Source organism: Streptomyces sp. NBC_00663 (assembly GCF_036226885.1).
Taxonomy (GTDB): Bacteria; Actinomycetota; Actinomycetes; order Streptomycetales; family Streptomycetaceae; genus Streptomyces.
In genome coordinates, this window is sequence record NZ_CP109028.1 from 1 (window position 1) to 55,352 (window position 55,352).

General features: G+C 70.0%; 54 protein-coding genes and 1 pseudogene (1 of these 55 running past the window's edge). 29 read left to right on the forward strand and 26 right to left on the reverse strand.

Going from position 1 to position 55,352, the window contains the following annotated elements:
- Positions 1-1,294 precede the first annotated feature (1,294 nt).
- Positions 1,295-2,146, reverse strand: coding sequence for a helix-turn-helix domain-containing protein (locus OG866_RS44580; protein WP_329344659.1), 852 nt, complete (start codon positions 2,144-2,146; stop codon positions 1,295-1,297).
- 19 nt (positions 2,147-2,165) lie between these two features.
- Complete coding sequence (locus OG866_RS44585) at positions 2,166-2,909, reverse strand: DUF6879 family protein (RefSeq protein WP_329344660.1); 744 nt, start codon at positions 2,907-2,909, stop codon at positions 2,166-2,168.
- Between the two features lie 176 nt (positions 2,910-3,085).
- Between OG866_RS44585 and OG866_RS44590 the strand changes: the two genes are divergently transcribed.
- On the forward strand, positions 3,086-3,289 hold the full coding sequence (locus OG866_RS44590) for a hypothetical protein (protein WP_329344662.1): 204 nt from the start codon (positions 3,086-3,088) through the stop codon (positions 3,287-3,289).
- Complete coding sequence (locus OG866_RS44595; RefSeq protein WP_329344664.1) at positions 3,286-3,756, forward strand: DUF6415 family natural product biosynthesis protein; 471 nt, start codon at positions 3,286-3,288, stop codon at positions 3,754-3,756. Before OG866_RS44590 ends, OG866_RS44595 begins: the two co-directional genes overlap by 4 nt.
- Here OG866_RS44595 and OG866_RS44600 read toward each other — a convergent pair.
- Together OG866_RS44600 and OG866_RS44605 are read right to left on the reverse strand one after the other, a co-directional pair.
- Positions 3,641-4,230: pseudogene (locus OG866_RS44600) on the reverse strand (3'-5' exonuclease); the annotation flags it as partial. The gene OG866_RS44595 and the pseudogene OG866_RS44600 sit on opposite strands and share 116 nt — an antisense overlap.
- Entirely contained in the window at positions 4,197-4,352 is a 156-nt protein-coding gene (locus OG866_RS44605) for a hypothetical protein (protein ID WP_329344851.1), read from the reverse strand. The pseudogene OG866_RS44600 and the gene OG866_RS44605, both read right to left, overlap by 34 nt.
- 300 nt (positions 4,353-4,652) lie before the next feature.
- Between OG866_RS44605 and OG866_RS44610 the strand changes: the two genes are divergently transcribed.
- Positions 4,653-5,654, forward strand: a complete 1,002-nt coding sequence (locus OG866_RS44610; protein ID WP_443063689.1) for a hypothetical protein — start codon at positions 4,653-4,655, stop codon at positions 5,652-5,654.
- Between the two features lie 109 nt (positions 5,655-5,763).
- Here OG866_RS44610 and OG866_RS44615 read toward each other — a convergent pair whose 3' ends face one another.
- Positions 5,764-6,504 (reverse strand): alpha/beta hydrolase, encoded by a 741-nt coding sequence (locus tag OG866_RS44615; protein WP_329344667.1) that lies wholly within the window; start codon positions 6,502-6,504, stop codon positions 5,764-5,766.
- Between the two features lie 286 nt (positions 6,505-6,790).
- Between OG866_RS44615 and OG866_RS44620 the strand changes: the two genes are divergently transcribed.
- Positions 6,791-7,288, forward strand: coding sequence for a carboxymuconolactone decarboxylase family protein (locus OG866_RS44620; protein ID WP_329344669.1), 498 nt, complete (start codon positions 6,791-6,793; stop codon positions 7,286-7,288).
- A gap of 228 nt (positions 7,289-7,516) precedes the next feature.
- Positions 7,517-7,984, forward strand: coding sequence for a GtrA family protein (locus tag OG866_RS44625; RefSeq protein WP_329344671.1), 468 nt, complete (start codon positions 7,517-7,519; stop codon positions 7,982-7,984).
- A gap of 29 nt (positions 7,985-8,013) precedes the next feature.
- Here the strand turns inward: OG866_RS44625 and OG866_RS44630 are convergent, their stop codons facing one another.
- Positions 8,014-8,391, reverse strand: coding sequence for a fic family toxin-antitoxin system, toxin component (locus OG866_RS44630; protein ID WP_329344673.1), 378 nt, complete (start codon positions 8,389-8,391; stop codon positions 8,014-8,016).
- Positions 8,391-8,630, reverse strand: coding sequence for a hypothetical protein (locus OG866_RS44635; protein WP_329344674.1), 240 nt, complete (start codon positions 8,628-8,630; stop codon positions 8,391-8,393). Before OG866_RS44635 ends, OG866_RS44630 begins: the two co-directional genes overlap by 1 nt.
- Before the next feature lie 97 nt (positions 8,631-8,727).
- On the opposite strand from OG866_RS44635, the gene OG866_RS44640 reads away from it, so the two are divergent.
- Positions 8,728-9,306: a TetR/AcrR family transcriptional regulator gene (locus OG866_RS44640; RefSeq protein ID WP_329344676.1), complete on the forward strand. Its 579-nt coding sequence runs from the start codon at positions 8,728-8,730 to the stop codon at positions 9,304-9,306.
- 7 nt (positions 9,307-9,313) lie between these two features.
- Here OG866_RS44640 and OG866_RS44645 read toward each other — a convergent pair whose 3' ends face one another.
- From OG866_RS44645 to OG866_RS44655, 3 genes are all read right to left on the reverse strand, one after another.
- On the reverse strand, positions 9,314-10,219 hold the full coding sequence (locus OG866_RS44645) for an aromatic prenyltransferase (protein WP_329344678.1): 906 nt from the start codon (positions 10,217-10,219) through the stop codon (positions 9,314-9,316).
- Between the two features lie 100 nt (positions 10,220-10,319).
- A complete protein-coding gene (locus tag OG866_RS44650) occupies positions 10,320-10,643 on the reverse strand; it encodes a 2Fe-2S iron-sulfur cluster-binding protein (RefSeq protein ID WP_329344680.1) in 324 nt (107 codons plus the stop codon).
- A gap of 181 nt (positions 10,644-10,824) precedes the next feature.
- On the reverse strand, positions 10,825-11,742 hold the full coding sequence (locus OG866_RS44655) for a LysR family transcriptional regulator (protein WP_329344682.1): 918 nt from the start codon (positions 11,740-11,742) through the stop codon (positions 10,825-10,827).
- Between the two features lie 198 nt (positions 11,743-11,940).
- Between OG866_RS44655 and OG866_RS44660 the strand changes: the two genes are divergently transcribed.
- From OG866_RS44660 to cydC, 4 genes are read left to right on the forward strand one after another with little or no spacing between them, the layout of a single operon-like run.
- Positions 11,941-13,242 (forward strand): cytochrome ubiquinol oxidase subunit I, encoded by a 1,302-nt coding sequence (locus OG866_RS44660; protein WP_329344684.1) that lies wholly within the window; start codon positions 11,941-11,943, stop codon positions 13,240-13,242.
- A 17-nt stretch (positions 13,243-13,259) separates the two neighbouring features.
- Positions 13,260-14,294 (forward strand): cytochrome d ubiquinol oxidase subunit II, encoded by a 1,035-nt coding sequence (gene cydB, locus OG866_RS44665; RefSeq protein WP_329344847.1) that lies wholly within the window; start codon positions 13,260-13,262, stop codon positions 14,292-14,294.
- Positions 14,295-14,328: 34 nt separating this feature from the next.
- Entirely contained in the window at positions 14,329-16,068 is a 1,740-nt protein-coding gene (gene cydD / locus OG866_RS44670) for a thiol reductant ABC exporter subunit CydD (protein ID WP_329344686.1), read from the forward strand.
- Positions 16,065-17,813: a thiol reductant ABC exporter subunit CydC gene (cydC, locus tag OG866_RS44675; RefSeq protein WP_329344688.1), complete on the forward strand. Its 1,749-nt coding sequence runs from the start codon at positions 16,065-16,067 to the stop codon at positions 17,811-17,813. The genes cydD and cydC overlap by 4 nt, the downstream gene beginning before the upstream one ends.
- A 304-nt stretch (positions 17,814-18,117) precedes the next feature.
- Here the strand turns inward: cydC and OG866_RS44680 are convergent, their stop codons facing one another.
- On the reverse strand, positions 18,118-18,753 hold the full coding sequence (locus OG866_RS44680) for a hemerythrin domain-containing protein (protein ID WP_329344690.1): 636 nt from the start codon (positions 18,751-18,753) through the stop codon (positions 18,118-18,120).
- Between the two features lie 433 nt (positions 18,754-19,186).
- Here OG866_RS44680 and OG866_RS44685 point away from each other — a divergent pair, with 433 nt between their 5' ends.
- The 8 genes from OG866_RS44685 (at position 19,187) to OG866_RS44720 (ending at position 27,797) form a co-directional block, all read left to right on the forward strand.
- Complete coding sequence (locus tag OG866_RS44685; protein ID WP_329344692.1) at positions 19,187-20,386, forward strand: ScyD/ScyE family protein; 1,200 nt, start codon at positions 19,187-19,189, stop codon at positions 20,384-20,386.
- Positions 20,387-20,621: 235 nt separating this feature from the next.
- Positions 20,622-21,776, forward strand: a complete 1,155-nt coding sequence (locus OG866_RS44690; RefSeq protein ID WP_329344694.1) for an inositol-3-phosphate synthase — start codon at positions 20,622-20,624, stop codon at positions 21,774-21,776.
- A complete protein-coding gene (locus OG866_RS44695) occupies positions 21,773-22,627 on the forward strand; it encodes an SCO3242 family prenyltransferase (RefSeq protein WP_329344695.1) in 855 nt (284 codons plus the stop codon). The genes OG866_RS44690 and OG866_RS44695 overlap by 4 nt, the downstream gene beginning before the upstream one ends.
- 41 nt (positions 22,628-22,668) lie before the next feature.
- Entirely contained in the window at positions 22,669-23,556 is an 888-nt protein-coding gene (locus OG866_RS44700) for a sugar phosphate isomerase/epimerase family protein (RefSeq protein ID WP_329344696.1), read from the forward strand.
- 23 nt (positions 23,557-23,579) lie between these two features.
- Complete coding sequence (locus OG866_RS44705; protein ID WP_443063690.1) at positions 23,580-24,371, forward strand: EboA domain-containing protein; 792 nt, start codon at positions 23,580-23,582, stop codon at positions 24,369-24,371.
- Positions 24,371-25,225, forward strand: a complete 855-nt coding sequence (locus OG866_RS44710; RefSeq protein ID WP_329344698.1) for a TatD family hydrolase — start codon at positions 24,371-24,373, stop codon at positions 25,223-25,225. The genes OG866_RS44705 and OG866_RS44710 overlap by 1 nt, the downstream gene beginning before the upstream one ends.
- Positions 25,225-26,394: a metabolite traffic protein EboE gene (eboE, locus tag OG866_RS44715; protein WP_329344699.1), complete on the forward strand. Its 1,170-nt coding sequence runs from the start codon at positions 25,225-25,227 to the stop codon at positions 26,392-26,394. Before OG866_RS44710 ends, eboE begins: the two co-directional genes overlap by 1 nt.
- Positions 26,391-27,797 (forward strand): nucleotide pyrophosphatase/phosphodiesterase family protein, encoded by a 1,407-nt coding sequence (locus OG866_RS44720; RefSeq protein WP_329344701.1) that lies wholly within the window; start codon positions 26,391-26,393, stop codon positions 27,795-27,797. The genes eboE and OG866_RS44720 overlap by 4 nt, the downstream gene beginning before the upstream one ends.
- A 51-nt stretch (positions 27,798-27,848) precedes the next feature.
- On the opposite strand, the gene OG866_RS44725 is transcribed toward OG866_RS44720, so the two are convergent.
- Positions 27,849-28,529, reverse strand: a complete 681-nt coding sequence (locus tag OG866_RS44725; protein WP_329344703.1) for a response regulator transcription factor — start codon at positions 28,527-28,529, stop codon at positions 27,849-27,851.
- Complete coding sequence (locus OG866_RS44730; RefSeq protein ID WP_329344704.1) at positions 28,526-29,137, reverse strand: hypothetical protein; 612 nt, start codon at positions 29,135-29,137, stop codon at positions 28,526-28,528. Before OG866_RS44730 ends, OG866_RS44725 begins: the two co-directional genes overlap by 4 nt.
- Before the next feature lie 211 nt (positions 29,138-29,348).
- Between OG866_RS44730 and OG866_RS44735 the strand changes: the two genes are divergently transcribed.
- The gene (locus OG866_RS44735; RefSeq protein ID WP_329344705.1) at positions 29,349-30,827 is read left to right on the forward strand and encodes a multicopper oxidase family protein; all 1,479 of its coding nucleotides are present in this window, start codon (positions 29,349-29,351) and stop codon (positions 30,825-30,827) included.
- A 72-nt stretch (positions 30,828-30,899) separates the two neighbouring features.
- On the opposite strand, the gene OG866_RS44740 is transcribed toward OG866_RS44735, so the two are convergent.
- Positions 30,900-32,411: an MFS transporter gene (locus OG866_RS44740; RefSeq protein ID WP_329344707.1), complete on the reverse strand. Its 1,512-nt coding sequence runs from the start codon at positions 32,409-32,411 to the stop codon at positions 30,900-30,902.
- Between the two features lie 114 nt (positions 32,412-32,525).
- A complete protein-coding gene (locus OG866_RS44745) occupies positions 32,526-34,298 on the reverse strand; it encodes an FAD-dependent monooxygenase (RefSeq protein ID WP_329344709.1) in 1,773 nt (590 codons plus the stop codon).
- Between the two features lie 371 nt (positions 34,299-34,669).
- Between OG866_RS44745 and OG866_RS44750 the strand changes: the two genes are divergently transcribed.
- On the forward strand, positions 34,670-35,122 hold the full coding sequence (locus OG866_RS44750) for a nuclear transport factor 2 family protein (protein ID WP_329344711.1): 453 nt from the start codon (positions 34,670-34,672) through the stop codon (positions 35,120-35,122).
- Positions 35,123-35,327: 205 nt separating this feature from the next.
- Here the strand turns inward: OG866_RS44750 and OG866_RS44755 are convergent, their stop codons facing one another.
- Entirely contained in the window at positions 35,328-36,449 is a 1,122-nt protein-coding gene (locus OG866_RS44755) for an AfsR/SARP family transcriptional regulator (protein WP_329344713.1), read from the reverse strand.
- Positions 36,450-36,626: 177 nt separating this feature from the next.
- Between OG866_RS44755 and OG866_RS44760 the strand changes: the two genes are divergently transcribed.
- Positions 36,627-37,544, forward strand: a complete 918-nt coding sequence (locus tag OG866_RS44760; RefSeq protein WP_329344714.1) for an aromatic prenyltransferase — start codon at positions 36,627-36,629, stop codon at positions 37,542-37,544.
- Between the two features lie 75 nt (positions 37,545-37,619).
- Here the strand turns inward: OG866_RS44760 and OG866_RS44765 are convergent, their stop codons facing one another.
- On the reverse strand, positions 37,620-38,585 hold the full coding sequence (locus OG866_RS44765; RefSeq protein WP_329344716.1) for a sigma-70 family RNA polymerase sigma factor: 966 nt from the start codon (positions 38,583-38,585) through the stop codon (positions 37,620-37,622).
- A gap of 692 nt (positions 38,586-39,277) precedes the next feature.
- Between OG866_RS44765 and OG866_RS44770 the strand changes: the two genes are divergently transcribed.
- The 8 genes from OG866_RS44770 (at position 39,278) to OG866_RS44805 (ending at position 47,251) form a co-directional block, all read left to right on the forward strand.
- Positions 39,278-40,345 (forward strand): type III polyketide synthase, encoded by a 1,068-nt coding sequence (locus tag OG866_RS44770; protein ID WP_329344718.1) that lies wholly within the window; start codon positions 39,278-39,280, stop codon positions 40,343-40,345.
- Positions 40,346-40,375: 30 nt separating this feature from the next.
- On the forward strand, positions 40,376-40,951 hold the full coding sequence (locus OG866_RS44775) for a cupin domain-containing protein (RefSeq protein ID WP_329344719.1): 576 nt from the start codon (positions 40,376-40,378) through the stop codon (positions 40,949-40,951).
- A 6-nt stretch (positions 40,952-40,957) separates the two neighbouring features.
- Positions 40,958-42,127, forward strand: coding sequence for a DegT/DnrJ/EryC1/StrS family aminotransferase (locus tag OG866_RS44780; protein ID WP_329344721.1), 1,170 nt, complete (start codon positions 40,958-40,960; stop codon positions 42,125-42,127).
- Entirely contained in the window at positions 42,124-43,119 is a 996-nt protein-coding gene (locus OG866_RS44785; RefSeq protein ID WP_329344722.1) for a class I SAM-dependent methyltransferase, read from the forward strand. Before OG866_RS44780 ends, OG866_RS44785 begins: the two co-directional genes overlap by 4 nt.
- A 56-nt stretch (positions 43,120-43,175) precedes the next feature.
- A complete protein-coding gene (gene wrbA, locus OG866_RS44790) occupies positions 43,176-43,799 on the forward strand; it encodes an NAD(P)H:quinone oxidoreductase (protein ID WP_329344725.1) in 624 nt (207 codons plus the stop codon).
- A gap of 93 nt (positions 43,800-43,892) precedes the next feature.
- A complete protein-coding gene (locus OG866_RS44795; protein ID WP_329344726.1) occupies positions 43,893-45,476 on the forward strand; it encodes a class I adenylate-forming enzyme family protein in 1,584 nt (527 codons plus the stop codon).
- 68 nt (positions 45,477-45,544) lie between these two features.
- On the forward strand, positions 45,545-46,759 hold the full coding sequence (gene metK / locus OG866_RS44800) for a methionine adenosyltransferase (RefSeq protein ID WP_329344728.1): 1,215 nt from the start codon (positions 45,545-45,547) through the stop codon (positions 46,757-46,759).
- A gap of 30 nt (positions 46,760-46,789) precedes the next feature.
- Entirely contained in the window at positions 46,790-47,251 is a 462-nt protein-coding gene (locus tag OG866_RS44805; protein WP_329344731.1) for a TetR/AcrR family transcriptional regulator, read from the forward strand.
- 67 nt (positions 47,252-47,318) lie between these two features.
- On the opposite strand, the gene OG866_RS44810 is transcribed toward OG866_RS44805, so the two are convergent.
- From OG866_RS44810 to OG866_RS44850, 9 genes are all read right to left on the reverse strand, one after another.
- Positions 47,319-47,786: a PhzA/PhzB family protein gene (locus tag OG866_RS44810; RefSeq protein ID WP_329344732.1), complete on the reverse strand. Its 468-nt coding sequence runs from the start codon at positions 47,784-47,786 to the stop codon at positions 47,319-47,321.
- Between the two features lie 36 nt (positions 47,787-47,822).
- The gene (gene phzG, locus OG866_RS44815) at positions 47,823-48,488 is read right to left on the reverse strand and encodes a phenazine biosynthesis FMN-dependent oxidase PhzG (RefSeq protein ID WP_329344849.1); all 666 of its coding nucleotides are present in this window, start codon (positions 48,486-48,488) and stop codon (positions 47,823-47,825) included.
- Between the two features lie 28 nt (positions 48,489-48,516).
- Positions 48,517-49,356 carry a PhzF family phenazine biosynthesis protein gene (locus OG866_RS44820; RefSeq protein ID WP_329344735.1) on the reverse strand — a complete coding sequence of 280 codons (840 nt, stop codon included), beginning with the start codon at positions 49,354-49,356 and terminating at the stop codon, positions 48,517-48,519.
- A 137-nt stretch (positions 49,357-49,493) separates the two neighbouring features.
- Positions 49,494-51,392, reverse strand: coding sequence for an anthranilate synthase family protein (locus tag OG866_RS44825; protein ID WP_329344736.1), 1,899 nt, complete (start codon positions 51,390-51,392; stop codon positions 49,494-49,496).
- On the reverse strand, positions 51,389-52,012 hold the full coding sequence (locus OG866_RS44830) for an isochorismatase family protein (RefSeq protein ID WP_329344737.1): 624 nt from the start codon (positions 52,010-52,012) through the stop codon (positions 51,389-51,391). Before OG866_RS44830 ends, OG866_RS44825 begins: the two co-directional genes overlap by 4 nt.
- Positions 52,013-52,048: 36 nt before the next feature.
- Positions 52,049-53,239 (reverse strand): 3-deoxy-7-phosphoheptulonate synthase, encoded by a 1,191-nt coding sequence (locus tag OG866_RS44835; protein WP_329344738.1) that lies wholly within the window; start codon positions 53,237-53,239, stop codon positions 52,049-52,051.
- A gap of 47 nt (positions 53,240-53,286) precedes the next feature.
- A complete protein-coding gene (locus tag OG866_RS44840; RefSeq protein WP_329344739.1) occupies positions 53,287-53,787 on the reverse strand; it encodes a PhzA/PhzB family protein in 501 nt (166 codons plus the stop codon).
- Positions 53,788-53,860: 73 nt separating this feature from the next.
- Positions 53,861-55,045 (reverse strand): chorismate synthase, encoded by a 1,185-nt coding sequence (gene aroC, locus OG866_RS44845; protein WP_329344741.1) that lies wholly within the window; start codon positions 55,043-55,045, stop codon positions 53,861-53,863.
- A gap of 240 nt (positions 55,046-55,285) precedes the next feature.
- Positions 55,286-55,352, reverse strand: the 3' end of a protein-coding gene (locus tag OG866_RS44850; RefSeq protein ID WP_329344743.1) for a polyprenyl synthetase family protein. Its footprint extends 1,031 nt past the window's final position; only the last 67 of its 1,098 coding nucleotides appear in the window; its start codon lies beyond the right edge, outside the window — the gene reads right to left on this strand; its stop codon occupies positions 55,286-55,288.

Here is a 55,352-nt window from a genome sequence, read left to right on the forward strand (position 1 = left end):
GCAGACACGACGCGAAGCCGCTACGCGGCTTCCTGCGAGCGCTCCGCGCTCGCCCTCCCGGCGGCTCCGCCGCCGGACCGGACAACTCCGTTGCCCGGAATCCCGGATCACTCCGTGATCCGGGTGACGGAGGCAGCTTCGCAGCCTCCTTAAGCAGCAACGGTGTGAGGGCACACAGGGGTTGACGAGACGTCAAATATTTCTCTGACGGTCCATCAGAAGGTGAGGTGTGCGGAGCCTTCTGATCCCGCAGACTGTCACTTCGCCGTGCCGTTACCCGGATCGCGGAGCGATCCGGGTAACAGCCGAACCACCTCCAACCAGACCTGAAACACAGGAGACTGACGGGCCATCAGAACCACCGGCCACAAGCCGCTAAGCCCACCCGGCGTGCAGGCCAGACGCGACCGCGCCCCACCCACCAACCAAAAGACGCTTAGCCAGCCCGGCGTGCCCCCGAACCGAGACCGCGCCCCGCCCACCCCGGCCCACCACCCAACCAACCACACCGCACCCCACCTAGGCCACCCATCCCCCAGGGCCGCCCGCACGCTTCTCCGCCGTGCTGGAGCGAGCCGAGTAAAGGGTGAAGCGAAGCGGAATCGGCGCAGCCGACGCGACCGCAGGGAGCGCCCTTTACTCGGCTCGCGGAAGCACGACACTGACCAAGAAGCGGGCGGCCCAACAGCCACTGAAAAACACCGGTAAACACACCCGACCCGGAAGAGGCCGACACCAGACGCGGTGCCCTGGAATTCTTGAGGCACGAATACCGACCCTGCACAGGGCAATGCGGCCGACCAGACTGATGCCCGGACCAGACCCTCAGCCATGCTGTAGCACTCCAACCACACAGCAAAACAAATGAGTTGCAGTTCAGGAAAAAGTGACGATGCATCACCTAACCAACAAGGTGACTTCACTCCTTAACCTTCATCCGAAATTCAGCAAAAAAGCGTTCAATATGCTGTTCTGCAAATCCAGAACAAACAGCCCTCTGAGCTGACGGCCCGTCAAATGATTCTGAGGTGCCGTGTGTTCTGCCGCTCCAGAACAAGTCGGTTTATCTAGTGCTACCGTGCCTCCGAACCTGAACGCTTCACCGAACAACGACGAGCCCGATACAGCGCACAAATCGCCGACCTCACCAACACCCGCCAACGGGGCGTTGTGCCGTGAAGTGCAGCGCCTCCCTCGTATCGTCAGAGCGATGCATCGCTCCCCTCCAGGGGAAACATGCAACCAAGAGCCCCTTCGGGCAGGCCAGCGAGCCCACTCATGGCACGGAGCAGTTCTAGGTGACCTTGAGCTCCTTACGGGCGCGGCTGATCAGATTCTGGGCATCAGTGCCGAACACAGCCGACTCGCGCAAGGTCCGCCAGGTACGCAAGTACAGGGCGATCGAGTCGACGTCATCGATCCACAGTTCCGCATGCCAGACCTCGACCACGACAAGACGCTCGTCATGCATCCAGAAGCCACCGGTCGGAGGGATCTTCAGAGAGGCTGTGAACGGGATGATCCCCAGGCGGACCGTGTCCAGGCCGACCAGACCGGCAAGGCGGTCGAGCTGCGCGGCGAGTACTGAGGGTGGGCAGATCAGGGACCTGAGCGCGGTCTCGCCGATCAGAATCTCGAAGCGTTTGCGCGCGTCGTACAGGAGCTCTTGCCGCTTGAGGCGGGCGCGTACGGCCGCTTCTGTGTCCCGGGGTGAGCACTGGAGTTCTGCGTACCGGTTGAAGACGTGCCGGGCGTAGTCGGCGGTCTGGAGGATGCCTGGCACGGTGGCCGGCTCGAAGCCGTGGACTACGGTTGATTGCTCGTACTCGACGGCGATCTTCTGCTGGACCGGTTGGTGCCCGGCGGCGAGCTGGCGACGCCAGGAGCGGATGTGGGACTCGAATCCCCGCAGCCGAGCAAGGAGTTCGCTGTACGCCTCCGGCTGGCCGGTCGCGTGGGCCCAGGCCCGCAGATCTTCAGGGGTGGCGGTCTGCTTGCCGTTCTCCAGTTTCGAGACCTTGGACTGTTGCCAACCGAGAAGCAGCGCGAGGCGGGTACCGGTGAGATGCCCCTCCGGCGCGGACATGCGGAGCTCGCGCAGACGCACCCCGAGCGCCTCGCGTGCGTGCTGGTAGTCCGTCGTCACCGGTCCCCGTCCCGGCCGGTCAGTGGGTGGCCGTGGCGTGCTGTTGGAAGGGCACGGCGTGATGCCAGGCTGCGTCACGGAGCATCGCGTACCTGATCACCTCGGCGGGTTCGGTGATGAGTTCCACGCCGGTGAGTTCGTCGTCCGGCGTGAAGTTGAGCCGGGCTACCAGGCGCGAGTCGAAGATCCAGAAGTCTTCGTTCCCCAGCCGCAGCCGCTCGGCATCCTCCCGGCGAAGGGTGCGGATGTCCTCCCCCAGTTCGGTGTTCCGCTCCGCGTTGGCCAGGAGGTAGCGCTGTCCTGTGGTCGCCGGGTCGTCGATCAGTCGGACGCGGGCGACGGTCTTTCCTGTCGATGTCTGGCGCCTGATCGTCTCGCAGTACCAGGTGCTCATGTCCCAGTCGACGTGCCCGTGTGCGAGGAACTGTGCGTACGTCTCGGTCGATTCGTCGGAGGCGTAACGGCGCCGGGTCTCCAGCCGCCAGGCGGTGTGCTCGAAGATCTCGAAGAGCCGGTTGAAGGCGTCGAGGTCGATCATGCGGGCCTGCCGCGTCCGGTCTTTGGGGGCCCAGTCACTGATCAGCTCACGCGGGACGACGACCGCGACTTCGTCGGGGCCGAAGTGCTGGAGTTGAGCGATCTCCTCGGGGTCTGTCAATGGCGGGCCGTGGACGATCACCTGGCCTGTATCAACGTCTTCGTGGATCGACGGGCAACCGGTATCCCCGCTGCCGGTGCCGTTGAATCGGATGTTGCGCGTCATGTGCTCCTCCCTCGCCGGGCCGTGCTCCGTATTGATCAGCATGTCGCCGGGGCACCTGGCGCGGCTACGACCTCTCTGGCACCGCGTGAGAATGTTCGAGCATATGCAGTAACTATCCGAGAATAATGGCGGATACCTGCTGTCGGACTGAACTCCCCCAGGCCAAAGCTGAGTTCATGACCACTGCACGGAAGCCGGACACGACCGAGGCCGCCGACGCGGTCGAAGTGCTGCGCGGAGCGCTGACGGAGGCCGGGATCGTCCTGCCTTCCCTGGGAGCCGACACAGCCTCGCCCACCCTCAACCTGGTCAGCTTGGGCTGTGTGCGTGCCGACGTCGCGCTCAAGCTGGCCGGCGTACTCCGCCAGGGGCGTTCATGACCTCGTATGAGGCGGGCAGGAACGACTCGGCGAAGACCCGCGAACATGCCGAGGTAGATGTGGGTCCGTGGCGGAAGGCTGCCCTCGCCTACCTGTCTCTGGGCATCCTGCCCCGCTACGACGTCGTCAAGAACCACAGCGTGGAATTCAGCCGCGGCCTAAGGGCGCTCATCGGTGGGATCGAGTGCTTCGTGGCAACGAGGTCGGACGAGATCCTCGCCGACGTCGAGGAGGCACGCCGTCGCCTCACCGTGGTGGAACGTGCCGGACTCATGGGTGAGCACGAACGTGTGATGCGGCTTGCCCAGTCCGTACAAGCACTGTGCGACCACTACGAAACACTCACCGGAATCACGATGTGCCTGGCCTGTGACTCGGTGAAGGGCCCAGCAAGTCCCACGGCGAGGGTGAGGTCGGGGGCTGCGGCACACGTTTGCCGTCAGGGTTGCCCGCGGAATGCTGGTTGATCCAGGACAGGCCGCCCAGGTCGAGTTGGTGGCGGGCTCGGGTGATGGCGACGTAGGCGAGGCGGGCTTCGGCGTCGTCGATGTCGCCGGGGAGGGGGGTGCCGTTCTCGTCGGTTTCTTCCTGGCCGGCGGGTGGGGTGAAGTCCTCGCCGATGCGGACGGAGGACCATTCGCGGCCCTTGGCCTTGTGGGCGGTGGAGACGGTGATTTCGGCGTTCTGTTCGTCGGCGAGTCTGTCCACCGCGGTCAGGATGACGTCGACGCCGTGTTCGTCGACGAGGTCGACCAGGGGGAGGAGGTCGCGGCCTGACGGGTCGTACTCGGCGTACTCCTGGAGTTCGCCCCAGGACTCGAAGAGGATCAGTCGGGGTGGGTGGTTCGTTTGCCGGCCTTGAGGTCGCGGGCTGCTCTCGCGAGAGCCGGTAGGGACTCTCCGCCGCCTACGAGGGCGACCTGGTGGCCTTTGTCGAGCAGGCGATCATCGACAGCGTTGTCGTCTTGCCGGTTCCGGCGCCGGCTTGCAGGACCAGATGGTCCCCGCGCCGGAAAGCGTCGATGGCGCCGCTCTGTTCGGCGGTGGGGGCGGGGGCGGGCATGGTGCTCCTCGAAAGGCGGGCTTATGTGGCTTCGTAGCGCTGTCGAAAGGTGACACAGCGGAACATCCACTGTCCGGTGATCACTGAATCCGCACGTGCGGAGGCGGGCTGCCGGGAGGCGGCTCCGGGCCGACACGAAATGGACAGGACAACCATGGAGGCGTGTTGAGAGTCTTCTGGTTGATCACGTCATGTTGTGGTCGGGACCACGAGGAGATCATCATCAACGCCATTCGTAAGACCCTGGCCGCCACCGCTGTTGTCGGTGCCGTCCTCGCGGGTTCCGCTGCCTGCGGGACGGTGGAGCAGTTGTCCGCGGGCAGGAAGCTCGAGCAGGCCTTCGAGCAGCTCGGGAAGGAGAAGACGCTCTCCTTCGAGGTCGACCTGGACACCGATGCCGCGTCGCTGAAGGCACTCGACGACTCGTCCGACCCGGCGCCCGGTGAGGAGATACCGGACGAGGCCGCTGAGTTGCTCAGTGACGCGAAGATCACGGTCACCGTGCAGTCGAAGAAGCCGCTTGAGGAGTCCGGTGAGAAGGACCTCGTCGGCACGGCCATGAAGGTCAGTACGCCGGACGGTGACCTCATCGAGTACCGGATGATCGGCGACTACACCTACATCCGTGCCGACATGGACGCCGTCGGCAAGACGATGGGCAGTCCTCTGCCGGACGCTGACGATCTGCCCCCGGAGGCCGGGGCGATGAAGGACGTCCTTCAGGGCAAGTGGGTCAAGTTCAACACCGAGGAGATGGACAAGGCTGCCGCCGAGGGTGGTGCCGGCGCCGAGGGGGGTGCCGCGCCTTCTCTCGACTCCAAGACGCAGAAGAAGCTGGTGAAGGCCCTGCGCGGGGTCATCGCCCGCGAGGTGAAGTTCAAGACTGCTGGTGGCGGGGATGGTACTGAGCACGTCATCGCCACGGCTCCCTTCCGCACGCTGGTCACCGAACTGCTCGGTGAGGTCCGGCCGCTGGTGAAGGACCTGCCGCCGGGCATGGAGCTGCCGACGGAGAAGGATCTGAAGGACGCTCCCAACGCCAAGGTGACGGCCGACTTCACGCTCAAGAACGGCGAGTTGGCCCAGGTCGACCTCGACCTCGCCAAGCTGGCCGAGAACGCCAAGGTGAAGAAGCTGGGCCTGACGCTGCGGATGCGCGAGGGCACCAAGCCCACCGCGCCGGCCGGTGCCACGACGCTCGACATGGACGAGCTCATGAACGGCCTCCTCGGCGGGGTGGCGATGAGCGATGCCGAGTTCGAGACGAGCGGTCTCGAGGACATGCCGCAGGACCTGTACTGAGCCACCAGGCGCGGGGCGGCCGCCACTTCGATAGTGGCGGCCGCCGCTGCTACGAAGGCCCGTCCTGGAAGACGGAGTGTGATCTGGTGGTGGTCTGACCCGCCCGGGTTTAGTTCAGGTGCCGTGTGAAGAACCGGGCCGCGCTCTCGCCCGCGAACTGCGGGACGCCGGTGTGGCCGCCCATGTTGGCCTCCAGGGTCTTCTCCTTGGAGCCGAAGGCGTCGAACAGGTCCAAGGCGGCCTGGCGGTCGTTGCCTTCGTCGTCCCATTGCAGGAGGACGTGCAGCGGGATGGTGACCTGGCGGGCCTCTTCGAGGATGGAGCGCGGGACGTAGCTCCCGGCGAAGAGGCCGGCGGCCTTGATGCGCGGGTCGACCGATGCCAGCCGGACGCCGATGGAGATCACGCCTCCCGAGTAGCCGACCGGTCCGTCGATCTCGGGCCGTGCGAGGAGGGCGTCCAGGGTGGCCTGCCATTCCGGGACGGCCTTGTCGACCAGTGGGAGGATCAGGGCGTCGATGAGTTCGTCGTCGACCGGTTCACCGGCCTTCAGTGTTCGGCGCAGTTCGGCGCGGGTCTGCTCCATGGCGGGCCAGCGGGGGCGGTCCCCGCAGCCGGGGAGTTCGATGGTGGCCGTGGCGAAGCCCTGCGCCGCGCTGTGCCGGGCGCGGGCCGCGAGTCGGGGATACATCCTCGTCAGCCCGAGAGTCGGATGGCCGAGCAGGATCAGTGGCACCGGTGCGGCTGCGGAGGCTGATGCGGGGGTCCAGAGGAAGCCGGGGATGTCGCCGAGGGTGAAGGCGCGCTCGCGGACTTCGTCGTCGAGACGCTGGTCGGAGGTGACGTGCATGGTCGTGCCTTTCGGGAGTGCACTGCAACGGCGCTCCCGGACGACCTGCCTATCGTCCGCCCGTGACTCCTGAGGAGAGCACCCATGTCGATACGTTCACGGGTACCACCTCCTCGATCTCTCGCACGGCCTCGGCGAATGTAGCAGCGACCGGCCCCGGGCCGCCAAGCGGTTTTCGCGGGTCTTCGTGGCTGAGTCGCACTCCCCTGCCTGCTCTCGTCACAAATTCCTTCTGGCATCCGTCAATGCAGTGAACACCTCGACGTTGACGCGAAGGAGAGCAGCCATGACACACACGGACCCCGCCTCGATCTCCCGGATGCCTGACCCGACCGCCTACGTGCCGGAGATGAAGGACATCAGCGCCGCGTTCTTCCGGGCCACGGGGAATCAGTCGGTGCCGCGCACCACGATCAACCTCGTTCATCTGCGGGCCGGGCAGATCGTCGGGAACACGTATCTGACGGTTCTGAACACCAGCTTCCTGCGTAAGGCCGGGGAGTCGGAGGAGCGCATCACCGCGGTTGCCTCGTGGCAGGACGCGCCGTACTTCACCGAGGCCGAGCGGGCTGCTCTGGCTCTGGTGGAGGCCACTCTTCAGGCTGCTCCGCACGGTCGGGAGCGTGTCACCGACGAGTTGTATGCCGAGGTGGCCCGGCACTACGACAAGAAGGCGCTGGCCACCCTCACCATCGCCATCGGGCAGATCAGCTTCTTCATCGCGCTGGCCGTCATCGGGAAGCCTCAGCCGGTCTCCTCCCTCGCGGACCAGCAGTGGGACTGAACCTCGTGCTCTCCGCGTAGCGTTCACTCCCGCTCCGTTGCAACGTATCGACTGGGATTCATTGCATTGAACCTTCGTTCGTTGCAACGAAATGCTGGCTTCTACCTGGAGAGATGAGAGTCGGTGGCAATAATTTGATTGCCTCATCCATGAACGCAACGTAGCTTTTCCAGCATCAGAAACCACGTGTCGGCGCCATCGGTGCCCTCAGCCCGGAAGGACACAGCCATGTCGCGGCTCTCGGACAAGCCCTTCGCCTCCTTCCTGCGGTTCGTGGTCTTCGGTGGGGGTGTTGGGGTGCTCAGCAGCTTCGCCGTGGCGATGTTGGCCGTCGTCATGCCCTGGGGGCTGTCCAACGCCCTCGTCACCGCCGTCTCCACGGTGCTGTGCACCGAGCTTCACGCCCGTTACACCTTCGGCAAGAAGCGCGGGGCCGGGTGGCGTGAGCACTGGCAGTCCGCCGGGTCGGCCGGTGCCGCCTATGTCGTGACCAGCCTCGCCGTCTACCTCCTGCACCTGGTGCAGTCCTCCCCCGGCATGCTGACCGAGCAGGTCGTCTATCTCGGCGCTTCCGGGCTTGCCGGGGTCGGTCGGTTCCTCGTGCTGCGGCTCTTCGTCTTCGCCGGTCGGCAGGAGCGGGGCGCACGGCCACTGGGGCAGCCGGTGCGGGCGAATGTGCCCGTTCTAGCGGCGTAGCAGAGGGAGTTGGGCCAGTGCGGCGGGTGCTATGTGGCGGTCGGCCAGGTGCGCAGCTGGGTGGCGATCCTCGCGGTGGTGCAGGCAGGATCGCGGAGGAGGTCGCGTAGGGCCGTTGCGTTCTCTCGGGTGGGCTTGACGGGGATACCGGAGGCTTCCAGGTACATGACGCCCGTCGCCGCGGCTACCGCCATGTTGGAGCGTTCCAGCCAGCGGCAGCGGCCGAGGATGTGGATGAGGGCGGCGGCGCGGGCGTAGGGGCCGTCGTAGACCGGGTGGTCGAGGAGTTCGGCGCGGTGGGCGGCTACGGCGGCGACCGGGATGCCGTAGTCGTCGGGCGCGGGGTCTCGGGCGCCGGCGAGTTCGGCGACTTGCAGGATCCAGGGGACGTCGATGTGCAGGTCCATCAGGCGGCGTGCGCTCCCGAGGCGGTGCGGTCGGCGTCCTCGGCCTCGTCGAAGAGGGCCTGGTGTTCGTCGAGGAAGCGGCGGGCGGCCTCCAGGCCGCGGGCGCGCAGGCCGTCGGTGTCCTCGCGGACCAGGGCGGCGATGTAGTCGCCGACGCTCAGGCCACGGTCCTTGGCACGGGCCTTCGCGAGCTCGGCGACCTCGTCGTCTACGCGGGCGCCCAGTTGTGTCTTTGCCATGCCTGGATGGTAACAGGTGTTACCAGGTGGAGGGAGGATGGCTTGCCTAATGGGTTTAGGCGGGGGGTTAAGGTATTTTGCTTTTTGGGGTGATGTCGTGGCGCGTGTGGGGCTGAGTGCTGAGCGGGTGGTGCTCGCCGGGGCCGAACTGGCCGATGAGGTCGGGTTTGAGCAGGTGACTGTTTCCGGCCTGGCTCGGGGGTTCGGGGTCACCGTCGCGAGTCTGTATTCGCATGTGCGGAACTCGCATGACCTCAAGGTGCGCATCGCGCTGCTCGCGCTGGAGGAGCTTGCCGATCGGGGGGCCGTCGCGCTTGCGGGGCGGGCCGGGAAGGATGCCCTGCGGGCGCTCGGGGATGTGTATCGGGACTATGCGCGGGAGCATCCTGGGCGGTATGCGGCTGCTCAGTTGCGGCTCACGCCGGAGGAGGCGGCTCGTAGTGCGGGGGGACGGCATGCGTTGATGACTCGGGCCGTGTTGCGGGGGTACGACCTCGTGGAGCCTGAGCAGACGCATGCCGTCCGGTTGCTGGGCAGCACCTTCCACGGCTTTGTCAGCCTGGAGGCGCAGGGCGGGTTCAGTCACAGCGCTCCGGAGAGTTCGGAGAGCTGGGATCGGGTGATCGACGCCCTTGATGTGTTGTTGTGTGGCTGGCCCGGCCCTGCGCGGGACTGACGTCCGGTCAGCTTGCTGTGCGGATGCGGTCGTGGGCCGCTGAGGCCAGCTGGTGGTACGTGGCGAGTTTGTAGTACTCCTCGCTGCGGGACAGGGCCCCTGCGTAGACGAGGACTCGGTCGCCGTCGTAGGTGTACGGGGCGTTGGCTGCGAACTCGCCGAGCTTCGGCTCCAGGAGGGCGGGGAGGGCCCTGGGGTCCGTGGTGCGGGTGGAGAAGCTCAGGCGTTCCACCTTCGTGGAGTCCCAGCCGAAGGTGGGGTACAGCGCCGACGACGTCTCTATGAAGGAGAGCAGCTGCTCGCTGGGGTCCGGGAGGCCGAACTCGCGGATCAGGGAGAGAGCTGAGTCGCGGGTGACGTGCTCGGGGGACAGGCCGTTGAAGTAGAGGTTCCAGGTGCGGCGCGCGTAGTCGATCGCTATCGCGGAGACCTTGTTGTCCAGGCCGTGGGCGGCGAAGGTGCGCAGGTGTTCTTGCAGGCCGCTGGGGATGGACGGCAGCTGGTCCGCCAGGCGGGCCGGGTCCTGGAGGTCGCTCAGCGGGAAGAAGACGTAGGCCTTGTTGAAACCGCCGTTGAGGCGGTGGTCGACGCCGTAGGACTGGATCGGGAAACGGGCCTGGATGTCCGCGAAGAGGGTGCGGATGGGGTGGTCCGTGTCGTCGACCAGGCCGTGGGTCAGGGCGCGGGTGTAGGGGTCGCCGGCGGCGGTGGGCATCGTGAAGTCGAAGGAGAGGTCTCCGATGTGGCCGCCGCTGGTGACCATGTTGAAGACGACGCTGCCGTCGGTGAGTACGTCCTGGAACGCGGTGAGGGCCGGCCACATGGCGTCACGTGAGCAGTCCACGCCCAGCAGGGCTGCTGCTTCTTCCACGGCCGCGTACAGGCGGGTTATGTCGGCTTCTCCGGACGTCATCGGGCCCCCAGGTGTGTGTCGGTGGAACGGCGGTCCTCCGCAGTTTCCGTTCCTCACCTTGGCTGGGGGTGGATGGCGGGTCGGGTCCGGCTTGGGCGCGTCAGTTCTGGCGTTCGGGGGTGTGGACTATCAGGCCGTCCATCGCCTCGGTGATCTTCAGGCGGCAGCTGAGGCGGCTGGTGGGGCGGCGGGGGCAGACGGTGTAGTCGAGCATGTAGTGCTCGTCGGGGTGTGGGGGGTCTGGTTTGTCGAGGGTGGTTTCGTCGACGTAGACGTGGCAGGTCGCGCACTGCATGTTGCCGCCGCACTGGGCGACGATGCCTTCTACGTCGTTGAGTTCGGCGGCGCGCATGACGGTCGTGCCGATGGGGGCGTCGAGGGTGCGTTCGGTGCCGTCGGCGGAGATGTACGTGATCTTGGGCATGTGGACCCCAGTGAAGAGGCGTGGAGGATCGCTTGAGAGTCGGTGGGGACGCGACACCTCTCCGGCTCTTCAGCTCGCCGCCCGGCAATACGGCGCGGGGCGGGCGGGGAAGGGCAGTGAACGTACCAGAGGACTTTGGGCGGGCCAAGTCCAGTTCTGCTTGAGGATCGGTCGAGAGGGTCTAGGGATTTGGTCGGCGGGGGTCCGGTAGGCGGTGGGTCATGAAGGGGCGGGATGTGATGAATTCCCGGAATTTCACGGCCGCTTCGGAGAGGTAGGCGTCGCGGCGCCAGACCAGGGTGAGGACGCGGTGGCAGGCGGGGGCGTCCAGGTGGACCCAGGCGACGGGGACGCGGGTGTCGGTGCCGGCCTGGCGGGACATCGCCGGGATGAGGCCGATGCCGAGGCCCGCACTGATGAGGACCTGGCTGGCGCCGGGCTCGTCGCCCTCGCAGGAGATCACCGGGGTGTGGCCCTCGGAGGCGAACAGGCGGTCCAGCAGGGCGCGTTGCCAGTGGCTCCTGCGGGTGGTGACGAAGGGCTCGTCGGCGATCTCGGGGATCGTCACGCTGTCGCGTCCGTCCAGCCAGTGACCTCGGGGAACGGCCAGCAGGACCTCCTCCCGGGTGAGTTCGAGGGAGTCCAGGTGGGGGTCGTTCAGGTGCTGCGAGGCTACGCAGAAGTCGACCTCGCCCGCGCGTAGTTGGCGTTCCATCTCCTCCGCGTTGGACTGGAAGAGGCGGACCTCGGCGCGGGGGTGGGCCAGGCGGAAGCTGCCGAGGACCGTGGTGATCGTCAGGAGGGTCTCGCAGGCGATGCCGACCCGGCCCAGGCCCAGGTCACCGGCCTCGCGGACGGCTCTGACGCCGTCGTCGAGCTCGCTGAGGGTGCGGTCGACGTGGCGCAGGAACATGGTGCCGCCGGCGTTGAGTTTGATGCCGCGGCCGTGGCGCTCGAACAGCGGGGAGCCCAACTCGGCCTCAAGGCGGGCAATAGTGCGGCTGAGCGAGGGTTGGGCGATGCCCAGTTCCTCCGCGGCGCGGCTCATGTGCTCGAAACGGGCGACGGTCTGGAAGTAGCGCAACTGAAGCAGATCCACGGTCCACCTTCACCTATAACTGTCGAGGCATCGTCACATGGCAAAACCGGTCTTGGAAATGCATGAGTGTTGTTCTCTACCGTCTTTCCGGGGCCACCGCACAGGTGGCGGGCTTCACCGCCCGATGCCTGTACACGCGACGCGAGGGTCCCGCACTTCTGTCCTTGTCCCGCCGCCCTCCCTCAGGAAGGTCGCACCATGAGCGCTGCGGAGCTGGCCCGACTCCAGTTCGCGGCCACCACCGGTATCCACTGGCTGTTCGTGATCCTCACCATGGGGCTCGTCCCCCTGGTCGCGTTCATGCACACCAGGGCCGCATATACCCGTGATCCCGCCAAGAGGGCTGTCCGGGAGCGCATGACGCGCTTCTGGGGGCAGCTCTACGTCATCAACTACGCGGTCGGTATCGTCACCGGCCTTGTCATGGAGTTCCAGTTCGGCCTGAGCTGGAGCGGACTGAGCAAGTTCGCCGGGAACGTCTTCGGCGCTCCCCTAGCGCTGGAGACGCTCATCGCGTTCTTCGCCGAGTCCACCTTCCTCGGAATGTGGATCTTCGGCTGGGGCCGGCTGCGGCGCGGCGTGCACGTCACGCTGATCTGGCTGGTCGCCCTGACCGCGTACGCCTCCGCGTACTGGATCCTCATCGCCAACGGCTTCATGCAGCACCCGGTCGGCTACGAAGTGCGCGGCGGTGTCGCCTACTTGACCGACTTCGGGGCGCTGCTGACCAACGAGATGTCACTGGTCGCCCTCGCCCACATCGTGCTGGCCGCGCTGACGACGGGCGGTCTGTTCGTCGCCGGCGTCAGTTGCTTCCACTTCCTTCGGGGAACGAAGGAGACGGAGCTGTTCCGTTCCTCGCTGCGGCTGGGTACGTGGGTGGCGATGCTCGCCTCGTTCTTCGTCGTCGTCGTGGGTGAGTTGCAGCGTCCGATCATCGAGCGGACCCAGCCGATGAAGAACGCCGTGCTGGAGAACTCCGGCGTCGCCGAGGTTCAGCGGCGGCTGGTGGAGCAGTTCGGTCCCGGCGACTACGTGCCGCCGGAGGGCTGGATCCACCTGTCGATGAACGCCATGACCATCATCGGCAACACGATCTCGACCATCACCTTCATCGCCGTGTTCCTGCTGTGGAAGGACCGGCTGGTGCGGTGGCGTCCCATGGCCTGGCTGATGGTGGCGGTCATCCCGTTCGCCTTCCTCGCCTCGGTGGCCGGCTGGGTGGTGCGCGAGGTCGGGCGCCAGCCCTGGATCGTCTACGGCCATCTGACGGTCGAGGACGCCCTGTCCCACGTCAGCAGGGCCTCGTTGATCGTGTCCTGCACGGTGTTCATCGCCATCTTCGTGGGGCTCGCGGTGACGAACTGGACGCTGATCGCCCGGTTCGCCGTACGCGGTCCTGACGCCACCCAGCTCGGCGTCACCGAGCCGCTTCCCGAGGGTCTGCCCGAGCAGCCCACGGGCGGCGCCGACGACAAGCGGCCGGTCCCGGCTTTCTAGAGGGAGAGTTGAGCGAGATGTCTCTGGAGATCGCCTGGTTGGGCCTGCTGGGCCTGATGCTCGCCGGGTACTTCGTGCTCGGTGGATACGACTACGGCGCACAGATGCTGCACCCCTTCCTCCGCGACGGAAGCGAGGAGGAGGCGCGGGCCGAGAAACCTGCGGGCGGTAATGCCGCGCTGGACGCCATCGCGCCGTTCTTCCTCGGCAACGAGGTGTGGCTGGTGGCCTTCGCCGGGGTGATGTTCGGTGCCTTCCCGCATCTGGAGGGCACCCTGCTGTCCGGGCTTTACCCGCTGATCGTGGCGATTCTGGCCGGGCTGGTGCTCGGCAACGCGGCGGTGCAGCTGCGCCGGCGGGCCCGTGGGGCCCGGAGCCGGCAAGTGTGGGACGCGCTGGTCGTGTTCGGCGGTGCGGTGCCCGCACTGTGCTGGGGGCTGGTGGTGGGGCTGCTGCTGCACGGAGTGCCGCGGCGGGCCGACGGCAGCTTCCACGTCGGGTTCGGCGAGGTGTTCTCGCCGTTCGTGCTGGTGTGCGGGATCGCCACGATCCTGCTCTTCGCCGCGCACGGCGCCGGCTTCGTCGCCATCCGGTCGGAGTCCGAAATGGCTGCGAAGGCACGGGAGTTGGGTGCCACGTTGCTGGTGGGTGCCGGGGGCGCGGCCGTTGTCGCGCTGCTGCTCACCTTCTTCGGCTCGGGCGCCTCGATGACCAATCGCGGGGTGTCGGGAGTCATCGCCGGAGCCCTTGTGGTGGCGCTCGCTGTCGCCTGGCGGTCTTTCACCGGCGGGCATGAGGTGCGGGCGTTCGTGGCGACCTGCTGTGCGACCGCGCTGCCGGTGCTGCTGGTGGGGGCGGGGCACTACCCGTATCTGCTGATCAGCTCGGCCGGGCACGGCCTCGACATCCACGACGCCGTCACCGACGACGCCACCTTGAAGATCCTCAGCGTGTTCGGGGTGCTGGTGGTGCCGACGATCCTCGCGTACCAGGCGTGGAGCTGGTGGGCGTTCCGCGGCCGTACGGGCGTTCGCCACCCCAGCTACTTCTGAGCAGCGGCCGTACGGGAAGGGGAAGGGGTCCGGGATGAAACCGGTCGAACGTCGGCTGATGCGGGAACTTCCGGTGCTGCGGCGCCACTTGGCGAACTCGACGGCCCTCGCGCTGCTCGGCGCGGGGCTCGTCGTCGGCCAGGTGACCCTGCTGGCGACGGTGCTCGCGGACGGGTTCGGCGGGCACACGGTCGCCTTCGGGACGCTGGCCGCGCTGGCTGCCGTGGTCGTGGGACGGGCGCTGCTGGCGTGGGCGCGCGGTGTGCTCGCGCAGCGTGCCGCGTCCGGCGCCAAGCACGTGCTGCGCGAGCGGCTCACCGACCGGCTCGGCCAGGCGGCGCCGCTCAGGCTCGCGGCGGGCCGGCACGGGGAGACGGCCACCTTGCTCACCCGTGGCCTCGACACCCTGGACCCGTACGTCACCGGGGCGCTGCCCACGATGGCCGCCGCCGGTGTCGTACCGGTCGCGGTCGTCGGGTGGCTGTTCGCGACGGACTGGACCTCGGCACTGATCGTCGTCGTGACCCTGCCGCTGATCCCGGTGTTCGGGGCGCTGGTCGGCATGCACACCGCCCGGCGCACCGCGCGGCAGTGGCGGTTGCTGGCGCGGCTCGGCGGTCATTTCCTGGACGTCGTGGCCGGGTTGCCGACGCTGCGGGCGTTCGGGCGGGACCACTACCAGGCGGGGCGGGTCGGTGAGATGGCCGACGCGCACCGGCGGGCCACGATGCGGACGCTGCGGGTGGCGTTCCTGTCGTCGTTCGTGCTGGAGACGGTCGCGACCTTGTCGGTGGCGCTGGTCGCGGTGCCGGTCGGGCTGCGGCTGCTGGACGGCCACCTGGATCTGCGGACGGCGCTGATCGTGCTGTTCCTGACGCCCGAGGCGTATCTGCCGCTGCGGGCGATGGGGGCCGCGTTCCACGAGAGCGCCGAGGGGGTCACGGTGGCCGAGCAGGTCTTCGCGGTCCTCGACGAGGGCGAGGACCGCGGTGCGCGGTCGGATGAGCGGATCGCGGTGCCCGAGGTGCGTGCCGTGTCGGTACGGCTCGACGGCGTCGGCGTCGTCTATCCGGGGCGCGCGGCAGCGGCCCTGGACCGGGTCTCGCTGCATGTGCGGCCCGGGGAGCACATCGCCCTGGTCGGGCCCAGCGGGGCCGGAAAGTCCACGCTGCTGGCCCTGCTGCTCGGCTTCACCCAGCCCTCTACGGGCCGCATCACGGTCGGCGGCATCGACCTGGACCGCCTGGACGCCGACGAGTGGCGCGAGCGGCTGGCCTGGGTGCCACAACGGCCCCATCTGTTCGCGGCGTCCGTCGCCGACAACATCCGCCTCGGACGGCCCGACGCGAGCGACGCCGAGGTACGGCAGGCCGCCCGCGACGCACACGCCGACGCGTTCATCGAGGCGCTGCCGCGCGGCTACGACACCCCGCTCGGCGAGCACGGCGCGGGACTGTCCGCCGGCCAGCGCCAGCGCATCGCGATCGCCCGGGCCTTCCTCAAGGACGCCCCCATCCTGCTGCTCGACGAACCGACCGCCCACCTCGACCCCGACAGCGAGGCCGCCGTCACCCACGCCACGGTGCGGCTCATGCGCGGGCGCACCGCGATCGTGGTGGCCCACCGCACCAGCCTGCTGCCGTACGCCGACCGGATCGTCACGATGAGGGGCGGGCGGGTCGACTCGGACGTGGGCACGATGGTGACCCGGCACGCCCTCAGTGACCTCGTCTCGTCCCAACTGGTGCCCGTAGAAGGGCCGGTGGCCTCATGACCTCGCACGTGGCGGCCGTTGGCCGTACCGACTCCCGCCTGGCGGCCGTCCATTCCCCCGTCCGGCCGTCAGGCGGGTCCCCTCATCCGACGTTGCGGCTGGCGCGCCACCTGCTGCCGTACTGGCGTCGATTGCTGCCCGCCGGGCTCGCCGCGGCCGGCAGCGAACTGGCCGCGGCGGCCCTCATGGCCACCGCGTCCTGGCTGATCACGCGGGCCGCCGAGCATCCGCCGCTCGCCTCGGTGAGCCTGGCGATCGTCGCCGTGCGCGCCCTGGCCCTGGGGCGCGGCGCGCTGCGCTACGGCGACCGGCTGCTGGGGCATGACGGGGTGCTGCGGGCCGTGGCCGGGTTCCGGACGCGGGTGTACGAGGCGCTGGTGCCGTTGGCGCCCGCGGGGACACCCGCCTTTCGCAGCGGCGATCTGCTGACGCGGCTGGTCGATGATGTCGACGCCGCCCAGGATCTGCTGCTGCGGGTGCTGCTGCCGACCGGCGCGGCGCTCGCCGTGGGGATCGCCGCCACGGTGACGGCGTGGATGCTGCTGCCGCAGGCGGGGCTGCTGCTGGGGCTGCTGCTGGCGCTGGCTGTACTGCTGGTGCCGGCCGCGGTGCTCGCCGTGGCCCACCGCACCGGACGGGAGCAAGCGGTGGCTCGGGCCGAACTCGCCGCGCGCGTGGTCGACTTGACGGAGGGCGCGGCGGACCTCGCCGCGTACGGGGCCCGAGGGCGGGCCGTGGGGCGGGCGCAGGATGCCGCCGCGCGCATCGCCAGGCTGGAGCGGCGGCGCGCGCTGACCACCTCGCTGGCCTCGGCCGTACTACTGCTCTTCCAGGGCGCGACGCTGGTCGCGGTGGTGCACGGTGCGCTGCGCGCCCATGCCGACGGGCGACTGCCCGCCGTACAGCTGACCGTGCTGGCCGTGCTGGCGCTGGTTGCCTTCGAGGCGTTGGAGCCGCTGCCGGGGGCCGCGTTCCGGCTGGCCGAAGTGCGGGTGCGGGCACGGCGGTTGGCGGAGCTGTTCGACACTCCGGCTCCGGTCGTCGAGCCGGCTGCTCCGGTGTCGCTCGACATCGACGGGGCGGTCGGGGTGCGGATCGAGGACCTGACGGTACGTCATGAGGTGGGCGGGGCGGCGGCCCTGGACGGGCTGAGCCTGGAGTTGCCTGCCGGGCGGCGCACTGTGCTGCTCGGTGCGAGTGGGTCGGGGAAGTCGACGCTGATCGCTGCGCTCATGCGGTTCGTGGAGTACGAGGGCGGCAGCGTTGTGGTCGGTGGCCGTGAGCTGCGGGACTGTGCCGGTGACGAGGTGCGGCGTGTGATCACCGGGATGACGCAGGACGCCCATGTCTTCCACGCCTCCATCCACGCCAACCTGTTGCTGGCGCGGCCGGACGCCGAGGACGCCGAGCTGCGGGAGGCGGCGCGCCGGGCGCGGATCCTGGACTGGATCGAGTCGCTGCCCGACGGCTTCGACACCGTGCTCGGCCCGGACGGCACCCAGGTGTCCGGTGGTCAGCGGACGCGGCTGCTGCTGGCCCGTGCGCTGCTCGCCGATCCGCCGGTCCTCGTCCTGGACGAGCCCACCGAGGGACTCGACCCGGACACCGCCTCGGCCGTGCTCGCCGACATCCTCGATGCCACGCGTGGCCGTACGACACTGCTGGTCACCCATGAGCGGGCGGGCTTCGCCGGGGCCGACCAGGTGGTGACGCTCGATGGGGGGCGGGTGCTCGCCTCGCGCTGAGGATCCGCGGGGAGGGGCGCGTGGTGGCGTTGTGCGGGTGCGATGCGGGTGCGGGTGCGGCACCGTTGTGGCTGCGGCGCCGTTGTGGCTGGTCGCGCAGTTCCCCGCGCCCCTTGGGCGTCGTCTCGGCGGTAGCGGACAAGGGCCGCAGCGATGCCGACGAACCTGAAGCCTGGCTCAGGCTGGAAGAGAGGCTTGGCAGAGCTCTGCCGTGTGAGCTGCGCACCGGCCTGGACGCCTAAAAGGGGACGCGGCCTCTGGTGGGTAGAGGCCGCGTTCGTTGTGCGTTGTGCGTTGTGCCTTGTCAGTTCTTGGTGTTCCACCTGTCGAGTTCGATGTACGCGGGCACCCAGGCGGCGTGGTACGCGGCGCGGACGGGCTCGGGGAGGATGGCGAGCATTCCGTCGACGGTCTCCTGGTCGGCGCCGTCGAGGACCCAGGGGGTCAGGAGGGGGCCGTCGGGGCCGGTCTTGGCGCCGTGGATCCTGCCGTAATGCTGCCACTGCTCAAGGGTGAGGACCTCCTGGATCAGGGGCAGTGCCTGGTCCTCCTCGTGCTTGAGGTGGCCGGTCAGGTTGGTGGCCAGGGAGTCGACGGCGGCGGCGAGGCGTTCGGCGTCGGCCTCCGGGTCGGCGAGGGCGGCGTCGATGGTCTCGACGAGCGGGTCGATGGAGGCGTGCTCGGCGTCCATCGCGTCCAGCAGGGCCAGGTCGTCGGGGCGGTCGGCCACGGTCTGGCGCAGCACCGGCCACAACGCCTCGTCCTCGGCGGTGTGGTGGATGTGCAGGGCCTTCTTGAAGATGTCCCAGCCGGCGGCACCGGCGAGGGTGCGCCGCGGGTCGTCGTCGACGCGTGCCGTGATCGTCGCCATGATCTCCAGCTCGCGCCGCAGCGCGTTGTGCATCGCGTACATCAACGACATGTCGAGCCTGTCACCCATGGTCTCTCCCGATCTGTTCCGGTATCAGTAGGCCGGATTCCTCGCATCCGGCCTGATCCGCCGTGTGCCTCGGCTCCGTGCCGTGTGCGACCGCGTCGATCCGCGGTCCCACCCCCATGACAGTCCGCGGCGCCGAAATGTGACCGGCGGACCTCGAACGTAACTGGAAAGTCCGCCCTTGCCCCGTCGGCTGTACTCGGCCGCAAGCGGGGGACGAGCAGCGGGAGTTGGGGGCGGGGGGCGGTGGGTGCTCGGCGCCAAGTCGGCGCCAAGTTGATCGGCAGTCATGAACAAGCCATGTCGATGATGCTGAGGCGCCAGAACAAGATGCAGGGGGCGGGTCATACCGCATCAGTGCGAGTCGGTCCCGGTGCGTCCTGTCGTGAACACCAGTCAGCAAGTCGTGGTTTCGACCGGAGGGAATGAGTCCAAGATGCGGCGTCTCAAAACGAGCAGGATGCTGGTCGCCGGAGTGGCGGCCACAGCAGCGCTCGTCGGCCTGGGAGTCGGACCGTCGGGGCAGGCGGCCGAGGCCGCCTCCCAGAAGGCCCGCCCGACCCGCCACCTCACCAGCGACGCGCCGGTCACCGTGGTGGCCCGCGGGCTGGACTCACCGCGGAACCTGGCCTGGGGTCCTGACGGTGAGCTCCTGGTCACCGAGATGGGGGCCACCCCCACCGCGTGCCAGGGCACCGGCTTCGCCACCAGGTGCTACGGCCAGACCGGTTCGGTCGCGGACGTCTCCTCGGGCACCCCGGTGCGGATCGCCAAGAACCTGCCGAGCGTGTTCAACCAGGAAGAGACGATCGGCCCCAACGGAATCACCGTCGGCCGCAACGGCCACATCTACACGCTCCAGGCCGGCTCGCCGGAGCAGGTTCCGGCCGGTCTGCCCGCGGACCTGACCAAGACGCTGACCGAGCAGTACGGCTCGATCATGGACATCACCGACGGGCAGCGCAAGGTGATCGCCAACCCGGGCACGGTCAACTGGAACTGGACCAAGAACAACCCGGACCTGTCCGACACCTACCCGGCGTCCAACCCGTACGCGCTGACGACGAAGCCGGGTGGCGGGTTCTACCTGGTGGACGCGGGCGCGAACACGCTGAACTCGGTCGACCGCAAGGGCAAGACCAAGGTCCTCGCCTTCGTGCCCGAGACGCCGGGCGGCTCGGACGCCGTTCCGATGTGTCTCGACGTGGGCCCCGACGGTGGCGTGTACATCGGCCAGATCACCGGGCACGGCAACTCGGCCACCGCGGCCAACGTGTACCGGTACTCGCCCAAGACCGGCAAGCTCAAGGTCTGGCAGAGCGGCTTCAGCGCCATCAGCGGCTGTGGCTTCGGTGCCAACGGTGACTTCTATGTGACCCAGTTCGACACGACCGGGTTCCTGCCGACCGGTGACCCGGTCGGCAACGTCATCCAGATCAACCACAAGGACAACTCCCGTACCGTCCTGGCGGACGAGAAGCTGTTCGCGCCCACCGGCTTCCTGGCCGGCGCCGACGGCTCCATCTACGTCGCGGACAAGACCATGATGTGGCCGGCCTGCACGGACGCCCCGGCCTGCACCAGCTCCACGGACATCCAGGCCACCGGCGACGGACAGATCGTCAAGATCGGCTGACGTCCGCTCCCCCGCTCGCGGGCCGGGCCGGACTACCCCTAGAGGCCCGGTCCGGCCCGCGACGCACAGGCCGCAGGATCCGTCCCGGTCGTGACAGGCCACAGGATCCGTCCCGGTCGTGACAGGCCACAGGATTCGTCCTGGTTGTGGCAGGCCGACAAGATCCACCCCCGGTCGTGACAGACCGACAAGATCCATTGTGCTCGTGATCGAACTCGTGACCGAAGGAGACAACGTGCGTGCTGGCATCTGGTTCATCGGTGCCCGCGGATCCGTCGCCACCACCAGCGTGATCGGGGCGCTCGCGCTGCGTGCCGGTCTGACCGACCCGGTGGGCTGCGTGACCGCTCATCCCGCGCTGGACGTGTCGGCGCTGCCCGGCTTCGGCGACCTGGTCTTCGGCGGTCACGACGTGACGACGGTCCCCGTGGCCAAGAAGGCCGAGCAGCTGGCCGCCGCCGGCATCGTGCCGGCCCGGCTGGTGCAGGCGCTGGAGCAGGACCTCGACGCGGTGGAGACGAACCTGCGGCCCGCCCCGGCCGCCGCCACCCAGGCCGAGGACGCCGCGCTGATCGCCGCCGACATCAGGGCGTTCGCCGAACGGCACGGCCTGGACCGGGTGGTGGTGGTCAACGTGTCCTCCACCGAACCCGCTCCCCCGTCGCACCCCGCGCACGCCGGCCTCGCCGCGCTGACCGCCGCGCTCGCCGCGCCGGGAAAGGTGCTGCCGCCCAGCTCGCTGTACGCCTACGCGGCGTTCGACACGGGCTGCGCGTTCGTCGACTTCACCCCCTCCACCGGAGCCCGGCTGCCCGCGCTCGCCGAGCTCGCGGCCGAGCGCGGCCTGCCCTATGCCGGCCATGACGGCAAGACCGGCGAGACGCTGCTGAAGTCGGTGCTGGCGCCGATGTTCGCGATGCGCAACCTCTCGGTCCGCTCCTGGTCCGGCATCAACCTGCTCGGCGGCGGCGACGGCGCCAGCCTCACCGACCCGCAGGCCAACGCCGCGAAGACGGCCAGCAAGCAGCGGGTGCTGCACGAGACCCTCGGCTACGCGCCCGACGGCGACACCCGCATCGACTACGTCGCCGACATCGGCGACTTCAAGACCGCCTGGGACCTGATCACCTTCGACGGTTTCCTCGGCACCGGCATGTGTTTGCAGTTCACCTGGCAGGGCTGCGACTCGGCGCTCGCGGCGCCGCTCGTCCTGGACCTGGCCCGGATCACCGCCGCCGCACACGAGGCCGGACACACCGGGCCGCTGGAGGCCCTGTCGTACTTCTTCAAGGACCCGCTGGGCGACGTCGACCACGCGCTGCACGCCCAGTGGGAGACGCTGCGCGCGTATCTCGCCGGGCTCGGCACCGGATCGGACGGCGGCCGATGACGACATCCCGGGATCTCGTGGAGCTGGTCCGCGCGCCCGCCGCGCTGTCGGTGCCCGGGGACGCCGTGGCCGGTGCCGCCGCCGCGGGCGCCCTCGGCACGCGTACCGCCGGGCTCTCCGCCGCCGGGGTCTGCCTGTACTGGGCGGGGATGGCGGCCAACGACTGGGCGGACCGGGACCTGGACGCGAAGGAGCGTCCCGAGCGGCCGATCCCGTCGGGCCGGGTGAGCGCCAAGGCGGCGCTCGGTGTCGCGGCCGGGCTCAGCGCGGCCGGGCTGGCGCTCGCCGGGCTGGCCGGGGGGCGCAGGGCGCTCGCGGTGGCCGTACCGCTGACCGGTGCGGTGTGGGCGTACGACGTGAAGCTGAAGGGCACCGCGGCCGGGCCGGCCGCCATGGCCGCCTGCCGCGGGCTGGACGTGCTGCTCGGCGCGAGCACCCGCCGGGGCGGCTGGCGGGGCGCACTCGTGCCCGCGCTCACCGTCGCGGCGCACACATACACCGTCACCGCGCTCTCGCGCCGGGAGGTGTCCGGCGCCGGCCGGCTGCTGCCGGGGGCGACGCTGGCCGCGACGGCCGGGGTCGCGCTCGCCGCCTCGGGGCGGGCCCCGCGACCGGGACTGGTCGGCTCGCTGGCCGCCTGGTACGCGGCCGGTTACGGCGACGCCCAGGTACGGGCGTTGGCCACGCCGGACGCGGGCAGCGTACGGGCCGCGGTCGCGGCCGGGATCACCAATCTGCCGACGCTTCAGGGCGCGCTCGTCGCGCGGGCGGCGCGGCCCGGTGCCGCGGCCGTGGTGGCCGCCTGCGCACCGATCGGCCGGGTCCTGGCAGGGCGGGTGTCGCCGACATGAGCCCTGTGAACTCCCCTGTGCCCTCCCCTATGAACTCCCCTATGACCTCCTCGGACATTCGCTTCGGCTACGGGACCAACGGGTTCGCCAACCATCGCCTTGAGGATGCCCTCGCCGTCATCGCCGACCTCGGCTACGAGGGCGTCGCGCTCACCCTCGACCACCACCATCTCGACCCCTTCGCACCGGAACTGCCCCGCCGCGTCGAGGCGTTGGCGGCACGCCTTGACCGGCTCGGGCTCGCCGTCGTCATCGAGACCGGCGCCCGCTTTCTGCTCGACCCGCGGCGCAAGCACGCCCCGACCCTCCTCGACGACGAACCCGCGGCCCGGCTCGACTTCCTGCGGCGGGCCGTGCACATCGGGGCCGACCTGGGCGCGGAGGCCGTCTCGTTCTGGGCCGGCATCCGGCCCTCCGCGGTGTCGCGGGGGCTGGCCTGGGACCGGCTGGTGCGCGGGTGTGCCGAGGTGGTGGAGGCCGCCGACGCGGCGGGCGTACGGCTGGGGTTCGAACCGGAGCCCGGCATGCTGGTGGAGACGCTCGACGACTGGTTCGCGCTGCGCGGCAAGCTCGGCGCGCCGGACTGCTTCGGGCTGACGCTCGACATCGGGCACTGCCGCTGCGTCGAGCCGCTGCCGGTGGCGGACTGTGTCACCAAGGCCGGTCCGCACCTGGTCAACGTCCAGATCGACGACATGCGGCGCGATGTGCACGAGCATCTGGAGTTCGGCTCCGGCGAGGTCGACTTCCCGGCCGCGCTGCGGGCCCTGGCGGAGACCGGATACCGGGGGCTGACAGCCGTTGAGCTGCCCCGCCACTCCCATGCCGCCCCCGCGGTCGCGCGCACGTCGCTGGCGTTCCTGACCCACGCCCGCGCCGCGGCCGAGTTCCTGAGCGCGACCCGTGTAGCGGAGGAGGTCTCCCTGTGACCGGCCGACATCTCGCAGACGTCATGACGGACGTGGTGAAGGACCGGGTCGCCGACCCGCAGTGGCTGGGTGACGCCCGCTGGCAGGTGGCGCAGAACCCGGACGCCATCGCCATGCTGTTCCCCGCCGTGGGCCGGCGGTGCGGCCGGGGTCCACTCGCCGACGCCGGTCCGGAACTCGCGGACTGGAGCGTCGACGACGCGGCCCGGGTCCTGCTGCTGACCGCGCTGCCACTGCGCGGGGCGGCACTGGCCCGGCAGGTCGCCGCCCTGTACTGGCAGGGGGGCGCGGCGGAGAAGCGGGCGGTACTGCGCGCGCTGTCGGGGCCGGGTCTCGGGGTCGGTGCGGTGGATCTGCCGCATCACACAGGCACCGGGGCCGGTGCGCGGGAGCTGCCGCAGGGCCTCGATATCGGGGACGCCGCCGTGGAGTTGCTGCACGACGCGATCCGTACCAACGACCCGCGGCTCGTCGCCGCCGCGGTCGGGCCCGCCGCCCGTCGGCTCGATGACGGGATGTGGCGGCAGGCCGTACTCAAGTGCGTGTTCATGGAGATACCGCTGACCGCCGTGGCCGACCTGGACCGGCGGGCCGACGGTGAACTGGCCCGGATGCTGGCCGACCTGGACGACGAGCGGCGGGCCGCCGGGCGGTCCCTGCCCGACGACGCGACCGTCCTGCTGGCGCTGATCGGCGACCCGGAGTGGGCGCGATCCGCCGCACCCGAGGACCACCCGACCCGGCCCGCACACCAAGGGGGGATCGGCGACACCGCGTCGGCACGGTCCGCAGAGTTCAAGGAGAAGACAGTCTGATGCGCATCTTCGACCCGCACATCCACATGACCTCACGGACCACCGACGACTACGAGCGGATGGCGGCGGCCGGTGTGCGCGCGCTCGTCGAGCCGGCCTTCTGGCTCGGCCAGCCGCGTACGAACGCCGGTTCCTTCACCGACTACTTCGACTCGCTGACCGGCTGGGAGCCGTTCCGCGCGAGCCAGTTCGGCATCCGCCACTACTGCGCCCTCGCGCTGAACCCCAAGGAGGCCAACGACCCGCGCTGCCGTGAGGTGCTCGGTGCGCTGCCGCGCTACCTGGCCAGGGACGGGGTGGTCGCGGTGGGCGAGATCGGGTACGACTCGATGACCCCGGCGGAGGACGAGGTGTTCGCGGCCCAGCTCGCCCTCGCCGTCGTGCACGACCTGCCGGTCCTGGTGCACACCCCGCACCGCGACAAGCAGCGCGGCACCCGGCGCACCCTGGATGTGGTGCGGGAGTCGGGCATCGACCCGGGCCGCGTCGTCGTCGACCACCTCAACGAGGTGACGGTCGCTCAGATCGCCGACAGCGGCTGCTGGATGGGGTTCTCCATCTACCCGGACACCAAGATGTCGCCGGAGCGCATGGCGGTGGTGCTGCGGGAGTGGGGGCCGGACCGGATCCTGGTGAACTCCGCCGCCGACTGGGGGCGCAGCGACCCGCTGCTCACCCGCGCCACCGGGCAGGCGATGCTGGACGCCGGTTTCAGCGAGGACGACGTGGACCGGGTGCTGTGGCGCAACCCGGTCGAGTTCTACGGGCAGTCCGGGCGGCTGGATCTGTCGGACACGGCGGGTGAGGCGGCCTCCGCGTTCGCCGGGAACTCCATCGCGCGCGGAGGCAGCTGATGCGGCTGGCGCACCGCGACGGGCAGACGGTCCATCTCGGTTACTGCACCAACGTCCACGCCGGTGAGGAACTGCCGGAGATCGTGCGGCAGTTGGACACGTACGCGGTGCCGGCCCGGCGGAGCCTGGGCGCCGAGCGGCTCGGGGTCGGGCTGTGGCTGGCGGCGCCGGTCGCCGCGCGGCTCGCGGCCGACCCGGCGGCGGTGGAGGGGCTGCGCCGTGCACTCGACGCGCGCGGCCTTGAGGTGGTCACCTGCAACGGCTTTCCCTACGGCGCCTTCCACGCGCCGGTGGTCAAGCACGCGGTGTACCGGCCGGACTGGCTGAGCGACGCGCGGATGACGTACACGCTCGACCTGGCCCGGGTGCTGGCGGGGCTGCTGCCCGACGACGCCGCCCGCGGTTCGGTGTCGACGCTGCCGCTGGCCTGGCGTACGCCCTGGACCGTGGCGGACCAGGCGGTCGCCCAGGGGCGGCTCGCCGAGCTCGCGGAGCGGCTCGAGGGCCTGCACGCCCGCACCGGGCGGCTGATCCGGGTCGGGTTCGAACCGGAGCCCGGGTGTGTGCTGGAGTCGACCGAGCAGGTCGCCGCAGGGCTGGCCGGCGTCGACACCCGCTACCTCGGGGTGTGCCTTGACCTGGCCCATCTGGCGTGCGGGTGGGAAGAGCCCGAGGACGCGCTGGCCCGGCTGGCCGGTGCGGGGCTGCCGGTGGTGAAGGTGCAGGTGTCCGCCGCGCTCGGTGCGGACCATCCGGAGCAGGCCGCGACGGCCGACGCGCTGCGCGGGTACGCCGAACCCCGGTTCCTGCACCAGACGCGGTCCGCGGCCGGGCACGCGGCCGACGACCTGGGCGAGGCGCTCGACGCGGGGTTCCCCGGGCCGTGGCGGGTGCACTATCACGTGCCGCTGCACGCGGCCCCGCAGCCGCCGCTGCACGCCACGCTCGACGTGCTGCGTGACGCGCTGGGTGTGCTGGTGGGCGGGGAGCGGGCGCTGTGCGACCACCTGGAGGTGGAGACGTACACCTGGAACGTGCTGCCGGATGACCAACGCCCGGTCACCGAAGGCCAGTTGGCCGAGGGCATCGCCGCCGAGGTGGCCTTCGCCCGGGACGAACTGCTCGCCCTGGGACTGCGCGAGCAACCTGTTAGGGAGCTGATCCATTGAACGCCCGGCCCACTCCCCTCGTCGTGCTCGACGTCGTCGGGCTCACCCCGAGACTGCTCAAGCACATGCCGCGGCTGGCCGCGGTCGCCCGCACGGGCTGGCAGGCCGAACTCGCCCCGGTGCTGCCCGCTGTCACCTGCTCGGTGCAGGCCACCCTGCTCACCGGCGCGCCGCCCAGCGAGCACGGCATCGTCGGCAACGGCTGGTACTTCCGTGACCTCGGCGAAGTCCTGCTGTGGCGCCAGCACAACAAGCTCGTGGGCGGCGACAAGCTGTGGGACGCGGCACGCCGCCGCCATCCCGGGTACACGGTCGCCAACATCTGCTGGTGGTACGCGATGGGCGCGGACACCGACTGGACGGTGACCCCGCGGCCCGTCTACCACGCCGACGGCCGCAAGGACCCCGACTGCTACACCGACCCGCCCGAGCTGCACGACGAACTCACCACCGCACTGGGCGAGTTCCCGCTGTTCAACTACTGGGGGCCGGGGGCGGGCATCGCCTCCTCCGAGTGGATCTGCCGGGCCGCGCGGCTCGTCATGGAGCGCCACGACCCGGATCTGACCCTGGTCTACGTCCCGCACCTCGACTACGACCTCCAGCGCTTCGGCCCGGACGGACGCAAGGCGGCGGCCGCCGCGGCCAAGCTCGACGCGGTGCTCGCCCCGCTCCTTGAGGCGGCGCGCCGGCGCGGGGCGACCGTGGTGGCGCTGTCGGAGTACGGCATCACACGGGCCGCCCGCCCGGTCGACGTCAACCGTGCGCTGCGCCGCGAGAACCTGCTGCGGGTGCACACCCAGGCGGGTATGGAGTACCTGGACCCGTGGACGTCGCGCGCGTTCGCCGTCGCCGACCACCAGATCGCGCACGTGTACGTCGACGATCCCGAGGATCTGCCGCTGGCGCGCAAGGTGTGCGCCGACCTGCCGGGCGTGGCCGAGGTGCTGGGCGATGCGGAGAAGGCGGCCTACGGCCTGGACCATGAGCGGGCCGGTGATCTGGTGCTGGTCGCCGAGCCGGACGCCTGGTTCACGTACTACTACTGGCTGGACGACGAGCGCGCCCCGGACTTCGCCCGGCTGGTGGAGATCCACCGCAAGCCCGGGTACGACCCCGCCGAGCTGTTCTTCGACCCCGCGGCGCCCCTCGCCGCGAAGGGCCGGGCGGCGGTGGCGCTGGCCCGCAAGAAGCTGGGCATGCGCTATCTGATCAGCGCGATCGGGCTGGACGCGGGGGCGGCGGCGGTGAAGGGGACGCACGGCCGGCTGCCGGACAGTCCGCAGGACGGGCCGGTGCTGCTGTGCTCCGATCCACGGGGTGCGCGCGGGCGGTACGGGGCCACCGAGGTCAAGGAACTGCTGCTGGAGCTCGCGGGGCTGGGAGAGGGCGGACGGGCCTGAGGCGGGGCGGAGGGCGGCAGGCTGACGTCCTGTCACCGGCTGCCCAGGCCGTCACGGGCCCGAGCCCACCAGGCCCGACGCGTAGGCGAGGCCCACGAGCTGGACGCGGCCGCGGGCCCGTAGCTTGGCGCGGGCGCGGTCGATGTGGGACTTCGCGGTCAGCGGCGTGATCACCATGCGGGCGGCGATCTGCGCGGTGGACAGTCCGCGGGCGACCAGGGCGACGGCCTCCCGTTCACGGTCGGTCAGTTCGGCGAGCAGTGCGGGCCGTGGGGTCGGGGGGAGCGAGCGGGCGACGAGCCGGCCGATCACCTGGCGGGTGACCGACGGGGCCAGCAGGGCGTCGCCGCGCGCGACGACCCTGAGGGCGTGGGCGAGTTCGGCGGGCGTGGTGTCGTCGACGAGGTATCCGGCGGCGCCGGCCCGCAGCGCCTCGAAGACGTGCCGGTCGCGGCTGTCGCCGGTCAGGATGACGACCCGCACCTGGGCCAGGGCCGGGTCGGCGGTGATGCGCCGGGTCACCTCGATGCCGTCGAGGCCGGGCAGGGTCACGTCGGTGAGCACGATGTCGGGGCGCCGCTCCCGGGCCGACCGCAGCGCCTGCCTGCCGTCCTCGGCCTCAGCGATGACCTCGATGTCCGCCTCGGCGTCGAGGACCGTGCGCAGTCGTGCCCGTGGCCCGGGCCGGCCGTCGGCCAGCAGCAGCCGGATCGGGGCGGTGTGGTGTGTCATGTCGGCTCCCCTGTTTCCTTGCGGACCTGTTGGGCCGGCAGCCAGTGGACGGTGTGGACGCGGTTGTCGGCGATGTCGAGGGCCAGGGCGCCCAGGAGGGTGCCGTGGGGGTCGTGGAAGAGTGCACCGGGGCCGTCGGCGGGGTCTGTGGGGCGCATCGTGATGCCGACGGACAGCAGGGCCGGGACGATCGCCGTGAGCAGCCGGGCCACCCGGTCCGCGCCGGTGATCTCGCGCGGCCAGGGGCGGGTGCCGGTGTCGGTCCGCGCGGTGATGGTGGCGGCGAGCTCACGGCAGGTGACTTCCGGCTGGCCCACGGCCGCCGCGATCCCCGCCATGTCGCAGCCGAGCATCTCGCGCAGCACCAGCACCGCTCGCTCCAGTGACGACAGTCGCTCCAGGAGCAGTACGGCCGCGGTGGACACGTAGTCGGGTGTCTCCGCCCGGGCGTCGGGTGTTTCCGGCCCGGCGTCAGGTGTTTGTGCCGGGGGTGTGAACCACGGGCCGGGGTGCGGGGGTTGTCGTGGCCGGGGTGTGCGGGGGCTCTCCCAGGCGGTGTGGGTGGCCTCGAGGGGCCGTACTGCCTCGAACTCTTCGTCACGGCTCACGCAGGGCCCCTCCTCGGACTTCGTCTCTCGTCTATGTGACAGGTCGCGGCGGGGGGAGGTGACAGACCCGTCGGCGGCGGGGGCCGGTCGGTCCCACGACTGCTCTCCCGTCTCTCCTGCTCCACCAGCACTCCAGGCACCGGAGAGTGCGGCCGGGCATCCTCTGCGGGGTCTCTGATGTCCAACACACGTCACTCCACGGGGAGGGGACATGATCCACCGCAGAACCGTCCTCATGACGGGGGCCGCGCTGACCGGCGCCCTCGGCAGTGCGGGCCTGCTGGTGCCCGCGATGGCCGGAACGGCCGAGGCCAGCGAGCTGGACCCGACCACCATTCCGCAGTTCGAGCAGGCGATGCCGGTGCCCAAGGTGCTGGAGCCGGTGTGCGACCTGGGCCTGACCAGCTACTACGACGTCGCCATGCAGGAGGCGGACGCCGAGATCCTGCCGGGCCGCAAGACCCGCGTGTACACCTTCAACGGCAACTTCCCCGGTCCCGTCATCAAGGCGACCTCCGGGCGGCGCGTCCTGGTCCGGCAGACCAACCGGCTGGGGGTGTCGACCTCGATCCATCTGCACGGCGCGCACGTGCCGGAGAGCAGTGACGGCTCGCCGATGGATCTCATCGCGCCGGGCGGCGGCTCGAAGATCTACACGTATCCCAACAACCAGCCGCACGCGAACCTGTGGTTCCACGACCACGCCCACCACCAGGAGTCGGAGACCGTCTACCGCGGGCTGACCGGCTTCTATCTGCTCACCGACGACGTGGAGAAGAACCTCAACCTGCCGTCGGGGGCCTACGACGTGCCGATCGCGCTGCGCGACGCGCGGTTCGACGACAGCGGCCAACTCGTGTACAGCATGGGCGACTTCATGAAGCGCCAGGTGCTGCTGGCCAACGGCAAGGCGTGGCCGTACTTCGAGGTCGCCGCCCGCAAGTACCGCTTCCGGCTGTTCAACACGGCCAACCTGCGCTTCTACACACTGCAGTTGTCGGACGGCTCGTCGTTCCAGCAGATCGGTTCCGACGGCGGGCTGCTGGAGAAGCCGCTGAATGTGACGTCGGTGTCGCTCTCCCCCGGTGAGCGGGCCGACATCGTCATCGACTTCTCCAAGTACGCCGCCGGCACCAGGCTGATCCTGGCCAACACCGGCGGTCTGCTGCCCGGCGAGCCCGTCGACCAGCTCGGCCGGGTGTTGCAGTTCCGGGTCACCGCTCCCGTCACGGACGGCAGCACGGTGCCCGCGACGCTGCGCAAGCTGCCCGCGCTGGGGAGCGCCACGGTCAGCCGTGACTTCGTGCTGAGCATGGACGAGACGGGCGCGACCATGGACGCGTTCATCAACGGCAAGTCGTTCGACATGGACCGGGTCGACACGGAGATCGAGTACGGGGCCACGGAGATCTGGAACGTGCGCAACGCCAATCTCTACACCCCGCACAACTTCCATATGCACCTGGTGCAGTTCCGGGTGCTGGAACGCAACGGCAAGCCCGTCACGTCCGGTCCGGAGAGCGGGCTGAAGGACACGGTGCCGCTGCTGCCCGGGGAGACGGTCAAGTTGCAGGCGACCTTCACCGGCTATGAAGGCACCTATGTGTACCACTGCCACATGTTCGATCACGCGTCGATGGGCATGATGGCGAACTTCCGGGTGCGCAAGCCTTCTCTGCGTCGCGGCTGACACAAGCCGCCGGGAAACGAAAGGAGGGCCGGGGTGACCCGGCCCTCTTTCGTGTTGCTCAGGCGGTGTGTGTCAGGACAGTGCCTTCTCCGGCTCGCCGGCCTCCGGCTCCTCCACCTTCGGCTTGGCGGCCCAGGCGGGCGCCGGGAGCGGGCCGCTGCGCAGGATCAGTCCGCCGAGGACGGCGCCGGCCGTGAAGATGGCGGCGCACCACCAGAACACCTGCTGGTAGCCCTCGATCGCGGCGAGCTGGAACACCTCGGCGCTCGGCTTGCCCTGTGCGTGGCCGGAGATGTAGTCGCTGGCCGCGCTGGCGGCGATCGTGTTGAGCAGGGCGGTGCCGATGGCGCCGCCGAGCTGGGAGCCGGCGCTGATGGTCGCCGAGGCGACGCCCGCGTCCTGCGGGGCCACACCGGAGGTGCCGGTGTTCAGAGCGGCGGCGTAGATCATGCCCATGCCGAGGCCGATGAGCATGAGCGGGCCGAGGATCGCGGTGGCGTAGTTGGAGTCGGCGCCGATCTGCGTCAGCCAGAGCATCGCGCCGGCGTTGACCAGCATGCCGATGGTGATCAGCGGACGCGGGCCGGACTTCGGCATCACCTTGATGTTGCCGACGTTGCTGGCCACACCGGTGACGATCATCATCGGGAGCAGGGCGAGACCGGACTTGATCGCGGAGTAGCCGAGCTCGGTCTGGAGGTAGTAGATCAGGAAGAGCAGCACACCGAACATGCCGATCCCGACGAGGAGCGAGGTCAGGTAGGCACCACCGCGGTTACGGTCGGTGACGACGCGCGGGGGCAGCAGCGGCTGCTGGGCGCGGGTCTGCCAGGCGGCGAACACGATCAGCAGCACGGCACCGGCCGCGAGGAAGCCCCAGGTCGAGGGGGTGTTCCAGGAGTGCGTGGCCGCGTTGGAGAAGCCGTAGACCAGGCCGAAGAGGCCGGCGGAGACCAGGATGACGCCGGGGATGTCCAGACTGGCCTTGGCACGGGGCTGGCGCGGGACCAGACGGCCGCCGACGATCAGGCAGAACGCGGCGAACACCAGGTTGACGTACATGCACCAGCGCCAGTTCAGGCCGGAGGTCAGCGCGCCACCGATCAGCAGACCGAGACCGCCGCCACTGGCCGCGACCGCGCTGAAGGCGCCGAAGGCCTTGCCGCGCTCCTTGGGGTCGGTGAACGTGGTGGCCAGCATCGACAGGGTGGTGGGCGCGAGCAGTGCGGCGAAGACACCCTGGGCCGCGCGGGCGGTCACCAGCATCCCGAAGCTGTTGGCGGCGCCGCCGACCGCGGAGGCCGCGGCGAAACCGACCAGGCCGACGAGGAAGGTCTCCCGGCGGCCGATGAGGTCAGAGAGCTTTCCGCCGATCAGCAGCAGCGTGCCGTAGCACAGGGCGTACGAAGTGACGATCCACTGCTTGTCCGCGTCCGAGAAGTCGAGGGCCTCCTGCGCCGACGGCAGAGCCAGGTTCATCACCGTCATGTCGAGGGTGAGCATGAGGTAGGCGACACAGATGACGGCGAGAACCATCCACCGCCGTGAGTCCCTTGCCGCAGGCACGGCACTGGTTGTGGACATGGTCTGTTCTCCTCGTTGTTTTTGGGTCGGACTCAAGGCCTCGCCCCTTTGACAGGTCCCGGCGGAGGAATGTGACGGGCTGCCGTCACCGATTTGCCGACGGGGCCTTCGGGGCTAGGTCCTGTCGGCGGTCCCGTGGCCCATGAGCTGGGACAACACCTGTGTCAGCACGGCCGCCGGATGGTCGGCCGCGCCCATGGAGCGCCACGCCACATGGTTGTCGGGGCGCACCAGGACGGCGCCGTCTTCGGTGATCTCCCGCACCTCGGCCCAGCCGGCGCCGGTGTAGTCGGCGCCGGCGCCGATGCGGGCGACGGTGAGGGGGATCGAGAACTTCTCGGCGACCTGCTCGGCCGCCTCGCCCCAGCCGGCGCCGGTGGGGCCGGTGAGGAGGGCGAAGCCGCCCGTGGCGCCGACCAGGTCGTGGGTGGACAGCCGCCGGCCGTCGCGCTCCAGCCAGGCGTGCGGCAGCCGGTGCCCGGGCCGGGTGGTGGGGTGGTACTCGGTGCCCATGGGCGAGCCGGTCGGCGGCCGGGTGCCGTCGGGGACGAGGGCGCCTTCCTCGTAGACGTAGCCGATCTCCAGGTCGTGGGCCTGGCACTCGGCGCGGTGGGTGGCGAAGAGCTCCGCCGCCCTGGCCCGCCTGACCTCGCCGACCTCGGACTGCTCGAAGTAGCCGGCGAACGCGGAGGAGCGGCGCTCGGGCGGCACGTGCGGGCCGAGGCCGAGGGCGGCCTCCGTCATGACGCGGTGGTGGAACCAGGCGGCCAGGCCCCAGTCGACGTTGCGCTTGCCGACCGGGCGCCGCTCGCTCTCGTAGGTGTCGAGGAGTCCGTCGTCGGCTCGGCCGGCGAGGACGGCGGCCAGCTTCCAGGCGAGGTTGTGGACGTCCTGGATGCCGCCGTTGAGGCCGAGGCCGGTGGTGGGCGGCTGGCGGTGGGCGGCGTCGCCGACGATGAGGACACGGCCGGAGCGGTAGCGGTCGGCGAGCACGCCCTCCACCGTCCACTGCGACACCTTGTGCACGGTCAGTTCGAGGTCGGGCAGGCCCAGCACCTCGCGGATGCGGGCGGCGACCGCCTCGGGGTCGGCGCGGTCGGCGTCGCCCAGGAGGAAGGAGGTCAGGCCCCATTCCTCGCACTGCCGGCCCCAGTTGGGCCCCATCTCCAGCAGGGTGAAGTTGCGGTCGGCGCGCTCGGGGTTGATGAACCAGGTCATCAGGGTGCCGTCGTGCCACCACTGCGACAGGTCGGCGGAGAAGTAGGCGGTGGAGACGTCGGCCATCTTCACCGTGCCCTGCATCTGCACGCCGAGCTGGGGGCCGAGGGTGCGGCCGCCGTCGGCGGCGATGACGTACCGGGCGACGACCCGGGTGGTCTCGCCGGTGGCGAGGTCGCGGATCTCGGCGACGGCGTGGTCGTCCTGTTCGGTGAAGGAGACCAGTTCGTGGGAGAAGAGCACCCGGCCGGGGTTACGTTCCTCGGCCTGCCGGCGCAGGATCGGCTCCAGCCTCAACTGCGGCAGTTTGAACGGCAGTACGGGGCCGTCGGCGGCGTACACCTCGGTCAGCGCGCCGCCGCCGAAGGCGTCCATCTCATGGATGATCCGGCGGTCCAGGGGGCCGTCGCCGGTGAGGGTGGTCTGCCAGCGGACGCGGCCGAAGCGGTCGGTGGTGGAGGCGCGTTCGACGACGTCGTCGTAGAGGCCGTGCTGGCGGAAGATCTCCATCGTGCGCTGGTTGATGTAGTGCGCCTTCGGCAGGATCGACGTGTCCGCGTGCCGTTCCACGAGCAGATGCCGCACACCGTGGTCCGACAGGAAGATGGAGGCGGACAGGCCGCAGCCGCCTCCGCCCACGATCAGAACCGGAACCTCGGTAGCCTCCATATTCGGCCTTCCATCAGATGAGGGCCCACACGCGCGGCGGGCCGTCGTGGATTACGGGTGAACAGGCATGACGACGCACTTCGGCCGGTGCTGCGGCCTCCAGCATCGGGTGGGGTGGTTGGGGCGGACTATGGCGCCGGTTGGCGCCCACTTGGCGCCGCCCATGGACCGTCGCTGACCTCGAAGAACACCGGAATGGGTCGAACGCGCTCGCCGTACGTCGAACGTGGTGCCGTCTGCGCTCACCCGTCCGGGGGACTCGGGCCGGGAAACGGCCTTCGGCTGTCACATTCCCCGGGGCCGGGCTGTCGTCATGGTGAGACGGACGAACACCGTCCGGGAATTTCCGGGTAATGAGAAAGAGGAAAGCGATGAATGACTTCCAGGCCATCGCGGACCGCGTCGAAATCGAGGCGCTGCGCGGTGAGTTCACCGATGCGGTGATGATGCGCGACTACGACCGGGTGGCGACGCTCTTCACGGAGGACGGGGTACTGCGGATGCCCAACATCCCCATCGAGCTGGAGGGTCCTGAGGAGATCCGGGCGTGGGGCAGGCGGGTACCGAAGGTCGTGGACTTCCTGGTGCAGAACACGCACCCGGGTCTGATCGTGCTCGACGGCGACACCGCTTCGGGCCGCGCCTACATGTCGGAGGTGGGGCGTGGCTTCGACGGCCGGGGTGGCATCAACTACGCCATCTACCATGACCGTTACCAGCGCACCGGGGACGGCTGGAAGTTCACCGAGCGGCGCTACGAGGTCCGTTACGAGGACTCCTCGCCACTGGCCGGCTCTCCGCCCCGCCGCACCGCGGAGGCGTGAGCGCCGCGCGCCGCCCGCGGCTGGGTCGTGTCCTGTGGACCGGCCTGACCCGGAGCGTCGGCTGCTGATGACGCGGGTGGGCGGGCGTGGTCCGTGCGGCTGCGAGGCGGAGGAAGAGGAGGCATCAGCCGCTGCCGGACGCCTTGGGACAGCGGGGAGGCTATGGCCACGGCCCGCGGCCGCGGGATGGTCCGCGATGCGCGGCCTACAGCTCTGCCAGCTGGGACGAGCGGAAGAAGTCGGGCCTGGGCAGGTGGTCGCGGTGGGTCGGGGGGCGGCGGACGGACCGGCGGTCGGGGACCTCAGGGGGGCGCCGGGTCGCGGCGGACGGGTGGGGGGCCGGGTGCCAGTCCAGGGACGCGGACTGTGTGAGGATCTGCTGCTCCAGGCGGCGCAGGGCCGGGCGCGGGTCGATGCCCAGTTCGTCCGCCAGGCGGCGCTGGTTGGTGCGGAGCACGGCCAGGGCGTCGGCCTGGCGGCCGGCCCGGTAGAGGGCGAGGCCCAGGAGTTCGCAGCCGTACTCCCGCAGCGGGTGGTCCTGGACGAACGCCTCCAGTTCGGCCACCGCGATCTCGTGGGCGCCGACGGCGAGCAGGGCCGCGCACCGGCCCTCGACCACCGACAGGCGCAGCTCTTCGAGGCGGGCCACGTCCGGTCGGATGTAGGCGGTGTCGGCCACCTCGGCGTACGCCTGGCCGCGCCACAGGGCCAGCGCCGCCTCGAACTCGTGGACCGCGCTGCGCGCGTCGCCCCGGTCCAGGGCCTGCCAGCCGGCGACGGAGCGTTCGCCGAACCAGTGCACGTCGACCTCCACGACCCGGGTGTCGAGGAGGTAGCCGCGGCCGTAGGTGCGCAGGACCGTCGGCGGGGTCCGGGGGGCACGGTCGGGTTCCAGGACCCGGCGCAGGTTGGCGACGTAGGCCTGGAGGGAGGAGACCGCGGACGGCGGCGGCTGGCCGGCCCACAGTTCCTCGACGATGGTGTCGACCGCCACCGGCCGGCCCACCTTGCCGACCAGCAGCGCGAGCAGGGCGCGCTGCTTGGGTGCGCCGAGGTCGACGAGCCGGCCGTCGACGAAGGCCTCGATGGGGCCGAGGGCGTGGAACTCGGCGAGGGCGCGCGGCGGTGCGGGCGGGCTTGTTCCGCGGGCGCTGACGACGTCTATTTCCGCCAGTTCCTGGTCGGCCACGACGGTGAATTCGGGCTCGGATTCAAGCTCTCTGGCCACGTACACGCGCAGTTCCTCGTTGGTGCGGCGCAGTTCCTGGATCTCGCGTTCCAGCGCCGCTATGCGCCACGCATTCGCATCGGTCGTGTCGTCAGCCATTCGTGAACTCGCCCCCACTCTCAATTGGGCAGGCAATGCTTCGGCCATTGTGCGTGCCCCATGACGCCGAGGGTCTGTTCGACCAGTCAGCGCCAATCGATCCTCCAGCGGGGTTCAAGGTCGATGCCCGACGCTGAGGCGCGGACGGATCGTCAGGATCGACGCGTGGAGGTTTGAATGTCCGGAGCCGCTGATGTCGAGCGCGTGTACGCGGCCATGGAGGAGGCGGCTGGACTGCTGGGCGTGACCTGCGCACGCGAGAAGATCTACCCGCTGCTGACCGAGTTCCAGGACACCCTCACCGACGGTGTCGTCGTCTTCTCCATGGCGAGCGGACGTCGTTCCACCGAGCTGGACTTCAGCATCTCGGTGCCGACCAGCCAGGGCGACCCGTACGCCACCGTGGTGGACAAGGGGCTGTTCCCGGCGACCGGCCACCCCGTGGACGACCTGCTGGCCGACACCCAGAAGCACCTGCCGGTGTCGATGTTCGCCATCGACGGCGAGGTCACGGGCGGATTCAAGAAGACGTACGCGTTCTTCCCGACCGATGACATGCCCGGGGTCGCGCAGCTGAGCGCTATCCCCTCCATGCCGTCGTCCGTGGCGGAGAACGCGGAGCTGTTCGCCCGCTACGGGCTGGACAAGGTCCAGATGACGTCGATGGACTACAAGAAGCGTCAGGTCAACCTGTACTTCAGCGAGCTGAGCCAGCAGACGCTGGCGCCGGAGTCGGTGCTGGCCCTGGTGCGTGAGCTGGGTCTGCACGTGCCGACCGAGCTGGGGCTGGAGTTCTGCAAGCGCTCGTTCTCGGTCTATCCCACGCTCAACTGGGACACCGGCAAGATCGACCGGCTGTGCTTCGCGGTGATCTCCACCGACCCGACGCTGGTGCCGTCCACGGACGAGCGCGACATCGAGCAGTTCCGCGACTACGGCACGAAGGCGCCGTACGCGTACGTCGGCGAGAACCGCACCCTCGTGTACGGGCTGACGCTGTCGCCCACGGAGGAGTACTACAAGCTCGGCGCGTACTACCACATCACCGATATCCAGCGGCGGTTGCTGAAGGCGTTCGACGCGCTGGAGGACTGAGGTCTTTCGGGAACAGGAATAGGGGGCGGCCCATATGGGCCGCCCCCTATTCCTGTTCAGTTAGGTTCAGTTAGTTCAGTTCAGGATGATGATGTCCAGGCCGGTCAGGTCGGCGCGGATGTCGATGTTGGTGATCAGGCCCTCGGCGATGTCGAAGCGGAACACGGCGTGCGGCACGCCTTCGCGGACGTAGGCGAGGCCCGCGGAGCCGTCGATGAGGGCGGGCACCGGCGCCCAGGAGAGCTTGGAGAAGGCGCGGGTGACGGCGTCGGAGCCGCGCATCTCCTCGGTCAGCCCCGCACCCGTCGCCAGGCCGATGCCGGTGGCCATGCCCATCTGCACGGCCGCGTGGTCGGCGCGGACCACGATGTCCGGGGCGAGGATGGCCAGCAGCGCCTCGAAGTCGCCCTCGCGGGACGCGGTGAGGAAGGCGTGCACGAAGTCGGCCTTGCCGGCCTGGGAGGCTTCGCCGGCCGGGTTGCCCGCCGGGGCGGGCGGGGTCTTCGCCGCCGTGTCCACGTCCACGGCCTCCGGCTTGAGGCCCTGGCGCTGGAAGCGGCGGCGGGCCCGGCTGGCCAGCTGGCGGGCCGCGGCCGGGGTGCGGTCGACGATCGGGGCGATCTCCTCGAAGGGCACCGCGAACATGTCGTGCAGGACGAACGCCAGCCGCTCGGCGGGCGTGAGGGTGTCGAGGATGAGGAACATCGCGGCACCGACCGACTCGGCGAGCAGCGCCTCCTGCTCGGGGTCGGCCGACTCCGCCTCCCGGTGGGGGACGTGGTCGGTCTCGGGGGCGTCCACGAGGTCCTCGCGGCGCGACTTGCGGGACTGGAGCATGTTCAGCGACACCCGGGCCACGATGGTGGTGAGCCAGCCGCTCATGTTCTCCACCTCGCTGGCGTCCGAGCGGGTCACCCGCAGCCAGGCTTCCTGGACGGCGTCGTCGGCCTCCGCCATGGATCCGAGCACCCGGTAGGCCACCGCGCGCAGCCGGGGGCGGTCGGTCTCGAATCGGGCGGCCAGCCATTCGTTTTCGTTCATCAGGTCGCTTCCTCCCAGCAGAGCCTCGCCTGTGTGACAGGCCGCGGCGGGCAAATGTGACGGGCCGCCGACGGAATCCGGCACACATGTGCTGGACGATCCCCTGCCGTACGGTCTTGATTCACTTGAGGCGGTGGGTGCCCGGTGCTCCACGGAGGCCGGAATACATGCTTCCGAAGGGTCGGGAAAGGGGCCTCGCGACTCCCGCGCGGATCGGTGAACGCGCTGGTCAGACGGGGTGTGGCAGGGGGCGTCCTGACCCCTGCCTGAAGCGGGCGGGAGTACGCCTGGAGTCTGGCTCGGGTATGCCTAACAGGCACTTGGCTCGGCTCCTCAGCGCGTGTCACTATTTTCGCACCCCTCGCCTGCCCGAAAACAGCAAGAGGCAACGGACCGAGGGTCGTTCGCCGGTTCCCGCAGGTCGATTCCAGACCCTGCGCACCTGACAGCCGACGGTATCTCCGGACAGCCGAAGTCCTTTCCCGGACTCTCCCGGCCTCATCGCTCTGTTCACGTGCTTCGCCGTGATCGCCTTCCCTGTCCGGCACCCCTGCCACTGAACCATCCGAGGCTCGTCGCCGCCAGCCGCGACCGCTCGGTCTTGAGGCACCTTGTAGCGCTTGCTGAGCAAGCGTGACCCGCCCGCCGCACCGCCCCCGCTGTCGAGACCCCAAGAGAAGTGGATTCCAGATATGCCCAGGCTTTGCAAGCCGGCCATGATGGCGCCGGAACACATCATCACGGTGGAAGAGACTCTGGAATTTGCGGAGAAGGCGCACGCCGGAAAGCCGCAACTGCCCCTGGCTCTGCGCCTGATCCGCAACACCGGCGTGAAGAAGCGGCACATCGTGCAGCCCATCGAGCAGACGCTGCGCCACCCGGGCTTCGAAGAGCGCAACCGCATCTACGAGGTCGAGTCGAAGAAGCGCACCCCCGAGGTCATCGAGCGCGCGCTGGCCAACGCCGATCTGCGGGCCCGGGACATCGACGCGATGATCTACGTGTCGTGCACCGGCTTCATGATGCCGTCGCTGACGGCGTGGCTCATCAACAAGCTGGGCTTCCGCCCCGACACCCGGCAGATCCCCATCGCCCAGCTCGGCTGTGCGGCGGGCGGCGCGGCCATCAACCGGGCCCACGACTTCTGCGTGGCCCACCCGGGCAGCAACGTCCTCATCGTCTCCTGCGAGCTGTGCTCGCTGTGCTACCAGCCGGAGGCCGACGACATCGGCTCGCTGCTCTCCGACGGCCTGTTCGGTGACGCGGTCGCCGCCGCGGTCGTCCGCGGCATCGGCGGCAACGGCATCGAGCTGGAGCGCAACGCCTCCTACCTGATACCCAACACCGAGGACTGGATCTCCTACGCGGTCAAGGACACCGGCTTCCACTTCCAGCTCGACCGCCGGGTCCCCGGCACGATGGAGCCGCTCGCCCCGGTCCTGCGCGAGCTCGCCAAGGACCACAGCTGGGACGCGGGCAAGCTCGACTTCTACATCGTGCACGCCGGTGGCCCGCGCATCCTCGACGACCTCGCCAAGTTCCTGGAGGTCGACCGTGATGTCTTCCGGCACAGCTGGTCGACCCTGAGCGAGTACGGGAACATCGCCAGCGCCGTCGTACTCGAAGCCGCCCGTCGCCTCTTCGAGGAGGACGCCCCGGCCCCCGGCGCCACCGGTCTGATCGCCGGCTTCGGTCCCGGCATCACCGCCGAGATGGCCCTGGGCACCTGGGCTGACGACACCTCCCGGCCCACGTCCTGAGCACCGGTACGAACAGCGGAGGGGACGCGTATGACCGACCTCATCCTCCCGGCGGGCGCCGGGCGCAAGCTGGTCACCCGGGCACAGGAGGTGACCTTCAAGGCCACGAAGGAGATGGGCTCCTCCGTGTCGATCTTCGAAGTGGTCGTGCCGCCCGGCTTCGACGTCGGGGCCCATTTGCACGGTGACGCCCAGGAGTTCTTCTACGTCCTCGAGGGCGAGCTCGACCTGCTGTGCTTCGAACCGACCGAGCGCACACCGGACAGCTGGCACGACTGGGTGTCCCCCAAGGGCGACCGCGTGATCCGGGCGAGCGAGGGCGGCTGCATGTTCGTGCCGCCCGGCACTCCGCACGCGTTCCGCAACGCCACGGACAGGCCGGTGAAGATGCTCTTCCAGTGCCTGCCCTCGCCCATCCACGAGGACTACTTCGAAGAGATCGCGGAGATCTGGTCGCGCGGCACCACGGTGGACGCCGCGGCCGTGGAGGCGATGCGCAAGCGGTACGACGTCGAGCAGCTGACGCCGCTGCGCTACGACCCGCCCGCTCTGCACATCCCCGGCCAGAAGACGCACGCGACGCACGTGAAGCAGAGTGGGAGCTGACCCCAGATGGAACCGATATCGCTCGTCCACGCGAGCCTCGGCGAGGAGGAACTGGCCGCCGTGGCCGAGGTGTTCGCCTCCGGCTGGCCCGCGGGACAAGGCCCCAAGGGCAAGGCCCTGGAGGCCCAGCTCGCCAAGAAGTACGGCGTCGGTGACGCCGTGGCCCTCGCCAACTGCGGAGCCGCGCTGCACCTGGCGATGCTCGCGCTCGGCGTGGGCCCCGGCGACGAGGTGATCGTCGCCGACTACGGGTTCCCGGCGCCCGCGCAGGCCGCGCTGTACGTGGGGGCGACGCCGGTCTTCGCCGACGTGCGGCCCGACACCTACACGGTCGACCCGCAGGCCGTGGCCGACCTGGTGACCCCGCGCACCGCGGGCATCGTCGCCATCGACACGGTGGGCATGCCCGCCGACTACACGGAACTCCAGGAGATCGCCGACCGGCACGGGCTGTTCCTCATCGAGGACGCCGCCTGTGCGGTCGGCGCCACCTACCAGGGCCGGCAGGCCGGTGCGCTGGCCGAGATCGGGTGCCTGTCCTTCCACGGACGCAAGGGCGCCTCCAGCGGTGAGGGCGGCGCACTGCTCGCCCACGACCCGGAGATCGGCAAGGACGCGCGGCTGCGGTCCTCGTTCGGCATCGGGAGCATCTTCGACATGGGCAAGGTCGTGGGCCTGCCCGTGCCGACGTTCACCGAGGTCGGCTACAACTTCAAGCTGTCCGACATCGCCGCGGCGATCCTCCAGGTGCAGCTCGGCCGGATCGACGAACTGCTCGCCCGCCGCAGCGCGGTCGCCGCGCAGTACGCCGAACTCCTCGCCGACGAGGACCTGGTGGGCACCCCGACGGTCCCCGGCGACCGCACCCACGCCTGGCAGACGTACATGGTGACGCTGGACGCGGGCGTGGACCGTGCCGCGGTCGCCGCGGAGCTGCGCGGCCAGGGCATCGGCTGCCAGCAGGGCACCTGGGCCGGCCATGTGCAGCCGGTGTTCAAGGCACAGCAGACGTGCCCGGTCTCGGCGGACCTCTTCGCCCGCCAGCTCTCCATCCCCATGCACGCCGAACTCAAGCCCCACCAGGTCGAGCGGGTCGTCGCCACGCTGCGCAGCGCGGTGCACACCCACTCCACCGCCACCTCGCCCGCCACTTTCGCCCTGGGAGGGGCAGCATGACCAACAACCAGCCGTCACCTGTCGGCATCATGCGGCTGATCAACGGTTACTGGGCCACCGGTGTCCTCGCCGCAGCCGCCACCCACTCGGTCTTCACCCACCTCGCCGACGGCGCGGACACCGCCGACGAGCTGGCCCGCCGGGCCGCCATCGCCGAGCGCGGCGCCCAGACCCTCCTCGACGGGCTGGTCAGCATCGGCCTGGTCGAGCTGCACGAGGGCCGCTACCGCAACACCCCCGAGGCGGCCACCTACCTGGTCGAGGACACTCCGGTGTCGCTGGCCCCGTTCGCCCGGCTGAAGCTGGGGCACACGGGGTCGCTGACCGACCTGGCCGAGGTCGTCCGGGTCGGCGGGCCGATCAAGGACGTGGTCGTCGAGGTCGCCAACAACCCGCACTGGGAGGGCATCGTCACGGCGATCGCCGCGCAGTCGGTGCCCGCCGCGGGGGTCGCCGCCGAGGTGCTCGGACTGGCCGACGCCGGGGAGATCTCGATCCTCGACGTGGGCGGCGGCTCGGGCATCTACTCGGGGATCTGGCTGGAGGCCAACCCGGCCGCCAAGGCGACCCAGCTCGACTGGGAGCCGATCAACGAGATCGCCCGCCGGCTGCTCGACGAGCGCGGGGTCGGGGACCGGTTCACCACGCTCAACGGCGACTTCCACACCACCGACTTCGGTACGGCCGAGTACGACGTCGCGGTGTACTCGCACATCGCCCACCAGGAGAGCCCGGAGAGCAACATCGAGGTCTTCAGCCGCCTCCGGCAGGCCCTCAAGCCCGGCGGCACCCTCGTCGTCAACGACTACGTGGTCGACGACGACCGCAGCGGTCCGGCCTTCCCGCTGATCTTCGCCTCGGAGATGTTGCTCAAGACCCGGCAGGGCAGCACCTGGACCCGCAGCGATTACCGCGACTGGCTGATCAAGGCCGGGTTCGAGGACGTCTCGTTCCATGTCGCGGAGCCCGCCACCCTCGTCGTCGCCAAGTAGTCGGCTCCAACAGGCGATCGGCTTCAACAGACAGAGAGCCAGCGAAGGAACCGCACATGGCAGCCGTCAACGTCTCGATCATCTACTACAGCGCCACCGGCAACCTGCACACCATGGCGCAGGCCGCGGCCGAGGGCGCTGAGAAGGCGGGCGCGACCGTGCGCCTGCGCAAGGTCCGCGAGCTGGCCCCGCCGGAGGCGGTCAACTCCAACCCGGCGTGGGCCAAGCACGTCGAGGACACGGCCGACGTCCAGGAGGCCACGCTCGACGACCTGGAGTGGGCGGACGCGGTGCTGTTCGGCACCCCGACCCGCTTCGGCAACGTCTCCAGCCAGCTGAAGGCGTTCATCGACACCGCGGGCCCGCTGTGGCAGCGGGGCGGGCTCGCGGACAAGGTCGTCTCGGCCTTCACCGCGACCGGCACCGCGCACGGCGGCCAGGAGTCCACGATCCTGGCGCTGAGCAACACCTTCTACCACTGGGGCGGCATCATCGTGCCGCCCGGCTACACGGACCCGATCCAGTTCAAGACGGGGAATCCGTACGGGACTTCGTATGTCTCGGGCGCCGGCAACAGCAACGGCGGCCCCAGCGAGGACGTCCTGGAAGCCGCCCGCTACCAGGCCCGCCGGGTCACGGAGACGGCGGCGGCGCTGAAGGCGGGCCGCGCGGCGGCCTAGGCCCCCTCCTGGCGCGTCCCTCACTCCCCCGGTATCCCGCACAGAGCCGGCGACAGCCCGAACCTCCATCGCCCAGCCAAAGGAGACAGCCCGATGAAGGGCTCAACCGCCTACTCATCGATACAGAAGCGCGGCCTGCACATCGGTCTCCTGCCGGAGATGGCCGCGGCCGTGAACCCGTCGACGCCGATCACCCTGGACCACGACCTCGACGCCCTGCCGGAGGTGGGGCGCCGGCTGACGGTGGCCCAGTACGCCGACCACGTCGACGACCTGGCGGCCCGCCTGTGGGCCGCCGGGGTCCGGCCCGACGAGCACGTCTTCATCTACAAGACGGCGGGCGCCGACCACTGGATGCTCGCGGCGGCGATCTCCCGTATCGGCGGGATCGTCGTCAACATCTCCCCCGCCCTGGACCCCGCCACCGTGGGCGTCCTGCTGGAGCGGGTCGGCCGGCCGACGCTGCTCACCGACGGCAACAAGCTCGACACCCTCGCCGAGGTGCCGCTGGCGGACCTCACCGAGCGCGTCATCACCTCGGCCTTCGACCGCCCGGGCGCCATCTCGCTCGGTGAACTCGCGGGCGCCCCGCGGGTGAAGCCGGTGGTCCGGCCGATCGACGAGGCCGCCGTCATCACCCACACCTCCGGCACCACCGGCATCCCCAAGCTCGTGGTGCACACCCCCCGCACCCAGGGCATCCGCCTGCTTCCGCAGTGGCGGCTGCTGGCCCTGCTGCGCAAGAAGGACACCGTCGCCATCCATGTGCCGTTCGTGCACTCGCGGATGGTCGCGGCGATGTCGCTGGCGCTGCTCAAGGAGTACCCGGTCCTGCTGCTGCGGGAGACGGACCCCGCGGTCGTCGCCGAGCACTTCATCGAGCACCGCCCGGCCCTCATCGAGGCGCTGCCCAACTCGCTGATGGAGTGGGAGGGCCTGGCCGAGGACCCGCGGGCGCCCTTCGGGTCGGTCAAGGTCTTCAGCAGCACCTTCGACGCGATCCACCCGGGCACGATGAGCACGCTGCTCAAGGCCTCCGACCGGCGCGGCGCCCTGTTCTTCCAGATCTACGGGCAGAGCGAGGTCGGCCCGGCCGTCGGCCGCGCCTACTTCCGCAACTCCGCGCACAAGGCCAACGGGCGGTGCGTGGGCTGGCAGATGCCGCTGGGCGCGGCGAAGGTGCGGGTCGTCAGCCGCGACGGCCACCGCCCGACCGAGCAGAGCCCCGGCCGTATCGAGGTCGCCTGGCCGGGCATCGCCAAGACGTACTACGGCGAGCAGGAGCGTTACGACGCCAATCGCAAGGGCGAGTGGTGGGGCACCGGCGACGTCGGCTACTTCACCCGGTTCGGCTGTCTGCACATGCTCGACCGCGAGGTCGACATGATCCCGGGCGTCACGAGCTCCCTGGAGATCGAGGACGTCGTCCTGGCCGAGCTGCACGAGCTGAGCGAGCTGGTCGTCGTCCAGGGGCCCAACTCCGAGGCGGTGCCGGTGATCTGCACCCACGGCGACAAGCCGCTGGACCTGGACCGATGGCGTGCCGCGGCGGCCGGGTTCCCGCAGCTGGCCGACCCGGTCCAGATCCCGGAAGCCGAGCTGCCGCGCACCGCGACGCTCAAGGTGCAGCGGCTCGCACTCGCCGACCAGCTCAAGGACCAGCTGACCGACCGCTGAGAAACCGAGGTGGCCGGGGGCTCCCCCCGGCCGCCCTCCGTACCCACCCACTGACGTCTTGGAGTGTCATGTCCCGTCGTCTGTTCACCTCGGAGTCCGTGACCGAGGGACATCCCGACAAGATCGCCGACCGGATCAGCGACACGATCCTGGACGCCCTGCTCACCCAGGACCCGACGTCCAGGGTGGCGGTGGAGACCCTGATCACGACGGGTCAGGTGCATATCGCCGGCGAGGTCACCACCACCGCCTACGCCCCCATCGCGCAGCTCGTGCGCGACGCGATCCTCGACATCGGCTACGACTCCTCCGCCAAGGGCTTCGACGGCGCCTCCTGCGGCGTCTCGGTGTCGATCGGGGCGCAGTCCCCCGACATCGCCCAGGGCGTCGACACGGCGTATGAGTCGAGGGTCGAGGGCGAGGAGGATCTCCTGGACCGTCAGGGGGCCGGGGACCAGGGGTTGATGTTCGGGTACGCGAGTGATGAGACGCCGAGTCTGATGCCGCTGCCGATCGAGCTCGCCCACCGGCTGTCCTACCGGCTCACCCAGGTGCGTAAGGACGGGACGGTTCCCTATCTGCGGCCGGACGGCAAGACGCAGGTCACCATCGAGTACGACGGTGACAAGCCGGTCCGCCTGGACACCGTGGTCGTCTCCTCCCAGCACGCGGCCGACATCGACCTCGACGCCCTGCTCACCCCCGACATCCGGACGCATGTGGTCGAGCCGGTGCTGGCTCAACTCGCCGCCGACGGGATCAAGCTGGAGACCGAGGGTTACCGGCTGCTGGTCAACCCGACGGGCCGGTTCGAGATCGGCGGACCCATGGGCGATGCGGGCCTGACCGGCCGGAAGATCATCATCGACACCTACGGCGGCATGGCCCGCCACGGCGGTGGCGCCTTCTCCGGCAAGGACCCCTCCAAGGTCGACCGCTCCGCCGCCTACGCCATGCGCTGGGTGGCGAAGAACGTCGTCGCGGCCGGGCTGGCGAAACGGTGTGAGGTGCAGGTCGCGTACGCGATCGGCAAGGCCGAACCGGTCGGGCTGTTCGTGGAGACCTTCGGGACGAACACGGTCGCCGTCGAAGCCATCGAGCGGGCCATCACCAGCGTCTTCGACCTGCGCCCCGCCGCCATTATCCGCGACCTCGACCTGCTGCGCCCGGTCTACACCCAGACCGCCGCCTACGGCCACTTCGGCCGCGAACTCCCCGACTTCACCTGGGAACACACCAACCGGGCCGACGCCCTGCGCACCGCAGCTGAACGCAACTCCTGAAACACCGTTACCGAAACACCTGGAGGAAGAATGTCGGAAACCACCGAGGTCGCAGAGCGCTCGGCCCTGGACTCGCTGGGTGGCGCGCTCGGTGACGCCGGCGCCAACGCGCTCGCCGGGGCGCGTGACGAGCTGGCCGAGAAGCTTCTCCGCGCGGCCTTCGTGCTGTGGGAGGACCCGCAGGTGCGGCCCAGGCTGCTCGGGCTCCTGACCGCCGCGGTCAACAGCGACGAGGGCGCCGACCAGATGCGCGGCTTCCTCACCAACCAGCTGTTCGCGCAGGCCGGCAAGTCCATCGGCATCGCCGACATGGACATCTACCAGGCCGCGGAGACCATCGGCGTACCGGCGGTCAACGTCAACGCCGCGACCTCCCAGGTCTGGGGCGTCGTCCTGATGCGCTACATCGTGAAGCTGGAGCCGATCGCCTCCACCCCGGTGGACGAGCTGGTCGCGCTCCTCAAGCCGACGATCCAGCGCTACCTGGGCTGACGGAGGGAAACACAAAAAAAGGGCCGCCCACCTGACAGGTGGGCGGCCCATGACAGCAGGATGCGGGTCAGGACGTGGGGATCCAGTCCCGGCGGATGTGCGGGGTCTCGATGCTCAGCGACTTCATGTGCTCGATCGGGTTGGTGTACTCGCGGCTGGCGGCGATCTTCCCGTCGTACAGGGTGAAGCCGTGGATGAAGTGGTTGCGGTAGCGGCCCTCGGGATAGCCGGGGAAGCGGATCGTGCCCTCGCCGTCGCACTCGACCCAGATGACGGACGGGTCCTGGGTCTCGTAGATCTGGACGTCGTACCACTGCCAGTCGGGCAGCACCTTCAGCGACAGTTCGCCGTGCCGCTTCAGCTTCTCGCGGCCGGTGACGACGATGGGGCGGCCGATGTCGGTGTAGAACAGCGACGCGGTGCCGTCGTCGGTGTAGAGGGTGTACCGGATGAGCCGGGCCTCGGGGCCGGTGCGCATGTACTGCTCGACGGCCTCGCGGTTGCGGGCGCGCAGGTCGTGGTGGTCGGTGAACACCGGTGTGGTGGACGTAGTGATGATGGCTCCCGGGGCTCAGGGCTGGAGCCGGCTGAACTGCCAGCCGGCGTCCGTGCGCTCGTAGTGGAGGCGTTCGTGGAGGCGGTCGACGCCGTTGCCCCAGAACTCGATGCTGGCGGGATCGAGGCGGTAGCCGACGAACGTGGCGGGCCGGGGCAGCGGGCGCTGCGGCTCGCCCAGGTCGAGGGCCTCGGAGCGCAGCCGGGCGAAGTGCTCCAGGTCGTCGAGGGGCTTGCTCTGCCGGGAGACGGTCGTCATGGCGTGGGTGAAGACGGCCCGCGCGAACCACAGGGACTCGGACTCGGCCTCGGAGAGCTGGGTGACCGGGCCGGCGAGGGTGATCTGCTGGGTGGTCTCGCGCCAGTACAGGACGCCGGACGCCCAGGGGTTCTCGGCGAGGTCGCGGCCCTTGCGGCTGTCGGAGTGGGTGATGAACACGATGCCGGTGTCCGTCACCTTGGTGAGGGCGACGATGCGCGAGGAGGCGCGGCCACGGGCGTCGGCGGTGGCGAGGGCCATGGCGCGGGGCTCGCGGACGTTGTGGGTGACGGCGGACTCCAGCCATGCCGACAGCAGCCCCATGGGTTCGGCGGGGGGTGCGATGAACTCGGGGAAGGGCACGTGGAGGTTGCCGGTGAGGGTCTCGGAGCGGCTGGAGCCGCCGCGGGTGGTCACCGCCATGCCGTTGGTGGCGGTGAGCTGGGACAGGTCAGACATGGAGCACCCCTTCGATGGTGACCACTCCGGGGCCCGAGACGTCGACGGAGGTGACGTGGTCGCCCTTGCCGTGGGCGAGCGCGCCCATGGGTGAGGGGCGGCCGATCTCGACGCCCTGGGTGATCTGAATGCGTTGCCCGTACTCGATGAGGCCGTGCCGGGCGAGATGGATGGCGATGGGGCCCGCGGCGGAGCCGGTGGCCGCGTCCTCGACGACGCCGTAGGCGGGCGAGAACATGCGGTTGCGCCAGGAACTGCCTTCTCCGGCATAGCAGTTGGTCGCCATGTCGGGGAAGCGGGCGAGGGCGCGGTGGTCGGGGTCGACCTTCGAGAGGGCTTCGACGCTCTCGAAGCCGACGAGGACGTGCCGGGGGCCGTTGCGGTAGATGTCCACCGGGAGGATGGAGTCGTGGACGCCGAGGGCCTCGAGGAGTTCGTCGGTGCGGTCGAAGGGCTCCCAGACGGGCACCGGCTGCCGCATGCTCGTGGCGACGACCTTGCCGTCGGCGCGTTCGAGGGTGAACGGTACGACACCCATGGCGGTCTCGATGCGCAGCTGGTCGGCGTCGGTGCGGGCACCGAGGGCGATGGCCGTGCCGAGCAACGGGTGGCCGGCGAAGGGCAGTTCGTTGACCGGGGTGAAGATCCGCACATGGGCGTCGGTGTCGTCCTGGCGGGGGCGGAGCACGAAGGTGGTCTCCGACAGGTTCATCTCCCGGGCGATGCGCTGCATCTGCTCGCCGGTCAGGTCGTCGGCCCCGAAGAACACCGCCACCGGGTTGCCGGTGAGGGGTTCGCGCGCGAACGCGTCGACGACGACGTACGTATGCATCTGGTCTCCCAGTGGTTCTGGTGTCGGCGGGTGCCGATGGGTGTGTCGGCAGCTGCCGATGGGGTGTCGGCGGTGCCGGGCCGGCGCTCGGGGGAGGGCGCCGGCCCGGCCGTTCGGGTGCGGTCGCCTCGGGGTTTTCAGGCCCCGTGGGCGGCCTTCGCCGGGGTGAGCAGAGCGGCCAGGCGCGTCCCCACGATGCGCGGTCCCTCTCGGGTGAGCACGGATTCCGGGTGGAATTGCATGGAGGCGAAGCCGGGGCCGCTCAGCGCGTGCACCTCGCCGGTGGCCGCGTCGCGGCTCACCCGGACGGGGCCGATGCCGTCCGCGTGGAACTCGTCGTGGTCGGCGAGCAGGGCGAACGTGTTGTAGAAGCCGACGCGTTCGGGGCCGCCGAACAGGTCGATCGCCTTCTGCACACCCTGGTTGGGTGTGTCCCTGCGGCGCAGCGGCAGCCCGAGGCGCAGGCCGAGGACCTGGTGGCTGAGGCAGACGGCGAGGAAGGGGCGTCCCTCGCGCAGCAGGGTGTCGACGGCCGCGTGCAGGTGGGCCATCTTGGGGTGGGCGAGTTCCTGCGGGTCGCCGGGGCCCGGGCCCATGACGACCAGGTCGTGGCCGTCGAAGGAGTAGGGCTCGTCGAAGCGGCTGACGGTCACCCGCAGGCCCAGGGACCGCAGTTGCTGGTCCAGCATGGAGGTGAAGGTGTCCTCGGCGTCGATGACGAGGACACTGCGTCCGGCGAGTTCGGGGCGGGCCGCCTCGCGGGCTTCGGCGTCGGTGAGCCAGAAGTCGGCGATGGAGGTGTTGCGCTGGCCGAGGGCCTCACGGACCACGGGGTGGTCGGCGAAGCGCTCGGTCTCCGCCGCGCCGCCGAAGGCGGAGACCAGGGCGGCGGCCTTGGCGCGGGTCTCGGCGGCCTCGGAGGCGGGGTCGGAGTGGCGCACGATGGTGGCGCCGACGCCGATGCCGATGCGGCCTTCGGCGCTGATGTCGGCGGTGCGGATGAGGATCGCGGAGTCCATGACCCGCTCGCCGTCCGCGTCCCGCCCGATCAGGGCCGCGGCGCCGCTGTAGTAGGCGCGGCCACCGGGCTCGTACTGGGTGATGGTGCGGCAGGCGCTCTCCAGCGGGCTGCCGGTGACGGTGGGCGCGAACATCGTCTCGTGCAGGATGTCGCGGACGTCGCGGTCGGTACGGCCCTCGATGAAGTACTCGGTGTGCGCGACCTTCGCCATTTCCTTCAGGTACGGGCCGACGACCCGGCCGCCGCCGGGGCAGATCCGGGCCATCATCTTGAGTTCCTCGTCGAGGACCATGTACAGCTCGTCGGTCTCCTTGCGGTCGCCGAGGAACTGAAGGACGCCGGAGAGGGTGGGCCCGGACGAGGGGTAGCGGTAGGTGCCGCTGATGGGGTTCATGACGGCGGTGCCGCCCTGGAGGCTGACGTGCCGTTCCGGGGAGGCGCCGACGAGGATGCGGGTGCCGGTGTGGATGAGGAACGTCCAGTGGGCGCCCGACTCGCGGGTGAGGAGCCGGCGGAACAGGGCGGGGGCGCTGCGCGGGCCGTAGTCGGTGATGTCGGCGACGAAGGTGCGCTTGATGACGAAGTTGGCGCCCTCGCCGGTGCCGATCATCTCCTTGACGATGCGGCGTACGACGTCCTCGTAGGCGGCGTCGTCGACGTCGAAGTCACCGCCGGACAGGGTGGTCGGCACGTCCGGGATGCGGGCCAGGGTCTCGTCGAGGGGCAGCCGCTGCTGGCCGGTGACGGCCATGGCGACGAGCGGGGTGCCGTCGTCGGAGCAGGCGAAGCCCCGTTCGGTGAGCTGCCGGTAGGGCAGGACGACGAGGACCTCGTGGTGGGCGCCGTCCCGTGTGCTGTCCGGCAGGTCGATGTCGGCGAGGGCGGCGGGCAGGGAGACCTCGCCCGTCAGGACCTCGACGACGTCGGGACCGGTGGCGCCGGGGCGGTGCAGCAGCGCGTACGGCTGCTGGGCGGGCCCGTTCAGCGCCTGGTCGAGCAGATCGCCGTACGTCATGCGAACACCTCTTTCGCGGTGAGGACGCGGGCGCAGCGCTCGGCGGCGTAGGTGAGAGCCGAGCGGTGGTACTCCTGGGAGAAGTCCGCTGTGGCGTCCGCGACGAAGAACGGCTGGATGTCGTTGGTGTAGGCCTCGACGGCGGTGGCGAGGACTCCCACGTGGGCGTAGACCCCGCACAGGATGAGCTGGTCGCGGCCGGCGGCCCGCATCCGCTGGAGCAGTTCGGTCTTGAAGAAGGCGCTGTAGCGCCACTTGGTGAGCAGCCAGTCGTCGGCGGCCGGGGCGAGGGCGTCGACGACCTGGCGGTCCTCGGGCGTGGTGCGCATGCCGGGGCCCCAGAAGTCCTTGAGCAGACCGCGCTGTTCGTCGGTCATGCCGCCGGGCTGGGCGGTGTAGGCGACGGGGACACCGAGGGCGGCGCAGCGCTCGCGCAGCTGCGCCGCGCCGCGTATCAGGTCGTCGCGGAGGCTGTCGGGGAACGGTTCGAGGAAGTACCGCTGCATGTCGTGGACGAGGAGGACGGCCCGGGTGGGGTCGGCCTTCCAGGTGACGGCGGCCGGCGGCAGGTCGCCCTGGGCGGGCAGCGGGTACGCGGAGATGGGAGGTATGCCGGTCATGGCTTCGGCTCCTGTTCCTGCTGGGTGCGTGGGGTCTCAGGCGGTCCAGGACTCGACGACGGACATGGCCTGCCGCGCGGTGAGGCGGGGGTCGCAGAAGGAGGTGTAGCGCTCGCCGCCGACGGTGTGGAGGTCGTCCTTGTTGTAGGCGCACTCGGTGACGTCGTCGGGCGTGGTCTCCAGGTGCAGTCCGCCGGCGACACCACCGGCGTCGCGTACGGCGGTGACGAAGCGGGAGACCTCCAGGGCAACGGTCTCCACCAGGCGGGTCTTGTGGCCGCTGGGCGCGTTGACAGTGTTGCCGTGCACCGGGTCGGTCAGCCAGATCGCCGGGTGGCCGGCCTCGCGCACGGCCTCGACCAGGCGCGGCAGCCGGTCGGCGACGTTGCCGGCGCCCATCCGCGCGATCAGGGTGAGCTTGCCCGGGTCGCGCCACGGGTCGAGCCGCTCGCACAGCGCCAGCAGCTCCTCGGGCTCCATGGAGGGACCGACCTTGCAGGCGACCGGGTTGCTGACCTGGGCGAGCATGGCGACGTGGGCGCCGTCGACCTGACGGGTGCGCTCGCCGATCCACGGCCAGTGGGTCGAGCCGAGGAACAGCCGGCCCTGCTCGTCCACGCGGAGCATGGGCACCTCGTAGTCGAGGAGCAGCGCCTCGTGGCTGGTCCACACGCGGGGGTTGACGACGTCGCGGCCCGCGCCGCGCTCACGCCAGCCGAGGTGGTCGACGACGTCGCTGGCGGCCATGTAGCCGGTGAGGATGCGCAGCGGGTCGGCGCGCCGGCTCTCGGCGTCCGCCTCGGGGGCGTTGACCATGTGCCCACGGAACGAGGGGAGTTCGACGCCGTCGATGACCTCGGTGGGCTTGGAGCGGGGCTTGGCGAACTGGCCCGCGATACGCCCGGCGCGCAGGACGGGCTTGCCGGTGATCAGGCCGAGGGCCCCGGCGAGCAGGTCGAGGACGGCGACCTTGCGGGCGACGTGCTCGGGGGTGCAGTCCTGCGGGTCCTCGGCGCAGTCCCCGGACTGCACGACCAGGGCCTCGCCGGCCGCGACCTTGCCGAGCAGGGTGCGCATGGTGGCCACGTCGTCGGGCTGTACGAGGGTGGGGCGGGAGGTGAGTGCCTCGCCGACCCGGCTCAGCTGGAGCAGGTCGCTCCACTCGGGCTGCTGCAACGCCTCGCGGACACGGATGTCCCGGGTGACGTCCTTCACGACTTCGTTCATGCCGATCTCCGATCCAGCGGGGTGGTCGTTCGTGCCAGGGGGCGTCATCAGGTGGGGATTCCGGTGCGCTTGATCTCGGGGACCGGAATGCCGAGGGCGCGCAGCTGCTGGAACGGGTTCATGAACTCGCGCTGGCGCTTGATCTTCCCGTCCTCGAACTCGAAGGAATGCAGGAAGTGGTTCTCGTAGAGGCCCTCGGGGTAGTCCCCGAAGCGGATCTTGCCGCGGCCGTCGCACTCGACCCAGAAGTGGTTGGGGTCGTCCGTCTCGAAGATCCGGACGTTGTACCACTCCCAGTCCGGGAAGCACTTCAGGGACCACACGGCGTGCTCACCGAGCCGGTCGCGGCCGTGGGTGGCGACGGGTGAGCCGGTGTCGGTGGTCCACAGTCCGCCGACACCGTCCTCGGTGAACAGCTCGTGCCGGCGCAGCCGGTCCTGCCCGAGGGTCTTCATGTACTGCTCGACGATGGCGCGGTTGTGGCTCCGCACCTCCGACGCGTCGGTGAATTCGGCGGATGCCGCCTTGGTGCCTACGGATTCGGACACGGTCAACCCCTGTTTGTGTGCGCGGAAAAGGTGGTTGCGGGAGCTGCGGAGAAGGTGCGGCAGCGGGGAACGTTCAGCTGATGTGCAGGTGGTCGAGGTAGGACTGGACGTTGCGGCGGGTCTCGACGACGTTGTCGCCGCCGAACTTCTCGGCGACCGCGTCGGCGAGGACGAGCGCGACCATCGCCTCGGCGACGATCCCGGCGGCCGGGACCGCGGAGACGTCGGAGCGCTGGTGGTTGGCGGGGGCGGCCTCGCCGGTGGTGACGTCGATGGTCTGGAGGGCGCGGGGCACGGTGGCGATGGGCTTCATCGCGGCGCGCACGCGCAGCAGTTCGCCGGTGGTCAGGCCGCCCTCGGTGCCGCCGGAGCGGCCGGAGACGCGGCGGATGCCCTCGGGCGTGTTGACGATCTCGTCGTGCGCCTTGGAGCCGGGCACGCGCGCGAGCTCGAAGCCGTCGCCGATCTCGACACCCTTGATGGCCTGGATGCCCATGAGCGCACCGGCGAGGCGGGCGTCCAGCTTGCGGTCCCAGTGGACGTGTGAGCCGAGGCCGACCGGGACGCCGTAGGCCAGGACCTCGACGACACCGCCGAGGGTGTCGCCGTCCTTGTGGGCCTGGTCGACCTCCGCCACCATCGCCTTCGACGTGTCCGCGTCCAGGCAGCGCAGCGGATCGGCGTCCAGCTTCTCCACATCGGCCGGGGTCGGGTACACACCCTGCGGCGCCTTCACCGAACACAGCTCGATGACATGGCTGACGATCTCGATCCCGGCCGTCTCCTTCAGGTACGACCGGGCGACCGCGCCCAGCGCCACCCGCGCCGCCGTCTCACGCGCCGAGGCACGCTCCAGGATGGGCCGAGCCTCGTCAAAGCCGTACTTCTGCATCCCCGCGAGGTCGGCATGACCGGGACGCGGGCGGGTCAGGGGCGCGTTTCGAGCGAGCCTGGCCAGGATCTCCGGGTCGACGGGGTCGGCCGACATGACCTGCTGCCACTTGGGCCACTCGGTGTTGCCCACCATGACGGCGACCGGCGAGCCGAGGGTGAGGCCGTGCCGGACGCCGCCGAGGAACGTCACTTCGTCGCGCTCGAACTTCATGCGCGCGCCGCGGCCGTGGCCGAGGCGGCGTCTGGCCAGGTGGTCCGCCACCATCTCCGTGGTGATCGGCACGCCGGCGGGAAGGCCCTCCAGTGTCGCGACGAGCGCGGGACCGTGGGACTCCCCCGCGGTGAGCCAGCGCAACCTGCTCATGGGCATGCGTTCTCCACAGATCGAAATACGGTGTCGAAAGGGGAGCTGGGCCGGGAGGGCAGCTTGTGCCTCTACGAACCGGCGGACAGGACGTCAACTCACTGCCGCGGATGCGAATTTGGGCAGGGAGGACGTGCAAAAATTGTGACACGCATCTAATGCGAAAACCAAGAGCCCCTTGAGGTGACCTGAGTCACCCAAGGGGCTTTTATAGAGCGGGAGTTGAGCAATTTCCAAGGATTACGACGTCCGCTGGGTGGCGCTGATCGCCATCGCGGTCAGTTCGTCCTTCGCGTAGTCGGTGGCG

What these genes read in the sequence shown, in the direction of transcription:
- OG866_RS44635 (WP_329344674.1), bottom strand. Translation starts at nt 8,630, where the DNA reads ATGGCAAAGACACAACTGGGCGCCCGCGTAGACGACGAGGTCGCCGAG.
- OG866_RS44820 (WP_329344735.1), bottom strand. Translation starts at nt 49,356, where the DNA reads ATGCATACGTACGTCGTCGTCGACGCGTTCGCGCGCGAACCCCTCACC.
- OG866_RS44695 (WP_329344695.1), top strand. Translation starts at nt 21,773, where the DNA reads ATGACGACATCCCGGGATCTCGTGGAGCTGGTCCGCGCGCCCGCCGCG.
- aroC (WP_329344741.1), bottom strand. Translation starts at nt 55,045, where the DNA reads ATGAGCAGGTTGCGCTGGCTCACCGCGGGGGAGTCCCACGGTCCCGCG.
- cydB (WP_329344847.1), top strand. Translation starts at nt 13,260, where the DNA reads ATGTCTCTGGAGATCGCCTGGTTGGGCCTGCTGGGCCTGATGCTCGCC.
- OG866_RS44825 (WP_329344736.1), bottom strand. Translation starts at nt 51,392, where the DNA reads ATGACGTACGGCGATCTGCTCGACCAGGCGCTGAACGGGCCCGCCCAG.
- metK (WP_329344728.1), top strand. Translation starts at nt 45,545, where the DNA reads ATGTCCCGTCGTCTGTTCACCTCGGAGTCCGTGACCGAGGGACATCCC.
- OG866_RS44830 (WP_329344737.1), bottom strand. Translation starts at nt 52,012, where the DNA reads ATGACCGGCATACCTCCCATCTCCGCGTACCCGCTGCCCGCCCAGGGC.
- OG866_RS44630 (WP_329344673.1), bottom strand. Translation starts at nt 8,391, where the DNA reads ATGGACCTGCACATCGACGTCCCCTGGATCCTGCAAGTCGCCGAACTC.
- OG866_RS44735 (WP_329344705.1), top strand. Translation starts at nt 29,349, where the DNA reads ATGATCCACCGCAGAACCGTCCTCATGACGGGGGCCGCGCTGACCGGC.
- OG866_RS44780 (WP_329344721.1), top strand. Translation starts at nt 40,958, where the DNA reads ATGGAACCGATATCGCTCGTCCACGCGAGCCTCGGCGAGGAGGAACTG.
- OG866_RS44585 (WP_329344660.1), bottom strand. Translation starts at nt 2,909, where the DNA reads ATGACGCGCAACATCCGATTCAACGGCACCGGCAGCGGGGATACCGGT.
- OG866_RS44750 (WP_329344711.1), top strand. Translation starts at nt 34,670, where the DNA reads ATGAATGACTTCCAGGCCATCGCGGACCGCGTCGAAATCGAGGCGCTG.
- OG866_RS44705 (WP_443063690.1), top strand. Translation starts at nt 23,580, where the DNA reads ATGACGGACGTGGTGAAGGACCGGGTCGCCGACCCGCAGTGGCTGGGT.
- OG866_RS44745 (WP_329344709.1), bottom strand. Translation starts at nt 34,298, where the DNA reads ATGGAGGCTACCGAGGTTCCGGTTCTGATCGTGGGCGGAGGCGGCTGC.
- phzG (WP_329344849.1), bottom strand. Translation starts at nt 48,488, where the DNA reads ATGGCGGTGACCACCCGCGGCGGCTCCAGCCGCTCCGAGACCCTCACC.
- OG866_RS44700 (WP_329344696.1), top strand. Translation starts at nt 22,669, where the DNA reads ATGACCTCCTCGGACATTCGCTTCGGCTACGGGACCAACGGGTTCGCC.
- OG866_RS44775 (WP_329344719.1), top strand. Translation starts at nt 40,376, where the DNA reads ATGACCGACCTCATCCTCCCGGCGGGCGCCGGGCGCAAGCTGGTCACC.
- OG866_RS44590 (WP_329344662.1), top strand. Translation starts at nt 3,086, where the DNA reads ATGACCACTGCACGGAAGCCGGACACGACCGAGGCCGCCGACGCGGTC.
- OG866_RS44755 (WP_329344713.1), bottom strand. Translation starts at nt 36,449, where the DNA reads ATGGCTGACGACACGACCGATGCGAATGCGTGGCGCATAGCGGCGCTG.
- OG866_RS44765 (WP_329344716.1), bottom strand. Translation starts at nt 38,585, where the DNA reads ATGAACGAAAACGAATGGCTGGCCGCCCGATTCGAGACCGACCGCCCC.
- OG866_RS44710 (WP_329344698.1), top strand. Translation starts at nt 24,371, where the DNA reads ATGCGCATCTTCGACCCGCACATCCACATGACCTCACGGACCACCGAC.
- OG866_RS44785 (WP_329344722.1), top strand. Translation starts at nt 42,124, where the DNA reads ATGACCAACAACCAGCCGTCACCTGTCGGCATCATGCGGCTGATCAAC.
- cydD (WP_329344686.1), top strand. Translation starts at nt 14,329, where the DNA reads ATGAAACCGGTCGAACGTCGGCTGATGCGGGAACTTCCGGTGCTGCGG.
- OG866_RS44650 (WP_329344680.1), bottom strand. Translation starts at nt 10,643, where the DNA reads ATGCCCAAGATCACGTACATCTCCGCCGACGGCACCGAACGCACCCTC.
- OG866_RS44740 (WP_329344707.1), bottom strand. Translation starts at nt 32,411, where the DNA reads ATGTCCACAACCAGTGCCGTGCCTGCGGCAAGGGACTCACGGCGGTGG.
- OG866_RS44660 (WP_329344684.1), top strand. Translation starts at nt 11,941, where the DNA reads ATGAGCGCTGCGGAGCTGGCCCGACTCCAGTTCGCGGCCACCACCGGT.
- OG866_RS44680 (WP_329344690.1), bottom strand. Translation starts at nt 18,753, where the DNA reads ATGGGTGACAGGCTCGACATGTCGTTGATGTACGCGATGCACAACGCG.
- eboE (WP_329344699.1), top strand. Translation starts at nt 25,225, where the DNA reads ATGCGGCTGGCGCACCGCGACGGGCAGACGGTCCATCTCGGTTACTGC.
- OG866_RS44605 (WP_329344851.1), bottom strand. Translation starts at nt 4,352, where the DNA reads ATGCCCGCCCCCGCCCCCACCGCCGAACAGAGCGGCGCCATCGACGCT.
- OG866_RS44760 (WP_329344714.1), top strand. Translation starts at nt 36,627, where the DNA reads ATGTCCGGAGCCGCTGATGTCGAGCGCGTGTACGCGGCCATGGAGGAG.
- OG866_RS44595 (WP_329344664.1), top strand. Translation starts at nt 3,286, where the DNA reads ATGACCTCGTATGAGGCGGGCAGGAACGACTCGGCGAAGACCCGCGAA.
- OG866_RS44625 (WP_329344671.1), top strand. Translation starts at nt 7,517, where the DNA reads ATGTCGCGGCTCTCGGACAAGCCCTTCGCCTCCTTCCTGCGGTTCGTG.
- OG866_RS44645 (WP_329344678.1), bottom strand. Translation starts at nt 10,219, where the DNA reads ATGACGTCCGGAGAAGCCGACATAACCCGCCTGTACGCGGCCGTGGAA.
- OG866_RS44620 (WP_329344669.1), top strand. Translation starts at nt 6,791, where the DNA reads ATGACACACACGGACCCCGCCTCGATCTCCCGGATGCCTGACCCGACC.
- OG866_RS44685 (WP_329344692.1), top strand. Translation starts at nt 19,187, where the DNA reads ATGCGGCGTCTCAAAACGAGCAGGATGCTGGTCGCCGGAGTGGCGGCC.
- OG866_RS44805 (WP_329344731.1), top strand. Translation starts at nt 46,790, where the DNA reads ATGTCGGAAACCACCGAGGTCGCAGAGCGCTCGGCCCTGGACTCGCTG.
- wrbA (WP_329344725.1), top strand. Translation starts at nt 43,176, where the DNA reads ATGGCAGCCGTCAACGTCTCGATCATCTACTACAGCGCCACCGGCAAC.
- cydC (WP_329344688.1), top strand. Translation starts at nt 16,065, where the DNA reads ATGACCTCGCACGTGGCGGCCGTTGGCCGTACCGACTCCCGCCTGGCG.
- OG866_RS44795 (WP_329344726.1), top strand. Translation starts at nt 43,893, where the DNA reads ATGAAGGGCTCAACCGCCTACTCATCGATACAGAAGCGCGGCCTGCAC.
- OG866_RS44615 (WP_329344667.1), bottom strand. Translation starts at nt 6,504, where the DNA reads ATGCACGTCACCTCCGACCAGCGTCTCGACGACGAAGTCCGCGAGCGC.
- OG866_RS44725 (WP_329344703.1), bottom strand. Translation starts at nt 28,529, where the DNA reads ATGACACACCACACCGCCCCGATCCGGCTGCTGCTGGCCGACGGCCGG.
- OG866_RS44770 (WP_329344718.1), top strand. Translation starts at nt 39,278, where the DNA reads ATGCCCAGGCTTTGCAAGCCGGCCATGATGGCGCCGGAACACATCATC.
- OG866_RS44835 (WP_329344738.1), bottom strand. Translation starts at nt 53,239, where the DNA reads ATGAACGAAGTCGTGAAGGACGTCACCCGGGACATCCGTGTCCGCGAG.